Genomic DNA, 54,290 nt, shown 5'->3' with positions numbered 1-54,290 from the left:
CATCGCGCAGTGTCGCCTCGGCGGTTGCCCGGTCACGGGACGGATCCGGCATGCCCGATGTGGTGGCGAGTTCGAAGGCGCGCTGGAAATACAGATCCTGTGGATTGCCCTCGGTGATCCGCAGCGCCCGCCGGACCTGTTTGAGCAGGGAAAACCAGGCCGCCGTCGCGCGCAGCACGTCGGCGGCGGCATGGATTCGAGTGGCGAGCAGCACCGCGCCGTCGGCGGTGAGGATGGGGCCCGCGCACAGCGGATGCTGCACGGGGCGGATGACCAGTGGATCCAGGATGAGTTTCACGGTCCGCCGCAGCGGCCCCCCGTGGGGTCCACTGAGCGGTTCGACGCCCTCGAGTCGGCGCCAAACCTCGTCCAGCACCATCGCGCGCGGCCGTCGCATTCGACCAGGTTAACGGAACTTCCTCTGTTTCAGACTCCGGAAAACCTGGGATCGGTAGGGCGCGTTCGATTCCTACCTTTCTCGTATCGGCCCAACACCGGAGCCGAACGAAGCAAAAGGAACAGATCATGAACACCAAGCCGGTCCGCATCTCCGCCGCCCTCGCCGCCTCGGCCGCCGCTTTCGCACTCTTCGTCACCGGATGCAGTAACGATTCGGGCAGCTCGCCGACCACCTCGGCCAAGCCGGGCACCTCGGCCGCCCCGGCACCGGCGTCGGGCAAGTCGACCGCCTCGGTCGACGGCAAGGCGCTCGACGGCAAGTTCGAGACCACCTGCGCCAAGCAGGGCGGCACCCTCGCCCTCGCGCTCAGCGACACCAACAACGCCACCTACGGCACCCTGAGCGTGAGCGCCTCCATCACCGGCACCGACAACGTCCAGGCGGTTGCGGTCGCGGGCAGCAAGGGCGGCGCGAACGGCCTGCCCTACGCCCTCGGCTTCGGCAACGGCATGCCCGGCGGTTCGGCCAAGGTCGTCAAGGACGGCAACACCTACAAGGTCACCGGTGAGGGCGTCGGCGCGCCCGACCTCACCAATCCGACCGCAAGCCCGAAGAGCTCGAAATTCGACATCACCTTCGCCTGCTCCACCGTGGTCGGCGGCTGACCCGTGCCATGACAAACCCGTTCACGCCCCTTGATACAAGAGGCGTGAACGGGCCAAATCACTTCATACACAGGGGAAACCATGAAAAACATCGCCCGCTCGCTCGCCGCCGCCTTCTTCGTCCTCTCGATCGGCTACTACCTCTGGCACGGCTTCACCTACACCAGCTCCGGACCCTTCGACGACAGCATGCTGGCCTGGGTCGGGCCGCAGATGGCGCTGCCGATCATCGCCCTGACCATCGTCCCGATCGTCTTCGCCTTCACCGGCGAGGGCATTATGGCGGCCTTCACCGGCAACAACAGCTCGGCGTTCCGTGATGGTCTGGTCGGCATCGGAACCATCAGGTCCTTCCGCCAGACCGGGCTGACCGTCAATGACCAGCCGCAGATCCGCATCGATTTCAGCGTCGAGGGCGTCGACGGCAAGATCTTCCACTCGCACGCCAAAATGATCGTTCCGCTCACCGAGCTCGCCCTGCTGCAGCCCGGTGTCGTGCTGCCGGTGCGCTATCTGCCCGACCGCACCGACAAGGTCGAGGTCGACCGCTCCGGCGATATGTCGGCAGCCCAGCGCGCCATGAACGAATCCATGATCCGAAAGGGCTTCACCACCAAGGCCAAACTCGATATCGCCGAGCGCGGCATTACCGCTCAGGCCGTCGTGCAATCGCTTGCGGTGCCCGGCGAAATTCGTAACGGGTATTCCAAGATCGAGCTCGGCCTGGTGGTGACCCGGCCCGACGGAACGACTTTCACCGCGAGCGTGGAGAAGTTCCTGCCGCCCGCCAGCGTGGCCCAGGTGCAGGTCGGTCGGATCATCCAGGTGCACTATCTGCCGGAGAACGAACAAGAGGTCGTGATCGCACTGCAAGTCAATGCGTAGCCCCGGCACAGAATGTTGCTCTCGTTCATCATCGAACGGGAGCAATATTTGTTTGTGCGTCAGAAGACGCGGTGGCTGAAGAAGCTGTGCTGGCAGGTGGGGCGCTTGCAGACCGCACCACCGCCCGGGATGAACCCGACACAGGTGGGGTGGGTACATCTGTTGCAGCCACCGTCGCCGTCTTCGCCCATATGGTCGTGATCGACGAGTACGACGCGGGCCTCGGCCACCGCGCCCGCGAGAATCGAATCGAGATAGTCCAGCGCCTTCGAGGTGAGCGGGGGTTTTCCTCCGGACAAGGTCATCGCACCACTCCTCACTATGTACTCATGTCCTTGATCCCGATCTTCCTCCTGCGAGGGGAGTCGCACACGAGTACGACGCTACGCAAATTGAGGGTGACCTAATTGGTCGCCCGTTCATCTGACTGTTTCCTGTGGATTGCCTGAGCGGCTTACGGTGCGCCGGTCAGCACTATGTCAGGAGTTCATCGTGAGCGAGCGAAGCGAGCGAACCATAAGCAGAGGCCACCTCGATGGCACGACGGAGCCGAGCGCTAGCGAGGCGCAGTCGTGACACCGAAGCCCCTCGCCCTGTTCGTGAAGCGGGACGGCCAGCCGAAGCGCTCGGCCATCACCTGTCAGTACAAATGCGGCAACGCCTGCTTCCACGAGGTTCCGAACACTTCCGAGAACGAATACTTCGGCGATATGGTGCGCGCGGCGCTGACGCGGCGCGGCATGTTGAAGGGCAGTGCGGGGGTCGTGGTCGCGGTCGGCGCGGCCGGTGTGCTCGCGGCCTGCGGAGACGACAAGGTCGAATTGGCGGCGGGCGGCTCGCTGGTCGACGGTGTGCCGGTCGGCACGAACTTCGCACCCGTCGCGGCGAATTCCGATGACGCACTGGTCATTCCGGAAGGCTACGAGCACAATGTCGTGATCCGCTGGGGCGACCCGCTGTTCGCCGACGCGCCGAAGTTCGATGCGAATGCCCAGTCCGCCGCCGCGCAGGCCAAACAGTTCGGCTTCAACAACGACTTCGCTGCGCTACTGCCCATCGAAGGGCAGGCGAATACCTACCTGCTGGTGGTGAATCACGAGTACACCACCGAACCACAGATGTTCAAGGGCTACAACAAGGAAGAGCCCGCACTCGAGCACTACCAGACCGCCATTGCCGCGCACGGTCTTTCGGTTGTCCAGGTAAAGGGCGAGTCCGGAATCGGCAAGCTGACGCCGGAATTCGGCAAATACAACCGTCGCATTACCGGCACCACCGAATTCACGGTCACCGGACCCGCCGCGGGCAGCGCCTTTTTGAAGACGAGCGCGGACCCGTCCGGCGCCAAGGTGCTCGGCACCCTCAACAACTGCTCCGGCGGCCTGACCCCTTGGGGCACAGTCCTTTCCGGTGAAGAGAACATCAACCAGTATTTCGCCAACGGCGATAAGGTCACCGACGAGGCCGCCAAGGCCAGGCTCAAGCGCTACGGCTTCCCGAACGGCGCCTCCGAGCGCAAATGGGAGCGGCACGAATCGCGCTTCGATCTGGCGAAGGAACCCAACGAGGCGAACCGATTCGGCTGGGTCATCGAGGTGAATCCGTGGGATGCCGCGGCCGCGCCGATCAAGCACACCGCGCTCGGCCGGTTCAAGCACGAGGCCGCGACCATTCATGTCGCCAAGGACGGCACCGTGGTCGCGTATATGGGCGATGACGAGCGCTTCGATTACATGTACAAGTTCGTCTCGTCGCGAAAGGTGCAGTCCGGCAACGGCCAAGCCAGCATGCGGCACAACCTGACGATTCTGGACGCGGGCACGCTGTACGTCGCCAAATTCACCGGCGATCACCCGGACAAGATCGACGGCAATGGCACGGTGCCCTCGGATAAGGGCTTCACCGGTACCGGCCGGTGGATTCCGCTACTGGTCACCGGCGAGGACGGCAAGGCCACCTCGAAGGTGGACGGCTTCACCGCCGAAGAGGTTTCGGTATTCACCCGGTTGGCCGCCGATAAGGTCGGCGCGACCAAGATGGACCGTCCCGAGGATTTCGAGGCGAATCCCAAGTCCGGCAAGGTCTATGTCGCGCTGACCTACAACGAGCAGCGGGGCGCGCAGGGCAAGCCCGCCATCGACGAGGCGAATCCGCGCAACATCAATAAATTCGGGCAGGTGCTCGAACTCGACGACGATCACGCGGGCACCACGTTCACCTGGAATATCCTGATGCTGTGCGGTGATCCGAAGACCACCGACACCTACTTCGCCGGTTTCGACAAGGCCAAGGTCAGCCCGATCGCGGCACCGGACAATCTCGCCTTCGACGATTACGGCAATCTGTGGATCTCCACCGATGCCTCACGCGCCAACGGCGCCAACGACGGCCTCTTCTCGGTGGTGCTCGACGGGCCGAATCGCGGAGAGACCAAACAATTCCTGACCGTCCCGTTCGGCGCGGAGACCTGCGGTCCGACGGTGTCGGAGCAGCGGGTGACCGTATGCGTCCAGCATCCGGGCGAGCGTGATGACGCGACCGCGGAAAAGCCCGCCTCGCATTGGCCCGATGGTGGCGATAGTCTGCCCAGGCCCGCCGTTGTCTCGGTGTGGAAGAAGGGCGGCGGGCGAATCGGCGCTTAGTCGATTTCCCGCGCAACACACGAAACCGCTACTCGAACCTGCAGGGAGTAGCGGTTTCGTGCTGTTCAGCCCATATTGGCGTAGCGCGCGAAATCGCCTTGGGCGCCGCTGTATACGTTGACATCGGTACCGCCCGCGATACCGGGAATGCGGCCGCTGTCGGTGGTCTGCCAGAACGTCCACGCTGCCCAGCCACCCGGGACTTCGGGTTGTTCGTTGCCCCGGTAGTCGGCGATCCAGAGCGGATACCTGGTGAATTCATTGGTATTCGCCATGGCCGACTTCCAGAAATTCGGATAGGTGTAGACGATCGGCACCCGTCCGGTCAGGGCCTGCACGGTATTGAGATACCGATGCGTCCAGTCGATCAGTGCGGCCGGACCGAGTCCGCCCGTATTCTCCAGATCGAGCACCGGCGGCAGATCCAGCGGCCCGTTCTGTCCGAGCACGACCGTCGCGTACAGCGCCGCCTGCGGCTCCGGCGGCAGATTCGGTCGCGCGTAGTGATACGTCCCGCGCGCGACCCCCGCCGCCCGCATCAGCAAGCTGTCCGGCACGAAATACGGGTTGACGTAGTTCACGCCCTCCGTCGCCTTCAGCATGGCGAAAGCGTGCCCCGCGCTACGCACCGCGAACCAGTCGATGAACCGGCCGTCGACATGCTGCCACGACGACACATCGGGCCCGCTCGGTTCGGCCACCGCCGTGCCCGCCGAAGTAGCCATCAGGATGCTGCCCACTGTGATCGCGGACAGCGCCACAGCGCGGGTGGATCTCCAACGAGTACTATCCATGCTGTTCGACGATAGCGACCATCACTTGATGTGACCAGAGTTACATCTGAGGTATTTGCGCAGCATTCACTCGCCCCCGTTGGGGCCGCTTGCATCAACAGCCGCCACCATTGCCGCGACCGGCCCGGATGCGTCAGCCGAGCCAGTCCAGGACCGAGGCCGCGGTCCAGGACTGCTGCATGCTGCCGAGGGGTTCGCCGGTGAAGGGTTCGTAGTATTCGGCGAAGCTGCCGTCGCTGGCTTGGCGCAGACCCTCGGCGCGGAGCATGAAGGAGCGTTCGGCCCAGCCGCGGCGGGCGAAGACCCAGGAGAACAACCAGCTCATTACCGGCCAGACCGGGCCACGCCAGTATTCGCGGGAGCGGAAGTCCTTGGAGACCGGCGAGGTGGACGGCGGCAAGGCGTAGCGCAGGTCCGGATGGCCGCAGAAGCGCGGGCCCTCGAACAGGCGCAGCAGACTGCGTTCAGTGTCCCGGGGCAGGCCGCCGCACAGCAGCGGGGCGAACATCGAGAGGGTTTCGGTGTTGATCCAGCGCTTGAGTCGCACATCGAAATCCCGGGCCGCGCCGGTGCGTGCGTCGGTAGTCGCGACCACACCCGCGCGGAAACGCTCCGCCCACGAATACAGTTCGCGGACATCGGCATGGGGCTGCTTGTACTCCTCGCCGATATTGGCGAGAACCTCACACGCCAGCGCGAAGATCGCGGTGACGAAGACATCCTCCACCGCGAAGCTCATCGTCGAGGCGAGCTGGTAGTCGTCGTATCCGGCGCGGCGCATCTGCTCGACCAGCCACAGATAGCGGTCGTATTCGCGATCGCTGGGCCGCTGCGATGTGTCCGAGACCACCAGCAGATCCTCACGCTGATACGGCGGCAGATCGCCGGGCGTCACATTCGCATAGGCCCGATCCCAGCGCGGCGAATTGTCCATCCCGGATTCCCAGCCGTGATACAGCGTGATCCGGCCGCTCTCCTTGGGGTCGCGGGCATGGGCCAGCCAGCGATGCCAGCGCACCAGATCCGGCCAGCGCCGATTCAGGAATTCCTCGGCCACCGCCCTGGTGCTGCGGCCGTGGCGGCGGGAATGGTCGAGGATGCGCTGCACTGCGATGGCGTGCACCGGCGGCTGGGTGATGCCGGAGGTGTCCGGACCGTCCGGGGCGTTGGCGGCCAGCTTCTTGCACTCCCAGCGGGCCGGGCCGGGGAAGTAGCCGTCCACACCATTGGCGAAGACGATGTGCGGGATCATCCCGTTCTTCCACTGCGCCGAAAGCAGGGTGTCCAGTTCGATGACCGCGCGCTCGACACTCAGCGGGGCGAGGCCGACCGCGACGAAGGCGGCATCCCAGCTCCACATGTGCGGATACAACCGGGGCGCGGCACTGGTCATGGTGCCCAGATCATTGCCCCGTAGCAGATAGGCGGCGCGGGCCGCGAGCTGTGTTGGGGTGAAACCCGGGTGTGCCATCCCCCTATTTTGCGATGACACCCGCAAGTACGCCCGCTCAGTGACTCGTATCTCGTTCTGGTGCGCCCTGGTGGCCAGCTGTTGTGCGCCGGATCTCACTCTGCATGCCCCGTCCGTGAATTCCACTTATTCGCTTTATGCATCCATCGCCGCGCGTGCGGGTAGTGCTACCGCCCGCTTCGGTGACCGATACGGTGACTCCATGACCGCCGCCGTGACCAGCACACCGAAGCCGACCGCGCTGATCACCGGCGCCAGCCGCGGGCTCGGCGCCGCGATCGCTCGCGAACTCGCACCGACCCACGATCTGTTGCTCGGCGCCCGCTCGGCCGAGGCGCTGCGCGCGATATTAGGCGAACTGCCCGGCGCCACCGGATGGCCGGTCGAGTTGACCGACTATTCCGCAGTGGCGGAAGCTGTTTCGCCGATTCAACGCCTGGATGTGTTGGTACACAACGCCGGTATCGCCGACCTGGGTTCGATCGCCGAATCCTCGGTGCAGCAGTGGCGAAATACCCTGGAAGCCAACGTAATTGCCATCGCCGAATTGACTCGGCTACTGCTGCCCGCATTGCGCGCGGCCAACGGTCATGTGGTGCTGATCAATTCGGGTGCCGGATTGCGGGCGAATGCGGGGTGGGCGTCCTACGCGGCGAGCAAGTTCGGTCTGCGCGCGTTCGGTGACGCGCTGCGGTTGGAGGAGCCGACGCTGCGGGTGACCTCGATCCATCCCGGCCGCATCGATACCGATATGCAGCGGGAGATCATCGCGGGTGAGGGTCGCGAGTATCGCGCGGAGGAATTTCTGAGCCCGGAGACGGTTGCGGGGACCGTGCGTGCCGCGATCGACACACCGCGCGACGGCCATCCGACCGAGATCGTGCTGCGCCCCTACTGATTCGGCTCACTGTGATTTCGTCCGAATGTGCGGCCGCGATGGTGTCGTTTTCTTGACATGTTGTTCCGAGGTTCAGCTCGGAGACAGTTTCGCTCGGTAGCCTCGCGTCTGTTACCTGCGCGTTTGCGTCGACGGGGCGGCGGTGCGCTGATAGAGCGAAGCTAGAGGGTTCGGATCGTGGATAGACGTCGGTTGCTGACAATGCTTGCAACAGGCACCGCGCTGGCATTGACCGGCTGTGTGCGGGCCGAGGGGGAGCCGTTCAACAGTGGTTCGGCGGGTAGCGGGCCGATACTGCCCGCGCCGCTGCTGCCCCCGCCGCCGATCGGACCGAAGACGCCGATTCCGGCGCAGACCATCACCGCACTGCCGGGCGGTGGCACCAATATGGCGCTAACGATCGATGACGGTGCGAGTCCGGAAGTCGTCGGGGCCTACATCAAATTCGCCAGGGATACCGGCGCGCGGTTCACCTTCTTCGTGACCGCCTACTACGACTCGTGGGCGATCCACCGAGATGCTTTGCGGCCCCTGGTCGATTCCGGTCAGATCCAGCTCGGCAATCACACCTGGGACCACGCCGATCTGACCAAGCTGTCCGCGTCGGGCATCTCCTCGCAGTTTGCGCGGGCGAAGTCCTTCCTATGGAACAACTTCGGTGTGGACGGCACGCCCTACTACCGCCCGCCGTTCGGTCGCCACAACGGCACGGTCGATCGGGTCGCCGCGGATCTCGGCTACACCGTGCCGACCATGTGGTACGGCTCGCTGTCGGATTCCGGCGTGATCACCGAGGATTACTTGTTGGAGTGCGCGCGTAAGTACTTCAAACCGCAGACGATCATTATTGGGCACGCGAACGCGCCCGCGGTTACGCATGTCTACGGGCAGCTCGTGGACATCATCAAGGAGCGCAATCTGTCCATGGTTACCCTCAACGACGTTTTGCTGCCCCCGCGCTGACCTGGGTTGGGCTGCGCATATCTTGCCCGCCGCACACGAAGTGACCGGCAAATCCGTGTGCGGCACGCAAGTCCGCGGGCGGGGCGGATGGCGCCTACGCGACGATATTGATGAGCCGTCCCGGCACCACGATCAGCTTGCGCGGCGCATTCCCGCCGAGCAGTGCCGCGATCTTCTCATCGGCCAGCGCGGTCGCCTCGATGGTCGCGTTATCGGCATCGGCGGGCACCTGAATTCGGCTGCGCACCTTGCCGTTCACCTGAATCGGGTACTCCACCGACTCCTCGACCAGCAGCGCCGGATCCGCCACCGGGAACGGGCCGTGGGCCAGGGATTCCTTGTGCCCCAGCCGTTCCCACAGTTCCTCGGCGATATGCGGTGCCATCGGCGCCAGCATCAGCACCACCGGCTCCACCACCTCGCGCGGCGCGCCCGCGGGGTAGCTCTTGGTCAGATGGTTGGTCAGCTCGATCAGCTTGGCACCGGCGGTGTTATCGCGCAGTGCGGCGTAATCTTCGTCCACACCCGCGATCGTCTTGTGCAGCAGGCGCCGCGTCTCCTCCGACGGCGCCGCGTCGGTGACCCGGATCGCGCCGGACTCCTCGTCGACGACCAGTCGCCACACCCGCTGCAGGAACCGGTGCGCACCGACGACATCCTTGGTCGCCCACGGCCGCGAGGTATCCAGCGGACCCATCGACATCTCGTAGAGGCGGAAGGTGTCGGCGCCGTAGGTATCGCACATCTCGTCCGGCGAGATGGCGTTCTTCAGCGACTTTCCGATCTTGCCGTACTCCTGGAACGCCTCGATCTCGATGCCGGTGGTCGGATCCGGGAAGTAGTGCTTGCCGTCGCGCTCGATGATCTCGGCGGCGGGCAGATACGCACCGCGCGCGTCGGTGTAGGCGTGCGCCTGGATGTAGCCCTGGTTGAACAGGCGGCGGTACGGCTCGTAACCGCTCACATCACCCAGATCGAACAGCACCTTCTGCCAGAACCGCGCGTACAGCAGGTGCAGCACCGCATGTTCGACACCGCCGACGTACAGATCGACGCCACCCGGATCGTTCGGGCCGTGCTCCGCGGAGCGTGGGCCCAGCCAATACTGCTCGTTTTCTTTGGCGCAGAACGCATCCGGGTTCGTCGGGTCCGCGTAGCGCAGCTGATACCAGGAGCTGCCCGCCCAGTTCGGCATGACATTGGTGTCGCGGCGGTACTGCTTGGGTCCGTCGCCCAGATCCAGTTCGACATTCACCCAGTCGGTGGCCTTGGCCAGCGGCGGCGACGGTTCGGAGTCGGCGTCGTTGGGATCGAAGGTGACCGGTGCGAAATCGTCCAGCTCCGGAAGTTCGACCGGCAGCATGGATTCCGGCAGTGCGTGCGGTGCGCCGTCCTCGTCGTACACGATCGGGAACGGCTCACCCCAGTAGCGCTGGCGGGCGAACAGCCAGTCGCGCAGCTTGTACTGGACGGTGCCCTTGCCGTGGCCGTCGGCCTCGAGCCGGGCGATGACGGTGGCCTTGGCCTCCTCGACGGCCAGGCCGTTCAGGTAATCGGAGTTCACCAGCGCGCCGTCACCGGAGTAGGCCGCGGCCGAAATATCCCCGCCGGAAATGACTTCCACGATCGGCAGGCCGAATACCGAGGCGAATTCCCAGTCGCGCTGATCGTGCCCGGGCACGGCCATGATCGCGCCGGTGCCGTAACCGGCCAGCACGTAGTCGGCGATGAAGATCGGCACCTGGGCGCCGTTCACCGGGTTCGTCGCATAGGAACCCAGGAAGACGCCGGACTTCTCCTTGTTCTCCTGCCGCTCCAGATCCGATTTGGCCGCGATCGCCTTGCGGTATCCGGCAACGGCTTCCCGAGGGTCACCGGCGTCCTCGAAGGTCCAGCGCGGATCGACACCAGCGGGCCAAGCCTCCGCGGTCAGCCTGTCGACCAGTTCGTGCTCGGGCGCCAGCACCACGTAGGTAGAACCGAACAGGGTGTCGGGCCGGGTGGTGAAGACCTCGATCTGCTGACCGTCGGCATCGAATTTCACCTGCGCGCCACGGGATCGCCCGATCCAGTTGCGCTGCATGGCCTTTACATTCTCCGGCCAGTCCAGGCGGTCCAGATCGTTGACCAGCCGGTCGGAGTAGGCGGTGATGCGCATCATCCACTGCCACAGCCGCTTCCGGAATACCGGGAAGTTGCCGCGCTCACTGCGGCCGTCGGCGGTGACCTCTTCATTGGACAGCACCGTGCCCAGACCGGGACACCAGTTGACCACCGAATCCGTTTGGTACACCAGGCGATACGAGTCCAGCACCTCGGCGCGTTCGGCGGCGGTCAGATCGTTCCAGGCGCGGCCGTCGGGGGTCGGCCGGGCACCCGAATCGAACTGTGCCTGCAGTTCCGCGATCGGGCGGGCGCGGTCCAGATCCTGGTCGTACCAAGCGTTGTAAATGCGCAGGAAGATCCACTGCGTCCACTTGTAGTACTCCGGATCGGTGGTCGCGAACGAGCGCCGACGGTCGTGCCCCAGGCCGAGCCGGTCCAGCTGACGCTGCATGGTGGCGATATTCGACTCGGTGGTCTGGCGCGGATGCGCACCGGTCTGCACCGCGTACTGCTCGGCGGGCAGACCGAATGCGTCATAGCCCAGCGCATGCAGCACATTGCGGCCGTGCATCCGGTGATAGCGCGCGAAGACATCGGTGGCGATGTAGCCGAGCGGATGCCCGACATGCAGTCCCGCGCCGGACGGGTACGGGAACATGTCCTGGACGAACAGCTTGTCCGTCGGCGTCGCACCCGCGAGCGGGCCTACCGGGTTCGGCGCGTGGAAGGTCCCGCGCTCATCCCAGGTCCGCTGCCACCGGCGCTCGATGCGGCCGGCGAGGCCGGCGCTGTACCTGTGCTCCGGTACATCGCTTTCGGTTGCACGAGTGTCCGCCACGGTCCTGCCTTCTTGTTCTCGCCGATCCCCGTCATAGATGTGTCTATCAGGGTAGAACGTCCGGGCTTATACACCGAAAATCGGGCCGGGCTGGATCCGGCGTGGCGGCGGTGCGCTAGCCTCTTCAGGTGTTCGTCGTCGCTCTCACCCTGTTCGTGCTGGCCATGGTCGCCATCGCAACCGGCGTGCTCGGACTGACCGGCCGGCTGCCACGCAACCGCTTCGTCGGGGTGCACACCGAGGCGGCACTGCACGACGAGGAGACCTTCCGCATCGCCAACCGCGTCGCCGCCCCAACCTCCGTGGCCGCGGGCGCGCTGCTCTTCGCGGGCGGCCTCGTCGCCCTGGCCGCAGGCGGTTTCCCGGCGCTGATCGTTGCGGTGATCACAGCCACGGTGGCGCTGTTCACCCTCGGTGCGGGCGCGAATGCCGCAGCTCGTGCGGCCGAGGAGCTTGTTCCCGCCCAAGAGATCGGTGGCTGCGGTTCCTCCTGCGGCGCGTGCTCGTTGCGCGACGCCTGCGCCCCCACCAACTGAACCCGGGGTCGGCGCCAGTACAGGTCTGATCGCGACGTCGTGCGGACGGCTATTCGCTCCATTTCCGCAGGTGCTCAGCGATCTCGGGCACGTCCATGTCCCCAACGGCGACGGCAATCATGATCGGTTCCTGTTCGTCGGGGAGCACCGGCAGCACTACGCCGTTACGTTCGAGCATGAGCGCCGCCGCAAGGAACGCAGTGCGTTTGTTGCCGTCGATCAGGGCACGATTGCGAGCAAGCGAATGAAGTAGCGCGGCAGCCTTTTCGAACAACTCCGGATATGGATCCGTGCCGAACACCCTGGCGGACGGACGCGCGGCGGCGGAGGCGAGTAATCCGTAATCCCGGACCGCGTCGGTACCGCGGTTCACAGCCCGGGCGATCAGGAGAAGTTCGTGGACCGTCAGGTATCGGGTCACGCGAGCCGTTCCAGCAATTCAGCGTGCCGTTCCATGGTGCGTGCCAGCATCGCCTCGAATACTTCCCGGTTCGCGGTGAGATGCAGATGGATCGCTTCCTTCGCGATCTCTTGTTTGGAGCGGCCGGTGCGCGCGGCTTCCTCGGACAGCATCCGGTCGTCGTCATCATCGAGTCGCAAGGTCATCGCCATAATCCGCATGATACCTGCCAGATACCATGCTGGGCAGGCATGGCAGTGCTGGGGCGGGGCCGGCGAGATAACCATCGGACGGATTCGATTTCTCCGCAGCGGTCCGCTGCGCGCGGGTTGCGCTACTGTTCGGCGCACTCCGGCGGATCGACGTGACGCGATAGCGGGCTACCAGCCGGGTTCAGGTACAGCACGAACAGCGTCACCGGTGTCGTCCCGAGATTGCGCGCCACATGGGGATAGGACGGGCCACTGGGTTCCCGGAAGATTCGGCCGCGCCGGTAGGTGACCGGGGCACAGTCCGCGCCCGGATGGTCGAGGGTGCCGTGGGCGACCAGTACCAGCAGCGTCCCATCGTGATAGTGCCAACCACTGGTCCCACCCGGTTCGATGACAGTCTGGCGACCGATGACCGCACGCCGCCCCAGCGTGAAACGGAACAGCACCCGACTCGCCGTCCCGCGCGCCGGCGCCGCATTCACCTGGAACTCCCGCCACCGCATCATCACCCCATCGAACCACCGGGTGAACACAAGAAGTTCGTGAACCGGCAGGTATCGGATCATCCGAGCCGATCCAGCAATTCGGCGTGCCGTTCGATGGTGCGCGCCGGCATCGCATCGAAACCTTCCTGTTTCGCGGGTGGATGCGCCGCTTCCTTCGCGATCCCTTGCTCGGATCGCGCGGCTTCCTAGTTCAGCTTGCGGTCGTCGCCGTCATCGAGTCGCAAGGTCATCGCCATAATCTGCATGATGCCCGTTGGAGGCGGCGGCGCGGTGGAAACCACACTGGTTCCGCGAACGCCGCCGCTCCAACACCACCTACCGCAGTGATTCCAGCGCCTTCAGCACCGCGTTGTCGGCCTCGGTGTCCCCGACAGCTATGCGCGCGCTGCCGTCGGGGTACACCTTGGCCGCGATGCCGGCCCGGCGCAGCGCCGTTGCTACGCCGGGGCCCGGCAGGTACAGGAAGTTGGCGTAGCTGCGCGGCACGGCGATGTGTCGGTGCAGCAACGCACTGCGCAGGGTCTCGCGTGCGGTGGTGATGCGCAGGATGCGCGCGGCCAATTCGGGTTCGGCGGCGTAGGACGCGGCGACCGCGGCCACCGCCGCCGAACTCACCCCGAACGGCAGCTGCAGCCTGCGGACGCGGCTGATCAACTCGCTGCTGCCGAAGGTGTAGCCGATGCGCAGACCGGCCAGTCCGTATGCCTTCGAAAAGGTGCGCAGGACAAGCAGATTCGGATGCCGATTGAGCAGTTCGAGGGTATCGACCCGATCGGCGGGACCGAGGAATTCGGCATACGCCTCGTCCAGGATGACCGGCACCCGGCGCGGCACCGAGCACAAGAACGCCTCGAGTTCGGCGGCCGAGATCACGGTGCCGGTCGGATTGTGCGGACGGCAGACAACCACCAAACCGGTCCGCTTGTCGATGGCCTTAGCCATCGCCCAGAGATCCTGATTGCCCGCGCCATCCAGTGGCACCGGAACGACCTCGAGATCGGCCATCTCCGCCATGATCGGATAGCCGTCGAAAGTCGGTGCCCCGTAGACGATTCCGTCACCCGGCTTGGTCAATGCCTGGATGATCTGCATGGCCACCCCGGTCGCGCCGGAACCGACGACCACCTGATCCGAATGCACCCCGACGCGCCCCGCGATCAACCTCGGCAGCCGACGCGGCAGGAACTCGGGATAGCGATTGGCCTGCGCCAGTACGCTGTTCACCGCGATGAGCACCGAAGGCAGTGGGGGGAAGGGATTTTCGCTCAGGCTGAGATCGAACCGAGCCTGCGTCCGCTGACTTCGGTGCTGTTGCGAGGGCCGAGATTCATCGGCCACCCGCACGCTCATCCGGCCGCACCCCAGCGCACCGCCGCGGCGCCTGCGAAATCACCGGCGTGCGCGAATGCCGACAACAGCACCACCGAGCCGTTGCGCAGCCGACCCGCTCGATTCTCGGTATCGAGGGTGACCGGAATGCCTGCGGCGAACAGGTTTCCGCACTGGTCGAAGGTGTCCGGATGCCGCTCCGGCGGCAGTTCCAGCGCATCGTGCCAGTTGCGCAGGAACAGCCGGTTCGGCTGATTGGTGACGAAGGTGTCGATATCGCGGCCCTTCACCCCGATCCGATCGCACACCGCCAATGCCACTTCCGGCACCAGCCGATTGCCGCGTGCGAACACCTTGGTGATCTTCGATTCGGTGAAACTGACGCAGCCCTGCCCCTCGCCCGGCTCCCAGTACTTGCGCTGGCCGTTGGTCGAGAACTCCATGTCCCCGGCGAATTCGGGATAGGTGCGGCATTCGATATCCAGGATCGGCGCGGAATCGTCCTTGACGAGCAGTCCGACACCGCAGGCGTCGCCGGGCACCGGCGCCTGGGCGAGCTTGCGGATCTCGGTCTGGGTGAACACCGGGCCCGCGCAGTTCTGGGTCGCCGCGATGAGCGCGGAGCGGGCGTCGGTTGTCTGCAGGATCATCCTTGCCATGGCCATCATGTGCACGAAGGCCGCGCAGCCGCCGTTGTGCACGTCGTAGACGAAGCGGGGCTTCATCCCGAGGCGGCGGGCCGCCTCGGGTCCGCAGCCCATCACCGGATTGTCCGGCAGCTGGGTGTGCGTGATCAGCACATCGATATCCGAGATCGCCTGTGCACCATGGCGTTCGATCAGCGGTGCGACGGCATGCTCGACCATATCCACCGCGGTCTCGTCCCTGCCCACATGGTGGCGCGCCTTGGGCGAGCGGAACATGACGTTCTTGGCCATCCGATCGGATCGGCTGTACTGCGTGAAGTATTCGGTGCCGACCGGCTCACCCGGCAGATAGCTCGATACATCGACAAGGCTGACGGCCGGCAGTCCAGGGCCGTTCGGATCAGAGGAGTTCATGGCGCTGCCTCACTTCATCCAGTCGGGCTTGATCGGAAGACCGTTTGCCGCACGGTATTCGCAGATCGCCTTGAGGTTGTCCATCTCGAGCTGGTGCCCGGCGGAGAACATCTCCCAGAAGTCGCCCACCCATACCGGCCGCTTCTCGGGAGCCGTTTCGGGATAGGGGTTTTCGTCGTAGAACGGGTGACGGCAGTTCACCCACAGCACCACCGAACCCGGCTTGTTGAACACCACCTGGGCATCGATCACCCGCAGCAGGTAGATCATCCAAAGGTGCTGACTCTGATCCCAGGCGCAGTGGTAGTCGACGGTCATGCCCTCGCGGTGCGCCACGGTGCGGGTGAAGATCTTGGTCGCCGGTCCGAGCCGGTCCCAGGCCAGCCACAGACCCGGTTCCTCGGTCTCGACGAAGCCGCGCAGGCTATAGGTCCACTCCTCCAGGCTGCGGGTATCGGCCAGGTATTCCCACACCTCATCCGGCGGCGCGGCGATATACGCCTGCACCGGACAATATTCGCCGAAGATCTGGTCGTGCGGATACACCGACCGCAGCATGTCCATGATGATCGGAGTGGTTGCGTCCTTATCTGAGTTCTCGATCCGCAGCACGCCGGGGACTACGTCTTCCGGGATATCGCTGAGGGCGGGGAGGGCGCTTGTTGTCACGGCTTCTTCTCCAATGTCGCGAGAAACGGGATGAAGGGTGGAACTTCGTCGGGGTCGACGTCGATCGAGATGAACGCCGGCCCTTCGGATTCGACGCATCGCCCCAGTGCGATGGCCAGCTCTGCGGTAGTACGGACGGAGTACGCGCGAAGTTCAGGGAACATGGCGTCGATGCCCGCTCCCAGTTGTGTGGGCCGAAATCGGTTGAAGCTGTAGCGATCTTGGTAATAGAGCTGTTCGCGAGTGACGCACATCGCGTGCGCGTTGTTGTTCAGCACGATGAAGACGACCGGCAGTTGGTGTTCGATCGCGGTGTGCAATTCCATGCCGTGCATGTAGAACGCGCCGTCACCTGCGACGACGATGGTGCTTCTGGTTCCGGTCGGTCCGCGATGGCGTGCGAATGCCGAACCTATCGCGGCGCCGAACGCATAGCCCATCCCGCCCATGCCGAGCGCGACCACGAATCGGCCGCCGCGCGGCACCCTCAAATGGTGCACCACCGCGGCCCCGGTATTGCCCGCATCCGCGAAAACGTCCGTGCCCTCGGGCAATAACGCCTCGATCGTCTCGACCAATTCGCGGTAGCGCACACCGGGTCCGGTCGACTCGGGCACTCGCAACGGCGTCAGAGCATGCGGTGGATACGGATGACTCTCTTCGATGCCGTCGGTGAATTCGTCCGCGAGTTCGGCCAGATCCCGCGCGAGATCCGTGCTGGTGGCGTGGATCGCGGACAGATACGGCGCGGCGACACCGATATGTGCGACGGTGCGGTCGGCCAACAGCTCGTCCAACCCGGTGCGGGCGGTGATCGGCATCGGTGTGCCGACGATCAGGCACAGGGCCGCCGAGCGCAATGCCGCCGACAACTCCGGATGTCCCATACTCCCGGCGACACCGCAGAACGCCGGGTCGGCATTGTCATAGGTGTCCTTCGCATCGGGGGCGACTCCCACCGACGCATCCAGTGTGCGTGCCAGCCGAGCGAGTTCGGCGCGGGCGTCGTCGCGCGCGATTTGGTCGCCCACGATGATCACGATCTTGCCGATCTTGCGTGCCGCGGTCAGCGCGGCGCGCACCCGAGCCAGGCCGCTTTCGTCGCGCCGATGCGTCGGCGATGTCGGCTGGAACGGCGGGGTATCCCCGATATCGCTCTGCTGTACGTCCTTGGGCAGCAATAGGACCGAGGGTCCGCCGCGCCGGGCGGCGGCGACCGCCCTGGACAACTTGTCGGGCAGGTCGGCGGCGGTCTCCACCCGTGCGCAGTACTGGGTGATCTCGCCGAACATCCGGGCCGCGTCGATGGTGCCCGCGAGCCCGCTGGAGTCCTGGAACGCGCCGTTGCCCTCCAGGGCGGTCGGCGGCTGTCCGACCAGCGCCAATACCGGCACCCGGGACGCGAACGATTCGGCAAGTCCGGCAACGAGATTCATTGCGCCGCCGCCGGAGGTGGCGGCGACGACGCCGAGTCCGCCGGTCGAGCGGGCATAGCCGTCGGCCATGGTCGCGGCCGAAAACTCGTGCTTGGCAACGATTCCCGCGACGTCGTAGGGCGCATCGAATAGGGCGTCGTACAGATCTTCGATATTCGCGCCGTCGACACCGAAGATGTGGCGGACCCCCAGGGTTGAAACCGCTCGAACCAGATAATCTACGACCCTGCTCGGCATCGGCCCTCCTCTCGCAGTTACCTGCCGTGCCGCCGAAGGCGAGCACAGGCGCGGTCACGCATCGCGTACACGTGAACTACGAGTTGGACTGCTGAGCGGTTCAATCCCTCGTGCAAGATGTACTCCGCGCATGAGGTGGTCGGGAGATTCTTGTGACCCGTCACCGCTTGCGTGTACGTATACATCTACGTATAGTGAGTTCATGCCCAACAAAACGATCTACGTTGCCGACGACGACCTGCCACTGTTCCAGCGGGCGCAGGAGCTCGTCGGCGGCAACCTTTCGGGGGCGGTGACCACCGCACTGCGGCGGTTCATCGAGCTGGAAGAGGGCAGGCTGGAGGGCTACGACGAGGTAGTGCTGCGGGTCGGCCACAATGGCGTGCGTCAGGTCCGCTTCTCCGGCGCCCTGCTCGGCGAGCATCGTGACGTGAACGAAGAGCGCATGGAACACGTCCGGGTGTATCGCAGTCGGAAGGGCAAATTCGTCATGCATGCCCAGTACTCGAACTGGGACGAATACCCGCAGAGCACGAACTGGGTCAAGGATCTGACGAACTGGCGTCGCATGCTCGGCGTCGGTGATCAGGACTGGGGCGACTTCATTTTCGAGATCGTCGATTCGCTCGGCGAATTGAAGGGAAAGATTCCGGACAAGCTCTACGAGCGAGTGGCCCAGATCGCCGACCGTCCGCCGGTCGAGGAGCTCGACATCTAGGGGGATGGCAGTCGGCGGAGCCGACGGGGTGGGTAAGAACAGTCGAACTCGATAGCAACCGAATACCACCTCGCATAACGCCGCACCGGACTCCGGGCGCGGTGCGGCCGAATCATGCTGTCATTCGCATTGATTTATGAAAATTCCTCGAAAGGAAGACCATGTCCAACGGTCATCGCGCCCCTGCCATTTCGGCGCTGGGCCTGTGTAAATCGTTCGGTGAGCACGTGGTGCTCGACGGCATCGACATCACGGTTCAGGCAGGCACGATCTACTCCCTCCTCGGCCCGAACGGCGCGGGCAAGACCACCACCGTGCAGATCCTCACCACCCTGCTGCGCCCCGATGCGGGTGAAATCCGCGTCGACGGCCACGATCTGGCCACCGAACCCGATGCCGTGCGCACCGCGATCGGCGTCACCGGCCAGTTCTCGGCGGTCGACGAATTGCTGACCGGCCGCGAAAACCTGGTCCTGATGGGTGATCTGCACCATTTGCCGCGCCGCGAGAGCAAGCGCCTCGCCGCTGAGCTGCTGGAGCGTTTCGACCTGGTCGAGGCCGGTGACAAGACCGCGGCCACCTACTCCGGCGGCATGGTGCGACGGCTGGATCTGGCCATGACGCTGGTCGGCGATCCGCGCATCATCTTCCTGGACGAGCCGACCACCGGCCTGGATCCGCGCAGCAGGCGAGCGATCTGGGAAATGATCCGCACACTGGTCGACGACTACAGCGTGACCGTCTTCCTCACCACGCAGTATCTGGAGGAGGCCGATCAACTGGCCGACCGGATCGCGGTGCTCGACCACGGCCGGATCGTCGCCGAGGGCACGGCCGCCGAATTGAAGCGGCGGATACCCGGCGGACATATCCGCCTGGAATTCGCCGACCAGCTCGGATTAGCCGCCGCGGCAACGGCATTGGGGCCGGATGCGCACGTCGTCGATGACGCGGCCGAGGAGGAATTCACCCTCGCGGTCCCCAGCGACGGCGGCGTCAAATCGCTGCGCGCGGTGCTCGACCGGCTCGACTACGAGCAGATCGAGGTCGACGGCCTCTCCGTGCACACCCCCACCCTCGACGACGTATTCCTCATCCTCACCGGACATCCCACCGCCGAAAAGGAGACCGTGCGATGGATGAGCGAGCGCAGCGAGCGAATAATAGACACAGCCACGTTTCGTGGTCATGACGGAGCCGAGCGAAGCGAGGCGCAGTCATGAGCACGATGGCCTACGCACTCGCCGACTCGAAGACGATGTTGCGGCGCAGCATGCTTCATGCGAAGCGGTACCCGAGCATGACCTTCAGCATCATCCTCATGCCGATCATCCTGCTGCTCACCTTCAATTTTGTTTTCGGTGGCGCACTGGAGAAGTCGTCCGGCGGTAACTACATCGACTACTTGACTCCGGGCATGCTGTTGATGATCCCGGCGTACATGACCGCGGGTGTGGCGGTCTCGGTGTGCACCGATACCACCAAGGGCATCGTGAATCGCTTTCGCACCATGGCGATTTCGCAGTCTTCGATACTCGCCGGACATGTCGTCGGCGCATTGATTCAGGCTCTGCTCGGCATCGCCGCCATGGTCGGTGTCGCGTTGCTCGCCGGTTTCCGGCCGTCGGCGAATGTTGTCGAGTGGATCGCCGCATTCGGACTGCTCGGCATGCTCGTCTTCGCACTCACCTGGCTCGCGGTCGGCATGGGGCTGGTCGCGCAGACTCCGGAGAGCGCGAGCAATATGCCCTTCCCGCTGATCATGCTGCCGTTCCTCGGCAGCGGCTTGGTCGGCACCGACACCATGCCGGTCGGATTGCGTCAGTTCGCCGAGTACCAGCCGTTCACCCCGCTCACCGAAACCATCCGCGGTCTGCTCATGGGCACGGAGATCGGCAATAACGGCATCGTCTCCATCGCCTGGTGCGTCGGCCTCACGCTGGTCGGATACTTCTGGTCGACTTCGGTCTTCCGCAAGCAGGGCCAGCGCTGAATCACCGAAACCTTCGATCCCCCCGTCGAGTTCGGCGGGGGGATCGAAGCGTGTCAGACCGTGCCGGACAGCAGCGTCTCGCCCGTCGACGCCTTCCGGATCTGCACCGCCTGGATCTGATCCGGCGTCTTGTCGACGGTCCGGTCGATCGTCAGCTCGGTGCCGGGTCCGGCGGGCCACCGGTCGAGTTTGGCCTGGCTGCCGTCGGTGCCGATGACGTACAGGTCGAGATCCCAGTTGTACTTCTGGTCGCTCGGCCCATAGCTGCAGGTCATCACGATCCGGGTCTTGCCATCGGCCTGCACGACCTTGAAGCTGGCCGTCACCGGATTCGGTGTGATCGCTTCCATACTGCGTTCGGCCACAACCTGTTCGGAGCTCGGCCTTTCCACTGCGGTGACCGAGGTGACCACCGGAACCGCGATGGCCACCGCCGCGGCAGCCGCAGCGACCGCAGCCCCGACGGCCGCCCACCGACTGCGCCGCCTACGCCGCTCGGCCGCATCGGCGAGCCGGGGCAGCAGCTGTGCAGGGGGATCCGCCTCGGCCGCAGTCTTTTCCGGCGGCTCGATCATGGCCAACGCGGTGTCGGGATCGACCATCGAGAGCAAACCCGGGAGTCCGGCGAGATCGGCAACCGCCGCCCGGCAGACCGGGCAGCCGTCCAGATGCTCCTCGTACTCCCGCCGTTCGGTGCGGGACAGGGAGCCGAGGATGTACGGTGCATCCCACGTCGAGTAGTCGTCGGCGATGTCCGTCATTGATTCGTCACCCCCATCTCCTGTAGTGCCAGCCGTAGCGCCCGCATGCCGTAGTGCATGCGAGATTTCACCGTGCCCGCCGGGATATCGAGTTCCTCGGCGATCTGGTGGGTGGAAAGTCCTCGATAGTAGGCCCGCACGATCACCTCGCGATGATCGCCGCTGAGTCTGCTCAATGCGTCCGCGACCAGCCAACCGTCCAAGGCCCGGTCGGCCTGATCCGGTGTGGCCTGCTCCGGCGGCTTGTCGGTGCGGAATTCGCGCCGATTACGGGCGCTGCGGTGCTCATCCACGGCGAGATTGCGCGCGACCGTGAACAACCACGCCCGCGCCGATGTCGTCGATTGATCGAGCACGTTGGGGCGCTGCCACGCCCGCAACAACGTCTCTTGCACGATGTCCTCGGCCCGACCTGGATCGCGAACCAAACCGAGCGTGTACCGCCATAGCGCCGAAGCGTGTTCCTGATACAGAACCCGCATCAGCTCGGCTTGTTCTTCGGGCATTCGTCACCTGCTCCCCCGCCTCTCCGCGTCTTTTGCCGGTCGTCGGGCGGTCCCTCGGATTCGTCGCGGGCCGGCGGTAGTCGGGGTGATCGGCTTCTGGGCGTACCCGGCGAGTTACCCATGTTCTCGCCAGATCACTTGTCTCGTTGCATGTAGGTACTTCCTCCTTCATGCAGACCACGTCCCTAGTTGCGTTCCAGTTCAATCGGATGCGTGGCGAGTAGGGATAGGGGCAGTGGCTGGCGGCGCAGCACGTGGGCCCACAGGTCGGGGCGGCCGGTGCTGATCGGATCCGACGGCAGCGCCGAAAGGACGATCCAGTCGTCGTTCTGCAGTTCGCCCTCGAGTTGGCCGAAGGTCCAGCCCGCATAGCCCGCGAAGATCCGCAGACCCTCGATCAGCGGCGTGATCTCCTCCGGGTCGGCGTCCAGATCGACGAGCACCACGCGGCCATCGATGCGACGCAGTCCACGGACGCCCGCGATCGATGCGCCGACCCGGATGGTGCCCAGACACAGTGCCGCGTCCCGCTTGACCGGGCCGCCGATGAAGAGCGTGCGCGGCGCGGCTGCCGCCTCGGACCAGCGTGGCAGCACGTCGTGCACCGCGGTATCGCTCGGACGGTTGAGTACGACGCCGAGGCTGCCCGCCTCGTTGTGTTCGATGATGTACACGACGGTGCGCCGGAAGGTCGGTTCGACCAGTTCGGTCGCCGACACCAGCAGGGTGCCTGCGCGAACCACCTGCTCGCCCTGCCGGAAATCGCGTCGCCTGCGGTCACCGTGTCCGCCGCGAGTTTTCCGATCGTCCGGGTCATCTCCGCGTGCCACTCCGACATCATCGCACTGGCGCGGGCGGTTCGTCGGTCAAGCGGCGCGGCGGATTCCCGGATCGGCGGCCAGCGGCACCTGGATCACGCCGAAAACAGACCGGTTAGGGTGTGGCCATGGAACGGCCCGAGGTCCTCCTCGACAACGCTGACACTGTGTACGACTTCTATCGCGAACACCGGCAGAACCGGCTGAAGGCATGGGGGGCCTACGCCATTCTCGGACGTCGATACCATCCGCGCGTCACCTATGCCGAAGGTGCGCAAAAGCTGCTGCACCAGGTGATTCGCCAGCGCAGGCCGTTGCTCGTCGCGCTCAACCACCTCTCCGAATCCGACCCGTACACCGTCGCCGCCGCGGCGTGGCGCAGCGAATTGCGTTCGGTGATCGGGCGGGTGCGTGTACTGGCCAAGGACGAGCTGTTCATCGATCCCGACCAGCGCCGCAAGATCGACATGATGGGCGGGATCCCGGTATTCCGCGGTAAAGACCACGGCCTGCGGGCGGTGAATGCGGCCGGTCAACGGATGATGGATATCTGCGCGGAGCGGATGGCGAACGGTGACGGCATAGCGGTCTTTCCGGAGGGCACCTGCAACGATGTCGACCACACCGAGGTGCAGCCGGTGGGCAGCGGGATCGGCCACATCGCATTCCGCGCGATGAAGTTGGGTGCGCAGCCGGTGCTGCTCAGCCTGGGTTTGAGCTATGGGCCCCGACCCGATCCGAGCGTGCCGGTCACCAAGGAGGAGGCCAAGTCGGCCAGCTTCCATTTCGGGGTGCCGATCACCGAACTGCCGACCAAACCCGCGGAAATCGCCCGGCTGGTGCGCACCGATTTGCAGCAGGCGCTCGACGGAGCCGTCGCCGCGTACTGATCTACAGGGGCAGGCCGAACTTCTGGCGTGCCCACTGCGGAACCGTCGCGATGTACTCCGGTTCCGTTTGGACGAATTGCCGCACCAGCGGACACATCGGCAGAATGCCGAAACCTTCCTGACGTGAGGCGTTCAATGCCGCCTGCACCAGCACCCGGCCGTATGCCCGGCCCGCGTGCCTGGGATCGAACTCGGTGTGGATAAAGGCCCGCTCGGCGCCGGTGTCCTGATATTCGGCGTAGCCGGCGATGGCACCGTCGACGTAGATCTCGAAACGTTCCAGCGCGAAGTTGTTGCGGACCTCAGTCGACATGGCTCGACGCTACTCCGGTGGGTGTGGATCGCTGTGCACCGCAATACCAATCGCATCCGATCGCCCGCTCGACTTGTCTACCGGTGCCAGGCTGACCAGAATGCTGTTGGTCGCGCCGAATCGGCGACGGGCCCGGCGGAGGTACGAAACATGATGAGGACGCCAGGTTTTCCACGAGCACTGGTCGCTGTCGCCGCCGCGAGCCTGATCAGCGGATCGATCGTGACGGGTTGGGCCGAGGCCGCACCCGCGGCGTCCTTCGGCGCCTGCCCGGACTCGTCGGTCACCGAGGGGCGCGGCGTGCAGTGCGCGGTGATCTCCGTCCCGATGAATTACGCCGACCCCGGCGGAGCGCGTATCGAACTCACCGTCAGCCGGATCGCCGCTACCGGCGAGCGTCGCGGCGTCATTGCCGCGAATCCGGGCGGACCGGGCGCGGATGGCCTCGACTACTGGGCGCGTCGGATCGATTCGATGCCTGCCGAACTCAACGAGCACTACGACCGGATCGCGGTGCAGCCGCGCGGGCTGCGCTGGGCCACCCCGCTGCGCTGCGATTCCCAGACCGTCAGTGCGGCATCGAAACCGGCTGAGGGCGAACAAGTTTCACTGGGCGGCGGTAACCGCGACGATATCAAGAAGGCCTGTGACGCGGCGCTGCCCGGGTACCTCGACACAATCACCACCGAGAGCACCGCCCGCGATCTGGACGAGGTGCGCGCCGCGCTCGGCGTGGATCGGATCAGTTACCTCGGTACGTCCTACGGCACCTATCTCGGCGCGGTGTACGCGTCGATGTTCCCGAGCCGGGTGGATCGAATGGTGTTGGACTCCAACGTCAATCCCGATTGGGTGTGGACCGAGGAATTCGCGCAACAGCAGGTCGCCGGTAAGCAGCGGCTCGACGATCTGTTCGCCTGGATCGCCGATCACAGCGGCGACTACGGGCTCGGTGATACCGCGCTGCAGGTCTACCAGAACTGGGTGCGGCTGGTCGCCGACCAGGGCGGCGGCTGGTACGCCAACCTGACCCCGCCACCCGCGAGCGTCGCCGACCTGCCCGGCGCGCTACCCGAACCGCTCGCCGAAATCGGCCGCGACGGTTTCAACGACAGTGTGGAACAAGCGGGCAAGGTGCAGAATCTGGTGCGCCTGCTGGTCACCGGCGGCGCGTCCGCGCAGGTGCCGCTGGTCGGTGCGACCGCGGTCGCCACCTACACCCGCACCTTCTGGCCGACCTTCGCCAGGGCGATGGCCGACGCCAATATCGATCCGAAGAACGTCCGCCAGCTACTCGCCATCGAGGGCGCGACCAGCACCGATCCCACCGGACGCTTCGTCTTCTCGGCCATCACCTGCAACGAGAACAATGTGCCCGGCCGCTCCGAGCTGATCGGTTCGGCCATCGCCACCATCGCCACCGGCGGCAATGCCATGGACGCCCGCGCCGACCTGGTCCGCTCCGGAACCGCCTGCGGCAGTTGGAAACCGGTGACCAAGCCGGTGCCGATCACTGGAAAGGATCTGCACACCCGACCGCTACTGCTACAGAGCCGCTGGGATGCACTGACCGCCTACGCGGGCGGCCCGGCCATGGCACAGGCGCTCGGCGGATCGCTGATCACGGTCGAGGGCGGCGACCACGGCGCATTCGGCCGCGGCAACAACGCCGTCGACGACGCCGTGATGACGTATCTGCGCACCGGTCAGGTCACCATCGACCACGCCGACCAGGCGCCGTTGCAGTAGGCAGTATCGGCGTGCGCGGACGGTCGCAGGGATGGGTCGTGAGCTCACACCGATATCGAAGTCGAGCAGTCCGCCGGCGACGTTATCGACGGTCGCGGCGATCTTGGCCAGCATCGTGGGCGGCCGGAAGCCGGGTCTGTGCGGCGAGGGCCGAGAGCAACGTCCAGCCTTCGTGTATGGGTCCGTTCGGGTCGCCGCCGATGGGCATGAGGTGGTCGAACAGCCACGCGTGTTCGATCTGCGGGATAGTGTCCGCCTCGCGCCAGACCCGCAGGATGTCTTGGTAGTCGACCTGCATCGGAGCGGTCATAATTCCGAAACTGGGCATGGCTACCGGCCACCTACCGGCGATGAGCGGCGTCGTAGTGCCGCGTGGAGCAGGGCGGGTGGGGTGTCGTGCTTCTCGTCCGGGGCGAGGTCGACGCCGGGCGCGACGATCGCGTCGATCGCATCGAGCACGTCGTCGGAGAGCACGGTGTCCGCGGCGGCGAGCTGCGAGTGCAGGTGGTCCATCGTGCGTGGCCCGATGATGGCGCTGGTCACGCCGGGGTGCGCGGTCACGAAACCGAGCGCGAGCTGGATCATCGTCAAACCGGCCTGATCGGCGACCTTGGCCAGCTGCTCGACAGCATCCATTTTGGCCCGGTTGGCTGGGATGGTGGTGTCGAAGCGTTGCGGCATGAGCGTCGAGCGGCTGGTGGTGATGTCTCGACCCGCGCGGATCGCACCCGACAGCCAGCCCGAGGCCAACGGACTCCAGACCAGCACGCCGAGTCCGTACTGTTCGGTCACGGGCAGCACGTGGGATTCGATGGCGCGCTGCAGGATCGAGTAGCCGGGCTGTTCGGTGACGTAAGGGCGCAGATGGTTTTCACGAGCGGCCCACTGGGCCTGCACGATCCGATACGCGGGGAAGGTCGACGAACCGAAGTAGCGAATCTTTCCGGCGCGCTGCAGGTCGGTCAGGGCCGACAGTGTTTCCTCGTCGCTGGTGCTCGGGTCCCACCGGTGAATCTGGTACAGATCGACGTGGTCGACGCCCAGCCGACGCAGACTGTTGTCCAACTCGGTGATCAACCAGCGGCGCGAGCTGCCCTGATGGTTGCGCTCCGTACCCATTGGCATGCTCACCTTCGTGGCCAGCACGATATCGTCGCGGCGGTCCGCGATTGCCTTGCCGACTATCTCCTCTGACTCGCCGTCGCCGTATCTGTCGGCCGTGTCGATGAGGTTGATCCCCGCCTCCAGGGCAGCGTCGACGATAGCCGCGGCCTCGTCCTGGGGTGTGCGTCCGATCCGGCCGAAGTTCATCGCGCCGAGCGCGAGGGTGCTGACCTGCACGCCGGTGCGGCCCAAAGTGCGGTACTGCATGAGGTGTTCCTCCATGAGAGGTGTGAATTGCTTTCGGCTCGGCTGTTCTGTCATCCTGAACAAACGGAACCCTGTTCCGAAACAAACATACGGAACGCTGTTCCGCTTGGCAAGCGCCGGAGGTGGTCGATATCGACAGCGAATCGGGGTCGTCGGCCCCGCGAAAACGGGCCGATGCCCTGCGTAACAAGAAGACGTTGCTGGAGGCGACCGCCACCGCTTTCGTCGAGTCCGGCGTCGACGTGCCCGTGCGCGATATAGCCGCAAGGGCCGGTGTCGGCATCGGCACGATCTACCGCCACTTCCCGACGCGGGCCGATCTGATCGTCGCCGTGTACCGACACCAGGCCGAGGCATGCGCCGAAGCGGGTCCGAAACTGCTGGCGGACAGCACCACACCGTATGCCGCACTGAGACAATGGATCAATCTCTTCGTCGACTTCGTTGCGACCAAGCACGGCCTCGCCGAGGCGCTACAGTCCGACGATCCCACCTTCGAGACACTGCACACCTACTTCCTGGACCGCCTCGTCCCGGCATGCGCCCAACTCCTCGACGCCGCCGCGGCAGCAGGCGAGATCCGCCCCGGCATGGACCCCTACGAGCTGCTACGCGGCGTCGGGAACCTGTGCGTCGGCGCAGGTAAAACCCCCCGCTACGACGCCCGCCGCATGGTCGACCTCCTCGTCGCAGGCCTGCGTAACCAGTAGGGAGTTCCCTCGAGTAGGCGCGACCCTCAGGCGACGATCCGGCTGGGCCCCGGCTGTAATCGAGCAGTTCAGCGATCTGATCCGGCTGGAACTACGCCACCGGCTCCGGCAGGGACTCGCCCGTCTCCAGCAGGGTCTTGAGGCTCGACAAGATGCTCGGCCAACCGCCGCTGATTCCGGCCAGGACCGCGCTGCCGGGCTCGAAACCGTCGTGGATGACAGTCAGTTTCACGGTTTCGCCCTGTGGTTCGATTTCGAACGTCACCTTCGAGCGGGGCTCGCGTGCCCAGGCCGCCACATCTTCCGGGTTCATTTCGAAGGTGGTGGCAAAGGCGGCGTCGAAGGTGTGCCAGGTGTAGGAGAGCCGGGTGTACGGATCCGACTCCAGGACAACCTGTTCTGCATCCTTGCTGGTCCAATCCCGTTGGTGCCACACCATTTCCGAGCCGGGTTGCCAATCGGTGTCGAAGCTCGCGCCCCAGTAGCGGTTGGTGAAGGCCGGGTCGGTAAGGGCGTGCCAGAGTCGCTCCGGCGTCGTCTTGATGTAGGTGGTGTAGACGAACGCGTTGTCACTCATGGGGTTTTCCTCCAATGCTTGTTTCAGGTCGGCCAGCGCGTGGACGCGGGCGCGGTGGTAGCGGGTGATCCAGCGGTCGGCGATGGCGTTGATGGGTTCGGCATTGAGGTAGTGCAGTTTTTCGCGGCCGCTGCGACGAGTGGTGATCAAGTTGGCGGACTCGAGGACCGCCAGGTGCTTGCTTACCGATTGGCGGGCCATATCCAGTTCGGCGCACAGTTCGCGCAGGGTTTGGCCATTGCGCGCGTTGAGGCTGTCGAGCAGCCTTCTGCGGCTCGGATCGGCGAGCGCTCGGAATACCTCGTCCATGTCACCTTCTTCGTGATGTGCAGCCATTCGGCTGCACATTCTCACGATAGGCAGCCATTTGGCTGCATGTCAACCACGAAGCAGGCAAGAAATAGCATTGTCGCGGTGTGATGTAGTAGATATGCTACGAACCATCCCGATCTCGCAACGGGAGGATGAGATGACCATGGGTGACGGCGTCGCGCTCGACGTCGAAAAATTGCGGATGCGGTATGGCACGACCGACGTCCTGCACGACGTGACATTCCAAGCCCGGCCGGGCGAAGTGCTGGTTCTCCTCGGCCCGAACGGCGCGGGCAAGACCACGACCATCGAAATTCTGGAGGGCTTCCGCATGCGCTCCGCGGGCCGCGTCGAGGTGCTCGGCATGGATCCGGCGCACGGGAACGAAGCCTGGCGGGCGCGACTGGGTGTCGTCCTGCAGTCGTGGCGCGACCACGCCAAATGGCGTGTGCACGAACTACTTTCGCATCTGGGCTCCTATTACTCGCCGTACGGCACGGATAGGATCCACAGGCCTTGGGACACAGACGAACTCATTGCCGCCGTCGGACTGACCGAGCAGGCCAACAGCAAGATCGGATCGCTGTCCGGCGGTCAGCGCCGTCGCATGGATGTCGCGATCGGCATTGTCGGCCGCCCCGAACTGCTGTTCCTCGACGAACCGACCGCGGGCTTCGACCCGCAGGCCCGCCGCGAATTCCATGATCTGGTCCATCAGCTCGCCGACGACCGGACCACCATCCTGCTCACCACCCACGATCTCGACGAGGCCGAGAAGCTCGCCGACCGCATCATGATCCTGGCCGGTGGCCGAATCATCGCCGACGGCTCGGCCGACGAACTATCGCGTCGTATCGCGGGGGAGGCCGAAATCCGTTGGACCCACGATGGACAACGGTTCGTGCACACCACCGCCGAGTCGACCGAATTCGTCTACGAACTGTTCAAGCAGCACGGCGACGAGATCGGCGAGCTCGAGGTGCGCCGCGCCTCGCTGGAGGACACGTATATGGCGCTGGTCCGGCAGTACGAATCCGGCCGGCTCGAAACCGAGGTCCATTCCCTGGAGGAGGTCGCGCGATGAATCCGATCGATGCCGCCGTGCGGGCCGGAACCCGGCGTGGACTGATCGAAATACGGCAATCGCTCACCAATGTGCAGGACCTGTGGGGCATGCTCTTCTGGCCGGTCGTCATGGTCATCGTGCTGTTCTTCATGCGCAACGCGACCTTCGAGGCGAGCGGCTTCGCACTCGGTTCACTGGCCCTGCCGAGCATCCTCGGCATGCTCGTCGCCTTCAACGGCATGTTCGGCATTGCCCAGATGCTGACCCTGGAACGCGAAGACGGAACGCTGTTGCGCGCCAAGGCAACTCCTAACGGCATGATCGGCTACCTGATCGGCAAGATCGTCACGACCTCGGGCTGGGTGGTCATTCCGTTCCTGATCGTGCTGATTCCTGGGCTGTTCCTGGTCGACGGCACGGCAATGGGCAGCATCGGTTCCTGGCTGGGCCTCATCGGCGTCGTCGCAATCGGCATGCTCGCGACCATGCCGATCGGCGCGGTGCTCGGATCGCTGTTCAGCAACCCGCGCAATATCGGCTTCGTCTCGCTGCCGATCATGGGCATCGTCGCGATCTCCGGCGTCTTCTACCCGATCACCTCGATGCCCGGCTGGCTGCAGGGCGTCGCGCAGGTGTTCCCCGTCTACTGGGTCGGGCTCGGCATGCGTTCGGCGATGTTGCCGGGCGATGCGGTCGCCATCGAACTCGGCCATTCCTGGCGGCATCTGGAAACCATTGCCGTGCTGAGTGTCTGGGCGGTCGCCGGGCTGCTGCTCGCGCCGATCGTGCTGCGTAGGATGGCACGTCGCGAGTCCGGGTCGAACGTGGCGGCGCGCCGCGAGAAGGCGATTCAGCGTGCCTACTGAGGTCATCTACAACCGCATCGCCATGTTGCGGGCCGAGCGCGGCATCTCCCGGCGGGAGCTTGCCGAAGCGCTCGGCGTGCACTATCAGACGATCGGTTACCTCGAACGCGGCGAATACAGTCCGAGCCTGCATCTGGCATTGCGGATCGCGGCCCATTTCGAGGTCGCGGTGGAGGTGATCTTCTCGACCACCCCGTTCCCGCGCCTCGGCTCCGTCGATTCGGCGCGTGCCGCCGGGGGCTGAGGCTTACCGCCGCCCGGCGAACAGTTGGTACACCGGAACCGGCTGCCCCGCCTCCGCACTGGCCGCGATCGCACGCCGCCACAGGCCCTGCGCCGCATGTGACAGCGTCGCGTCGACGCCGACCTCCTCGCTGGCATCGATGATGTGCTGCGCTCCGGCGTCCATCATCTTCAGACTCGCCAAGGTGCCCCAGCCACCCGCCTTCGCGGCGGCCGCGAAATCCTCGATGAAATACGGGTACGCGCCGGTCGCACGCAGCGCGAAGGGCAGGAACTGGTCGATGCTGTGACCGGACTTCTCGATCACCGCGAGCGCCTGATCGAAGGCGAGCATCCACGGATGGAAAATGATCAGACCGGCCTGGTAGAAGACCTGCGCGAGACCGTCGTCCGCACCGAGGTATTCCTGCGGGCTCAGCGGACGCAGCAGTTCGGCGTGTGCGTCGAAGACCTCTTTCGGGCCGCTGTAGAAGATGAACGATGACGGATGAGTGATGTTGTCGCCCGCCGACATGACGCCGCCGGAAATGAATTCCGCCCCATGCGAACGCACCCACTCGGCACCCTTGCGCGCCTTCTCCGGTGAATCCGAGGAGAGATTGGCGATCACCTTGCCCGGCAAATGGTCGATGGCCTGGCCCAGTACGTCGTACATGGCGGCGTAGTGGGTGAGGCTGAGCACGGTCACCGCATTGGCGTTCAACGCTTCGGCGACCGTGGCGGCCCGCTTCGCACCGAGTTCGACCATGGCGTCGACCTTTTCGGTGCTGCGATTCCAGACCGTCACCTCGATACCCGCGTCCAGGAAGGCCCGGACCATGGCCTGGCCCATTGGACCGAGGCCGACTACGGAGACAGAGCCAGCGGTGGTCTGCTCGGACATATTGTGTCCCTTCAGTTCTCGTGTCGATTGATGGTCGGCTGACCTTTCGAGCGACCTGCAAGCAGTCGCTACGGCCGACATCCATGGTCGTAGTCGCAGGTAGCGTCGGGAAGACCGAACGTTCGGGTGTGGTTGCTTACCTCGAGGTTCGAATCCAGTTCAGAAGGAGTGCGGTGGGCATGAGCAGTGACGCGGATCACGATGTGTGCGGCATGTCGGTGGCGATCGATGTCGTCGGCGGCAAATGGAAGCTGCACCTGATGTGGGTGCTCGCCGCGGGTCCGCAGCGCTTCGGTCGGATACGCAAGCTGCTCACCGGCGTCAGCGAGAAGGTGCTCGCGGAAAATCTGCGTCACCTGGAGGCCAGCGGTGTGGTGCATCGTGAGGTCTTCCCCGAAGTCCCGCCGCGCGTCGAATACTCACTCACGCCGCTGGGCGAAGAACTCGAAGTCGCCCTGCGCCCGCTCGAAGCCTGGGGTGATAAGCACCGCGACGAACTGCTCGGCAATCTGCTCGCCACGGCGGGCTAGGCACTCACAGGTTGTCGACGCCTATTTGTTCGCCGACGCGAGCGAGGAGCCGTGCCGCATCGGCGATCGAGCGGGCCGGGTCCGGTTCCAGATCGGCCAAGGCGTAGCACGCGGTGAAGCCCGCCGCTCGGATCTCATTGCGCGTCAATTGCGTTCGGCCGACCGCGGCAACTACCTGGAGGTCCATCTTGCGCGCCGCGTGGCAGACGCCGATCGGGGCCTTGCCGTGCAGGCTCTGGGTATCGAGGGCGCCCTCGCCGGTGACAACCAGGGTGGCTCCGTCGAGAAGTGTTGGGAAATCGAGGAGTTCGAGCACGACCTCGATGCCGCTGCGCACCTGTGCGCCGAGCACCGCGAGCGCGCCGAATCCGGTGCCGCCGGCCGCACCCGCACCTGGAACCTCCGCGAATTCCGGTGCGACGACGGTGGCCCAATTCGTCAGTGCCGCTTCGAGAATCGACAGATCCGACGGTGTCGCACCCTTTTGTGGCGCATATACCGCGACCGCCCCGGCCGGGCCGAGTAGTGGGTTGTCCACATCACAGGCCAGGGTGAAGGTCGCCGTCGCGATCCCTGGATGCAATCCGGTGCGGTCCAGTCGCGCGGCACGCACCAGAGCCGCTCCGCCTGTGGATAATTCAGCGCCCTCGGCATCCAGGATTCGGGCACCGAGGGCCCGCAGCATGCCCGCTCCGCCATCGGTGGAGGCGCTGCCGCCCAAGCCGAGGACGATATCGGTTGCCCCTCGATTCAGCGCATGCGCGATGACGACACCGAGTCCGTAGGTGTCGGCTCCGAGCGGATCTGGTTGTCCCCCTGGTAGTTTCGTCAGTCCGACGGCTGCGGCCAATTCGATCACGGCCGTGGTTCCGTGTACCGCATAGGCGGCGGTGTCGGGTGCGCCGGTTGGTCCGGGCGCATCGACCTCGATCCGTTCCCAGCCCGCTGCCACGAATGCGTCGACGGTTCCGTCACCGCCGTCCGCGACCGGCACCTGCCGGATCTCGGCATCCGGACGGGCGCGTGTGATGCCCGCGGCCAGGGCGGCCGCGACCGCGGGGGCGGTCAGCGAGCCCTTGAATTTGTCCGGGGCGAGCACTACCCGGGGAGCGGATGTCATCTCCACATTCTCGGCGGTGGTGCCGAAGGGCGCACGTGGTGCGCTTCGGGGCGGCTCCATTCGCGCACCACTCGCCGATCAACCTTGATCACGACATCTGCGACAGTTATCGTAATTTTGTCGCACCAAAGTCGAGGAGGGGTCGCCGATGACCGCACACCTGAATGCCGCTACCAACCTGTCCGCGCCGCAGGACGCCCCGATCGGGCCGGACACGCTGCTGTGGCGTTATGCCGGTGACCTGCGGTTATTCCTGGTGGCAGCGCCGTATGGCCTTTTGGAATTGATGCATCCCGGCCTCGGCGCGGGGGTGACCGATCATTCGGATTTCTTCGGCGATCCGTGGGATCGTGTGCTGCGTTCGATTCCGGAAATCCTTGGTACCGTCTACGACCCAGTCGGGCAGGGCACCGGCGCGCGGGTGCGCGACTACCACCGCGATATCGGCGGCGCCGACGAGCACGGCCACCGCTACCACGCCCTCAACCCCGACATCTACTACTGGGCCCACGCCACCATGGTCCGAGCCGTCATCGACGTGGCCGACGTCTTCGGCGAGGGCCTGACCGACACCGAACGCGAACTGCTCTACCAGCAGACCAAGACGTGGTACCGCCGCTACGGGGTCAGCGACCGCCCGATGCCCGACGACTACGCCGCCTTCCAGCGGTATTTCCACACCACCTGCCGCGAAGTACTGGAAAACACTCCCGCCGCCGCCTGGCTCACCCGGCAACTCAGCCTCACCAGCGGCATGCGGCTGCCGTACCTACCGCAACCGGTCGAACGGCTGCTGCGGCCGCTGATCATGTCCGAATATCGGGTCATCACAACCGCATTGCTGCCCGAACCGGCCCGTGCGACCCTAGGCCTGCGCTACACCAAGGCTGACCAGGCTCGGTTCCGTGCGACTGCCGCCCTGGTGCGCAACACCTGGTCGTTGATTCCCGAGCCCCTGCGCTATCACCCACGCGCCCGCGCGGGTATGCGCCATGCGCGCGCTCTCGGGCAGGATTGACCCCATGCGCAGTGCTCGGCAGACCGCCGCCTTCGGTATCGACGCACTCGCTGTCGATACCGAAGGCGACCCGCAGGCCACCCGGATCATCGACGCGGCCCTGGCCGAGTTCCGCGACCACGGCATCGACCGGGTGCGCATGGAACACATCGCCCGCCGCGCCGGCCTGCACCGCGCCACCGTCTACCGAGCATTCCCCAGCAAGGACGCCCTGCTCACCACCGCATTGACCACTTGGCTACAGCGCGTGCTCTCGGATATCACCACCGCGGTCGCCGACCACACCGATATCCGCGACCGCGCCACCGAAGGCTTCGCCATCGCCTTGCGCACCCTGCGCGACGACCCGCTCACCAACCGCATCCTGCTCGCCGACGAAGGCGGCAAACCCTTCGTAATCACCTACGGCGCAACACTTCTGGAAACCGCGCGCACCTTTTTCGCTCAACAACTCCGCGCCGCCGACGACACCGGCGACATCGACCCCGACGCCGCCGCCGAAATCGCCGCCCGCCTCTCCCTGACCCTGCTCCTCATCCCCGACAGCATCTTCCCCCTCGAAACCGACGACGACGCCCGCACCTTCGCCCGCAACCACCTCATCCCCACCGCCACCGGGTAACGAGAACCGGCGGCGTAGTTGTATGTGCCTATGACCGGGCGGGGATGCCGAGTTCGTCGAGTAGACCGCGGACGCGGTTTTCGATGGCGTCGCGGATGGGGCGAACAGCGTCGATGCCTCGGCCTGCGGGGTCGTCGAGTTTCCAGTCCAGGTACTGCTTGCCGGGGAAGTAGGGGCAGGCGTCGCCGCAGCCCATGGTGATGACGACGTCGGATCCCTGCACGGCGTCGACGGTGAGGGCTTTGGGGATCTCGGTGGAGATATCGATCCCGATCTCGCGCATGGCCGCAATGGCGGCAGGGTTGACCTGGTCGGCGGGCGCGGATCCGGCAGAGCGGACTTCGACCAGGTCACCGGCGAGGTGGGTGAGGAATGCTGCGGCCATCTGAGAGCGTCCGGCGTTGTGGACGCAGACGAACAGCACACTGGGTTTGGATGTCATCGTAGGAGTGCGTCTTTCAAGCGGGACCGGTCACGGGGCGCGGTGCGACGATGTTTTCGGCTGGTGCCGGGTCGGGGTAGAGCAGTCCGATGAGGGCGAATCCGATACCGGCGCCGACGATTTGGGCGGCGATGAACGCGGGTACCGAGGTAGGGGCGATACCGGCGAAGGTGTCGGAGAAGATCCGGCCGACCGTGACAGCTGGGTTGGCGAAGGAAGTGGAACTGGTGAACCAATAGGCCGCACCGATGTAGGCGGCCACCGCGGCAGCCGACATCGCGGCGCGGCCGGTGCGGGAGAGGGCGAAGATGACCGCGATCAGCCCGGCCGTGGCCACCACCTCTGCGACCAAGTGCCCGGTGGTGACTCGGTGGTGGGTGGCGATCTGGACGGCACGCTGGTCGAACATGATGTTGGCCAGTACCGCTCCGACCATCCCGCCGAGGACCTGCGCGCCGATGTAAGCGGAGAGGTCGGTAGCGGTGAGTCCGGTACCGCGGCGGCGTCCGGCCAACCAATCCGCGACCGAGACAACGGGATTGAAGTGCGCGCCGGATACCGGGCCGAGCATCAGGATCAAAACACCGAGCGCGAAAACGGTCGCGGTCGAGTTCTCCAGCAACTGCACGCCGCTGTCTCGCGGTGAGAGCTGTTGGGCGGCGATGCCGGAACCGACGACCGCGCAGACCAGCAGCGCGGTCCCGACGAACTCGGCGAGCAGCCGCCGCGACAGCGCACTCATCGCGCGATCGCCTCGGGCAGCGCGATGTCCAGAAACTGCGAAAGCTGGTGCAGAGCGGCGGGTTCGACGCGGTAGTACACCCACGACCCGCGCCGTTCGCTCGACAACAGCCCCGCCGCTCGCAGCACCTTCAGGTGGTGGGAGATGGTGGGCTGGGAGACGTCGAATCCCGCGGAGATATCGCATACGCAGGCTTCCTGGCCGGTGTGGCCGGCCACCACCGATAGCAGGCGCAGCCGGACCGGGTCCGACAACGCCTTGAACACCGCCGCCAGATCAGCGGCGGCCTGCGCGGTCAACGGTTGCCGAGCCAGGGGCGTGACCTCACACGCGGGTGAGGTCACGTCGGTCAGCGAAAGCTCTCGATTCGACACGCATCGATATTGATGGTTATCGAATCCAAGAGCAAACGAACAGCGGATTAACGAACCAACGAAGGGGTCAGCGGCAGCAGGATGCGCCGGAGGCGACGGCATCCTTCTTGGCATCACTGGCGCAGCACGCCCCCTCGGCGGCGGCATCCGCGGCGGTGCCGCAGCACACCGCCACCGCATGCTCGTCATCGACCGTCTCGCCGGTGGCGAGTTGCGGTGCGGTGCCGAAGGTTTCGCTGTCGGCGAGCACGGTGTAGACCTCCCAGTGTTCAGTATCCGGGCCGGTGACCCACACCTTGTCCTGGGTGGCGAAGCAACACGTGGTCGCGATCTGCTCCTCGGTGAACAGCCCGGCCGTCGACAGGCGCGCAAGCTCGGCGTGTACCTGATCGCTGGATTCCACCTCGACACCGAGGTGATTGAGGCTGCCGCCCTGGCCGGGGTTCTCGATCAACACGAGCTTGACCGGCGGCTCGGCGATGGCGAAGTTCGCGTAACCCGGCTTGCGCTTGGCGGGTTCGGCATTGAACAGGGTCGAGTAGAACTGCACCGCCTGATCGAGATCGTCGACATTGAGGGCGAGTTGGATGCGGGACATGAGAACCTCCAGTTGTGAGACATATGTCGAAATACTGGCATGGTCGAGTCTGCCCCACCTTTTCGACATATGTCAACAAGGTGGCTAGAGTTGATTGCATGCCCAAGGCACTGCCTGTGATCGACATGTCCGCCCCTGTCTGCTGCGCCCCCGTCGCGGCCGCACCGATCGACGACACCGCCGCGTTGGAAATAGCGCTGCGGCTGAAAGCAATCGCCGAACCCGTCCGCGTAAAACTGCTGTCCCTGCTGCTCACCAGCCCCGCCGGTGCGGAGAACACCGGCGATCTCGCCCAGGCGATCGGACTGGCCGAATCCACCACCAGCCACCACCTGGGCCAGCTACGAAAAGCGGGCCTGGTCGAGACGGAACGCCGGGGCATGAACACCTACCACCGCGCACTGCGCGACGCCCTCGCAGCGCTGTGCCTGGTCCTGGACCCCAACTGCTGCCGCTGAACCGGCATTCCTGGGAGGTCACCGGCGATGCTATGGCCAGGCCGGATCGCCGTGACTTCGTCATGCGCCTTGTTCTTCACAGCAGCCCGTCGCAACGGTGCGACGAGGACGAACCCGCGCGGCGCCCATCAGGCCATTACGACGAGATCGGCTCGCGCGGCGGTCACGTCGTCGATCGCGAAGTCATGGCCGGTGTGCAGGTGCTGAGTGGACGACAAGGAAAAGAGAGCAGTGCTCTTGACTTGATGCGAAGGGCTGTGGAACACTGATCTCAACAGAGAGCAGTGCTCACAAAGGAGTAGGAAATGAACGCCAGCACCCGCTACCTCGCCCCGACCGGCATGGACCCGATCATGAACAAGATTGCCAACTGGCTGCCTCGCCTCGGCATCAGCGTTATGGGGTCGCGGCTGTTGGCTGTGCGCGGACGTAAGAGTGGCGAATGGCGCACCACCATGGTCAATCTGATGACCGATACCGATGGCACGCGCTACCTGGTCGCGCCGCGCGGTCACACCCAGTGGGTGCGGAACCTGCGCGCCGCGGGCGATGGTGAACTGCGGCTGGGTCGCAAGGTCGAGGTGTTCACCGCGACCGAAGTGGCCGACGAGGACAAAGTGCCGCTGCTGCGCCTCTACCTGCAGAAGTGGGGCTGGGAGGTCGGCAAATTCTTCGAGGGTGTCACCAAGGACGCCACCGACGCGGAGCTGGCCGAGATCGCCCCGGGCTTCCCGGTCTTCCGACTCGCCTAGTGCGACAAGCCGATCCGGTCAGCTGACCCTTTCGAGCGACCTGCAAGCAGTCGCTAGCTGACCCTTTCGAGCGACCTGCAAGCAGTCGCTAGCGGTGGACCAGGAATTCGATGGCCGCGGCATAACCCTGAATCCCCATCCCGGCCACCACCGCGGTGGCGATGGGGGAGATGTAGGAATGATGCCGGAACTCCTCGCGCGCATGCACATTGCTGATGTGCACCTCGACGATCGGGAGCTCCGGAATCACCAGCGCATCACGCAGTGCGACCGAAGTATGCGTGAGCCCACCGGGATTTATGACAATCCCGGACTCGACGCCGCGCGCCCGGTGGATCCGATCGATCAGCGCTCCTTCGGAATTCGACTGGAACGCATCGATCTCGCGGCCGTACCGGGTGGCGGTCTGTCGGCACAAAAGGACGACATCATCGAGCGTGGCCGACCCGTAGACCTCCGGCTGGCGGGTGCCGAGCATATTGAGGTTCGGGCCGTTGAGAACCAGGATCGGGCCAGGTGTCGACATGGCTTAGACACTAGCCCGCCCTGTTCAGAGTCCCTGCGGACCTTCCGACCGCAGGTCGTCCACTTTCCGCATGGCGGTGCGCAACTCCTCGAGCCAGGCCTCGGCATGCTTGCCCGCCAATTTCACCGTCCACGCCAGCGCGTCCGCGCGCGAGCGTGCCACACCGGAATCGACGAGCGTGTCGAGCACCTTGCGCTCCGGCTGCCGCAGTCGCGTCATCACCGGAACCGCCAAGTGCGTGAACATGATTCGTTCGCCGTCCACGGAGACGCCCCACGCGACGCTGCGTCCGTAGCGGCGCTGGGCCTCGTTCGCGATCCGCATGCGGGCCGGGCGGGTGGTCTCGCGGAAGCGGGCGACGGCGCCCTCCTTCGTCGCGGCCGGAACCTCCTCGGCGGGAGTGTCTTCCTTTTCCGATACCGGGGCCGGGAGCTCACCGATAACCACGATCTCGTCCCGGTCGATTTCGATGACGGGCGGACCGGCGAACCAGTCGCTCGGCAACCTTCCGGCGAACCAGTCCGGGGCGTCCGCGGGATCCGGTAGATCGGCCTGCTGCCAGCCGCCCGGTCGTCCGAAGCCCCGTCCCCGATGCTCATGCCTCATTGGGATTCACCTACTTACTGTGGTGCCTGTATTTCATTGATTACAAGATTACGTCGCAATGCGCGCGCGTGGTTCCGCTCTGTGCGAACGTTTCGCCCACCGGCCGTGCGGGTACGCCGGATAAAGGTGTGTGCTGGTCAACGAGGCCCTGCGCGATCGAAACGGCAACGCGGGCGGCCGAAACGCCGACGTGGGCCGTTTTCTGACAAGTTCGTGTTCCGGCCGGTACGGTTGCGGCGCCGGGTGTCGCAACGGGACCGGGGAACGTCCATGATCGACCAGCCGAAGCACGGGCTTCGGGAACAATCGGAGATACTGAGCATGGGTAACGTCCGGTTGCCGCGGCACGGCGGGCAGCTAATTTCAGGTACGGTGGTCTTGTTACTGAAGTGACAAGAGTAAAGAGTGGGCGACATGGATGTGTGGGGATCCCGCCGCTATCGCGTCCGGGGCGCAATCGCACTCTCGGGGGTGGTGGCGCTGGCTATCGCGATCGGGGCATGTGGTTCCGAGGCGAAGCGCAATGAAGCCGAGTACGTCGTCGATCGCTTCACCGCACTGCTCGACGAGCAGAACTATGCAAAGGCCGCAGAGCTCACCTCTTATCCCACGGCCGCATCCGCAACACTGAAGCAGATGTTCGCCGGATTGCAGCCGGGCAAGGTCGACTACCAGAAAACCCAATTCATCGACCTGGACCGCGAGGCGGGCCTGTTCAGCATGGACGTCGCCTGGAACTTCGGCGAGAACAAAACCTGGCGATACAGCCTGCAGGGCAACGTGCGGAAGTTGGCGATCGGCTGGCGCATCTCCTGGGATCCCGCCGTCGTCATGCCGCAGCTGGACCACAACCGCACGGTCCGGCTCGTGCGCACCATGCCCACTCCGCCGCCGCGGGTCAAGGACATCGTCGGCGACGCGCTGATGACCGAGCAGGTCATCAATGTGGTCAAACTCGATCCCGCCAAGACGACCGACCCGGTGGCCTCGACCGACGCGCTGGCCAAGGCCATCGCACCGGTCGCGCCGCTGATCACCGGAGCGTCGCTGATGCAGCAGCTGTCGACCTCACAGGGCAAGCCGATCATCGCGGTGAATCTGCGCGAACCCGATTTCGCGATCCTGGAATCCGCGCTGGCCCGGGTGCCCGGCGTGGTCATGGAGAAGCAGCCGCGGCTGATCTCCGCCGACCGCCGGACCTGGTCGCCGATGCTGGACGCGCTGCGCAAGGTGTGGCAGGACAGCCAGGATCTGCACTCCGGTTGGGGTGTGCAGATTTTCGAACAGGACGGACGTTACGTCGGCCAGATCGCCGGTTACCAGGGCCCGCCCGGTCCGGATATCGCGGCCACCATGGATCAGCGCCTGCAGCGTGCCGCCGAGGATGCGGTGGTGAGCGTTGGGACGCCCGCCTCGATCGTGGCGATCCAGCCGTCCAGCGGCGCGGTCGTGGCGGTGGCGCAGAATACGCAGGCCAGTGAGCACGGTTCGGTCGCGTTCACCGGGCTCTATCCGGTCGGCACCAATATCGATCTGTTCCGCAATGTCGCCGCGGTGCTGAAGAACAAGGCGCCGCAGGATGTCTCGGTGCAGGATGCGGCCGAATCCGCGCCGAATCTCGGCGTCGGTGTCGATTACAAGGTGCCGGGACTGGACGAGGTGACCGGCCGGGTCGCGATCGCGGGTCGCAGTGCCGAGCAGGTGCGCCAGGGCGGTGGTACGGATGCGGTGCTGGCCAGCCCATTCGGTATGGCGATCGCCGCGGCCGCCATCGCACGCGGGCAGGTGCCGCCACCGATGATCGAGGCCGGACACCCGAGCGCCACGGATGCACAGGTACCCGAGATGTCACCGGAGCTCACCGATCGGCTGCGCGCGATGTTGCGCGACGGCGCGGGCCGACCGGAGTTCGCGCCGCTGCGGCCCTACCGCGATGTCATCGGATTCATGGCCACCGCGGGCAATGACGCATGGCTCATCGCGAACGCGGGGGATCTGGCGCTGGCGATCCACATCAACGACGCCGACAGCGGCGATGCGACCGCGCGGATGGCGGCCAGGCTGTTCCAATCGCTGGCCCACCCGGAACCGTGATCAGTTGATGGCCCGGAAGGCCGCGCGCCAGCCGAGCAGGAACAGCGCGAGCACACACGCCGCGACGATGATGAAACTGAATGCCGTGCCCTGACCGCTGATCACGCGCAGCAGCATGCCGCCGCACAGTGTGCCGAGCCAGACCAGAACCCCGGTGGGCCACAAGGCGGTTCCGTCGACGTCCCCCTTTACCCGGCCGGCTACGGCGACCGCGACCACCCAGCCGATCGCGAGTCCGATGGCGAACGGCCACACCGTCTTCAGCAGTCCGGTGAGTACCGCCTCTTCATGGCTGCGCCGCCCGATCGCGCAGAACAAGATCACCAGCAGTGCGTCCACCACCAACGGCACCAGTTTTCTCACGCTGGCCAGCGTAGTAGTGCCCGCATCCGTCGTTGCGACGCGACCACTGCGGCACTTCTAGCTAACCGACCAATCTTGTCCGGCGTACGTCGGTTTCTGAACCATGCGCACATTGCCGACCACGACGGAGCGAGTCTTACGAGCGACGTTCGCGGCCCGTCTCGCGTCCGAGTCGTCGAAGCGCATGCGACGTAGTCGCGAGTCTCGACGGCGCCGCTAGCGACTGCTTGCAGGTCGCTCGCAAGGGGTCGGACGCGAGACACCAGGGGGCCGCGAACACGCAGCGCCGCAGGCGCTGCCAAATGTCACAGGCGGCGCTGTTCGAACTCCTTCTCGAATTCGGCATCATCTGCCTGCGGAGTGCGGAACAGGAAGGCGAAGACGATCCAGCCGATGATCGCGACCAGGACGAAGCTCACCAGGCGGTAGACGAAGGCGGCGGCGACGGCCTGGGAGGCGGGCAGGGTCGCGCCCGCGGTCAGGCCGTAGATGAGGGTCGCGTCGACGTAGACGATGCCGCCGGGTGCGAACGGGATCGAGCCGACGGCCTTGCCCACGGTGAATGCGATCAGCAGTCCGGCCAGCTTCGGATCGGCACCGATCGCGTAGCAGGCGGCGCCGAGACAGGCCACATCGGCGAAGCGGTGCACCAGTGCCCAACCCGCGACCATTGCCCCGTCGCGCTTGCCGAGATCCACCGATTCCAGCTGCGAGAGCACATCGGCGATCTTGTTCATGCCCTGCTTGGCGGGGCGTTTGCGGATCCGGTTGAGCAGCGCTAGCCCGCGGCGTAGCACGGCTTCCAGCGCGCCCGGATTCTTCGACAGGTGGTTGCCCGCCCACACCAGCGCGATCACACCGGCCAGCGACAATATGAGCTTGAAAGGCCCGACCCGGTCGCCCACCAGCAGCGCACCACCGACGCCGAGCAGTGCCAGTCCGGCGGTCGCGATCACACCGGACATCACCAGCTGCCAGGAGGCGACGATCGGATTCGCACCCCACCGGCGGGTCTGGCGATAAGTGAAGGTGGTGGAGAACACCTGTCCGGCAGGCAGCGTCACCGACATGGCGGTTGCGCCGTAGACGACGGCGACGGATTTGTGCTGACGGACCTCGACGCCGCCCGCATGCAGCAGTTGCTTCTGCACCCGGCTGAATCCGCTCATCGACAGTGCCTGCAACCAGATACAGGCGGCGACCCAGCCCCAATGAATTTCGGTGAGGTTATTCCAGGAATCGTGTAAGCGTGGCCAGAGGTAGTAGCCCTCGCCGATCAGCAACGCCAGTAGGGCGATGCCTGCGACCCATTTGACCCACCAGAATTTGCTCCGGCGACCACGTTTCGCCGGTCTATCGGGGTCGTCGGACGGCTGCGGCGCAGGCTCGCCGGCTAGTTCCCCATTGGCCGTCACGCGGTCAGCCTAACGAACCGACTGTTTCGCTGTCTGCATCGACGTGCGGATCCGTCCCATCCTTCGGCCAGGCCAACCTGGTCTTTCGTCGCCGCCCGCGCAGCTGGACTTCCTCGCCCGTCAGCCAAGAGTCCTGCTCACTTTCATCGGCGAAATACAGCGCGCTGCCCGAGGCGAGTACGCGGCCGGGTTGATCCTTGGCCAGTTCGGTCAGGCGTGATGCCTCGTTCACCGGATCGCCGATCACGGTGTATTCGAAACGGTTTGCGGCGCCGATATTCCCGGCGACGGCCAAGCCCGCCGAAACTCCGATACCGATATCGAGTCCGGGCACCTCGCGCAGGACTTCGCGCAGTTCACGGGCGGCGGCCAGGGCGGCGGTCGGCGCGTCCGGGCGGTCCAGCGGGGCGCCGAAGATCGCCAGTGCGGCGTCGCCGACGAATTTGTTGACGAAGCCGTGGTGCCGGTCGATCACGTCGACCACGATGCGGAAGAACTCGTTGAGCAGGCTGACCACTTCGGTCGGCGGTCGCTCCGCGGCGGTCGCGGTGGACCCGACCATATCGACGAACAGCACGGCGACGAATCGGGTCTCGCCGCCGAGTTCGGTGCCGTAGTCGAGTGCGCGCTGCGCCACTTCCTCGCCGACATGCTGGCCGAAGAGTTCCTGCAGCTGGCGGCGTTTGGCGGCCTCTTCCATCATGCGGTTGAAGCCGACCTGCAGCAGTCCGATCTCGCTGCCGTCGAACACCTCGACCTGTACGTCGCGAGCGCCCTCCTGCACCCGGTCGATGGCCTGGCTGAGCTGGCGCACCGGGTCGGAGATGCTGGATCCGGTCAGCATCGACAGCGCCAGCGCCTGCATGATCACCACGCCGCACAGCAGCAGAATGGAGATGGCCAGCGACTGCGCGGAGAATTTCACGTCCGAGGAGATCTGGGTGACGCACAGCAGCACGATGGCGATGGTGGGCGCGAAGGTGCCCATACCCCAGGTCATCCCCATCCTGGTGCCGACGCCCGGGGTCAGCGTGTGGTCGAACGAGCCCTCGGTGAGGGCCTGCGCGGCGACTGGGCGCAGAATCCGTTCGCCGAGCATGTAGGTGAAACCGAAGACGATTGTCGCGGCCATACACTCGGTGACGATGACGGCACCCGCCAGCTCCGGCGCGTCCACGATGATGGTGGCCGCCAGGATGGCGCCGCCGATCAACCACAGCACCAGATGCAGGATCGCCTGGCGCAGCGGCGCGTGCAGTGCGGCCATCTGCTCTTGGTGGCTGGGCGGCCCACCGCGCATCTGCCAGCGCATGACCGGACGCAGCATCAGCGCCGAAGCGGCCAGGCTCAGCAAACCACCGGTGGTGAAAACCAGGCCGGGAATCACCAGGCCGGTGCGTCGCGCACTGGCCGCCTCACCTTCGGGAACCGGGAGTCCATATTGGATGAACGCCCACACCAGGACCGCGCCGAAGGCATTGGCCAACAGCATCGATGTCAGGTACAGCGGCCAGCGCGTTCGCATGGTCTGTTTGACCGCTTCCAAGGGCGCTGACACGATGACCAATCTAGCGTTCAGCTCATCCGAGCATGTCTGCGGCGCTCTGCGGCCATTAGGCTCGCGGAGGTGACCGACCAGAAGGTTAGTGCTCTCGAAAAAGCCACTGCTGCGCGGTCGGCTGCTGATTCTGTACATCCGTTCGTCCGAGTTTCCGCCGAGTGGGCGTGGCGGCTGCTGGTGATGTTCGCCGCGCTGATCGCGATCACGATGGTCGTGCAGAAGTTGGCAACGGTGGTGATACCGCTCGCCATCGGCCTATTGGCGGCCGCAATGCTGGCGCCGCTGGTGGATTGGATGCAGCGGCTCGGGGTGCCCAGGTCGGTGGGGGTCCTCGTCGCGCTGGTCGGATCGCTCGGGGTGGTCGCGGGGATCATGACCTTCGTCGTCGAGCAGTTCATCGAGGGCGTACCGCAGCTGTCCGACGAAATCACCCACAGCGTCCACGAGATTCAGGACTGGCTGATCAACGGTCCGCTGCATCTGAGCAATGAGCAGATTCGGAATGCGGGCGACACGATCGTCAAAACGATCCAATCGAACAGGGAAGGTCTCACCAGCGGGGCATTGACCACCGCGACGGTGATCGGGCACGTGCTCACCGGCGCGTTCCTGACGCTGTTCATTCTCATCTTCTTCCTTTACGGCGGCGATCAAATCTGGCACTTCGTCACCCGGATCGTGCCGACCCCGCATCGGGAAAAGGTGCGCACCGCAGGGCAACTCGGCTTCGGCACGCTGGTCGGATTCGTCCGCGCGACCGTGGTGGTGGCGCTCGTCGATGCCATCGGCATCGGTGCCGGTCTGGCGATTCTCGGGGTGCCGCTGGCATTGCCGTTGGCATCGCTGGTGTTCATCAGCGCGTTCATCCCGATAGTCGGTGCATTCCTGGCCGGGACCATCGCGGTATTCATCGCATTGGTGACCAAGGGCTGGGTGACCGCGGTGATCGTGCTCGGCATCATTATCGCGGTGATGCAGCTGGAAAGCCATGTGCTGCAACCATTGCTGCTCGGGCGGGCGGTGAGCATCCATCCGCTCGCGGTGGTGCTGGCCATTGCCGCGGGCCTCGTGCTCGGCGGCATCGCGGGCGCTCTGTTGGCGGTGCCGTTCGTCGCGGTGATGAATACCGCCATTCGGTCGCTGCTTTCGGAGAGTCCGGAGGAGGCGTTCGAGGAACTACACACCGGCGACGGGGGGCGATTCGCGGTGGAGCCGGATGAACCGGAGCCCGGCCGGTTCGATGTGGATGCGGTGCTGACCAAGGAGATGCACCGGCAGGACCGGTCGGATGACTCGGCCGGGCCCGACTGAGGCCGGCGCGGCCGAGCTGAGCGCGGACGATGCGGCGACCGCGCCGCTGTGGCGTGCCGTGCAGGCATTGCGGCTGGTCACGCTGCTCTATGCGGTCGGTCAGCAGATCGCCTCGGTGCGGTACTACGAGCATCAGCAGCTGAGCTGGGTGCTGATCGCGGTGATGGCGGTGTGGTCCGGTGCGTCGGCATTCATGTTGTCGCAGTGGCACTTTCCCGATGTGGCGCGGCTGCGGTCGTGGGTGGTGAGCGGGGATCACGTGGTGGTGATCGCGCTGATCGCCTCGACCCGGTTGGTCGCCGATTACGGCTGGTACCACGGTCATCAGACGCTGCCGACCACGCTGTGGGTCGCCAATGCCGTTGTCTCCGCAGCGATTCTGCGCGGGCCGCTCGCCGGTGTGCTCTCCGGGCTGCTGATAGCGGCGGTCATCGTGACGGTGCGCGAGCAGTGGGGCCAGGATGTGTGGGCCGATGCGACCGCGCCGGTGCTCGTCTCCATCGGGCTGGCGCTCGGACTGGCGGCCAATACCGCGCGCCGGGCGCAGGGGCAGCTGGAACGGGCCGTTCGGTTGACCGCGGCGGCCGAGGAACGGGAGCGGCTGGCGCGTGAGGTGCACGACGGCGTACTGCAGGTGCTCAGCTACATCAAGCGTCGTGGCAACGAGATCGGCGGTTCCACCGAGGAATTGGCGCAGCGGGCGGCGGAACAGGAAGTGGCGCTGCGGGTTTTGATCTCCGAACAAGGTAGGCACGGGGATACCGGTGGTGTGGATGTCGATCTGCGGCCGCTGCTGACGGTGCACGCGACGCCGTCGGTGTTCGTTTCGACGCCGGGAGAGCCGGTGCGGGTCGGGCGTTGGGCCGCGGGGGAGATCGCGGCGGCGGTGGCGAACGCGCTGTCCAATGTCGCGCTGCATGCGGGGCCGGATGCGAAAGCTTATGTGCTGCTGGAGGATACCGGTGACGAGCTGATCATCAGTGTGCGCGATGACGGTGTCGGGATTGCGCCGGGACGCTTGGAAGAGGCGGAAGCCGAGGGGCGAATGGGGGTTTCGCGATCCATTATCGGTCGCATCGAGACGTTGGGGGGAACGGCGGTGTTGCTGACCGAGGAGGCTGGTGGGGTCGGGTTCGGTACCGAGTGGGAGTTTCGGGTGCCGCGTGCGGGAGGTGTGGCGTGAGTGCTTGCGCGACGACATCTCGGCGCAGGTATTCGTCGTGAATGACGACCGGTGTGTGGAAGCTGCCGCATGAACGCACCGCAGCCGTGCCGGAAGTCGGTGTCTCCGGGCGATCGAGCGCGGAGGAGGACACTGTGACCTGGTGATGCGGCCGAAGCGATTCTTGCCCTGGCTGACGCGAGCGTGCAGAGGAGGACCTGGTGACCAGTGGTGGCGCGGCCGAGGTGGGTTCGGTCATCGATGGCCCTTGGTTGCCCGGGTGTCTGAGCGCGCGGAGGAGCACGTGGTGACCAGTGGTGATGCGGTCGAGGTGGGTTCGGTCATCGATTGCCCCGAGCTGCCCAGGAGCCCGAGCACGTAGGAGGACGATGTGACCAGCGATGATGTGGCTGAGGCGGTTCGGTCATCGATTGCCCCAAGCTGCCCAGGTGCTCGAGCGCGCGGAGGAGGACCTCGTGGCTGGTGGTGATGCGGTCGATGCGGTTCCATCATCGATTGCCCCGGAGCTGCCCAGGAGCCCGAGCACGTAGGAGGACGATGTGACCAGTGGTGATGCGGTCGAGGCGATTTCGGTGATGGTGGTGGACGACCATCCGATGTGGCGGGATGGGGTTTCCCGTGATCTGGCCGAGGCGGGATTCGTGGTCGCCGCGACGGCGGATGGGGTGGGGTCGGCTACTCGGCGGGCGGCGGCGGTACGGCCTGCGGTGGTGTTGATGGATATGCAGTTGCCCGATGGGAATGGGGCCCAGGCGACTGCGGAGGTACTGCGGGTGTCGCCGGAGAGCCGGGTGCTCGTGTTGTCGGCGTCGGCCGAGCGCGCCGATGTGCTGGATGCGATCAAGGCGGGGGCCTCGGGTTATCTGGTCAAGAGTGCGTCGGCGAGCGAGTTGATCGAGGCGGTGCGGGCCACCGCGGCTGGGCAACCGGTGTTCACACCGGGGCTGGCAGGGCTAGTGCTCGGTGAGTATCGGCGGATGGCGACCGCGCCGGTCGAACCGGATGAACCGCATCGGCCCGCACTCACCGAGCGGGAGACCGAAGTCTTGCGGATGGTGGCGAAAGGCTTGTCCGCCAAGCAGATTGCGTCGCGGCTCGGGCTCAGCCATCGAACCGTGGAGAACCACGTGCAGGCGACATTGCGGAAGTTGCACTTGGCCAACCGGGTTGAACTGACCCGCTATGCGATCGAACAGGGGCTGGAGTAGGTGCGCATGAGTTCTCGAGCAGGTGCGCATCGGTTCTCGAATACGTCGCAGGAACTGGTTTCTCGAATACGTGCCGCAACGGGTTTCTCGAGCAGGTGGCCGCAACGGTTTCTCGAGCAGGCGCGCGCAGTGGTTCTCGATTAGCGCAATAGTTCTCGTTCAGGTGGCGCAACGGTTCTCGGGCTCTTGCACGGCGGTTTCGGTCCTCAGAGGCTCCATCTGCGCCCCGATCATCCTGTGGGGGTCCGGGCAGTAGGAGACACTCGCCGTCCTACCCCGGCACTCCGTCTCGCTAGTGGGTGCCTTGTACACGAGGCGCGGTGCCCGGTGTGCGGGTTCGTCCTCCACCGCGTGTTCGTCGCGGTGGTGCAATGGAGCGCCTCTGGGCTCCGGGTGATGTGTGGGCTTGGTTCGCCGACGCGTCTGTGTGGTGAGGGCGGAGATGGTCCGGGTTTGTGCGGAAATCGGTGGGAGCGCGGGTGGGGTGCCTCGTGGCTCGGGGTGGTGTGTGGGCACAGCTCGTCTGTGCGTCTGTGTGGTGAGTGCGGAGATGGTCCGGGTTTGTGCGGAAATCGGTGGGAGTGGAGCGGGGTGCTCCGTGGCCCCAGGTGATGTGCGGGCACAGCTCGCCTGTGCGTCTGTGTGGTGGGGGCGGAGATGGTCCGGGTCTGTGCGGAAATCGGCGGGAGTGGGGCCGAGGGGACGGGGGACTCGGGGATTGCCCTGATGCGGCGGGGCTGCTGGGCTCGGTAATCTCGGATTCATGGGTGGCCCCGAATCGGTATCCAACGGTGTCGGCTCCGGTGACATGGTCGGCGATCGTGAGTTGCGTGTTTCCGATGCCGAACGCGAACATGTCGGTCAACTGCTCCAGCGCGCCGTCGGGCTCGGCATGCTCTCCCTCGGGGAGTTCACCGAGCGGATGGATACCGCGCTGGCCGCCAAGACCCGCGGTGAACTGAATGCCGTGCTGGTCGACCTGCCCGGTGTGCGACTCGTCGGCCGGCCCGCCGCACCGCCCTCGACATTCGTGAACTCCTCGCCCGCCTTCACGAAGCGGGTCTCCCCGCCGCCCTCGGTCCCGTCACAGGTCACGCCGGGGAATGTGATCCGCAGCCGACTGTCCGGGGTCAATCGCCGCGGTCCCTGGCAGGTGGCGCCCGCGCTGCATCTGAACAACTGGCTTTCCGGCGTCACCCTCGATTTCACCGAGGCGATCATGTCGACCCAGGTCGTCGAGGTGCACGTCGACGACTATCTCAGCTCACTCACCCTGATCGTCCCCGCCGAGGCCACCGTCGACCTCAACGCCGTCGACCTGATCGGCTCCAGCGTCAACAACAAGGTCCGCACCGGCCCACCCTTCGGTCCCCTGCACGTCGTGGTGCACGGCCGAATCCGTTTCGGCTCGATAACCGCCAAACACTCCCTGCGCGCCCAATGGCGCAAGTTGATGGGAAGCTGACTCGAACCGACTCGGTACGGTCGGTCGCCGGACAACTCGGGGGGCGCAATTGCGTGCAGCTGGGGCGGGCAGGCAGATTCGGTGCGCTTGGCCGTCGAGTAGCGCGGATCGCGCAAGTCCGATGAGTGAGGCGCAATTGCTCTTACAGCGGCAAGGTCTCCACTGCACTTGTCAGCAGTGGCCGCTGTGGCACAACTCGCCGATAGCGGATACGGCAAAGCACCTGCGGCTGACGCTGAACTGCTGTGGACGAGCGGATCTCGACGCCGATCAGGTATTGACGCCGATGCGGCGGGCGAAGGCGCGCAACGGGACTCGGCGATCGTGGTCCAGTAATTCGGAGACGATGTGGCGGGGCAGGGACTGGTATTTGATCCAGTCGGCGCCGCCGACGCGTTCGGCGTCGAGCAGGGCGGCGAGGGCGCGCTTGTGCTGGCCGGTGCGGGTCAGGGCGACGGCTGTATCGGTGAGGTGGCGGGCGCGGGAGGCCTGGGGCAGACCGCAATTCGCGGGCATATCCTGCGCGGCGGTCAGAGCCTCCGGATAGCGTTCGGAGCTGATATTCACATCGACCGTCTGCATGACGACTTGTGAAGGGCCGAAATAGGTTTCGTAATCGCGACGATCGACGCCGATGCGCAGCGCGACCTCACCCGCCGCTTGGACCAGCGACAACGCTTCGGGAACGTCCTGCGATCGACCAGCCGCGGTTGCGCCTTGCAGGACCAGCGATCCGTACGCGGACAAGTGTGCCGGGGCTTCGTCACCCTCGGGCTCCAGCTCCGCCGCCGCACGAAGCGCGACCTTGCGCGATTCCGCATAACGGCCCTGGACCAGCAGTTGCCAGGCGACCGAGCCGCGAATGGTGGCCAGCAGCAGCGGATCATTGCCGAGTTCGGCGGCGGCAAGTCCTTGCCGGATAGCGAGGAACGCCGGATCGGTCTGCCCGAGATGGACCAGGGTGCAGCCGGTGACCCAATACATCCGTGCGAGTAATTCATTCGCGGATGCGACCGCGCCGTTGCGGGCGGCGTGCACCGTAGCCCGCAGTTGGGTGAGTCCGGTCGGCAGGATCGAGGTCAGCAGTTCGTAGTGGCCGGTCCAGTAGGCGCCCCAGGCGTAATCGACTGCGCGACTGCCCTCGTCGAGGCCGATCGCATCCTCATCCGGGATCTCGCCGAGCAGATCGTCGACCGGGGTCAGTGCGCGCCGGATCGCGACGATACCGGCATCGGGATTGCCGGAGGGGATGCCGTGTCGCTTGCCCACCAGGTCGGAGATGTCGACATCCAGTGCGCGCGCGAGTTTTTGCAGACTGGCGATCGACGCGGTCTGGCGGCCGCCCTGTTCCAGTTTGCGCACCAGATCCACGCTGACACCGGCTTGGTCGGCGAGTTGGCGCTGCGTGAGCGCTTTTCCGCGGAAGAGCCTTATCCGCACGCCGATCGACGAATCGTCCATTTAGCCAAGTCCTTTGTTACATCCTTGTTTCAGCGTACGACGTTAAGTGATCGCGCTCACTAGAAGTGGGACATTACGTACGACTCGTTCCCGCTCGGTTGGAATACCGTTGCCTTTCTGCAACTTTGAGAATGCAAAGGGCGGCGGCAATGATCACCATGCCGAATACCACCGTGCGAGCTCTCCGCGCCGATCGCGCGTTCGAGCCAGGTGTCCAGACCAGTCGATCCGCGCGGCACACCCAGCGCGTGCGCGAACAGCACGGTCCGCTACGCAGAGGGGGCTGCCGGGTCTGCGGACGGGGTGAGGAGTAGGCCATGTTCGAGCGCTGTCACTCGCCCCACGAAATCGCGCATATGCTGCGACATCGGTACGGACTGCCGGTCCAACTGCTGGCGGGTCGCCCGATGATCACCACCGGCTCCATCCTCGGCGCCCTGGTGATGCCACCGGATCTCGGCCGCAAAGTCCTGGGCACCCTCGACCGGACCTACACGGCCCCGGTAGTCGCCGAACCCGGCGAACGCACCTGGACCTTCCTCGTCGCACCACCGAGCCCGGCCACCCCGGTCGAGATCAGCGTGCGCCGCTGCCTGGCCGGACATCACGTGACCGTCATCCCCCCTGGCCGCCACGTCCTGCTCCCCACCACCGATTCCCAACTCGGCTGGCACTGGGCAGGCGAACCGACCCCCGGCGTCCTGCGCATGCCACCCCGGTCCGCGGTGATCAATGCGGTCTACCAGGTCACCAACATGCGCTCCCACACCCTGCAGTAAGCGCCGACCCCCGCCTGCCACGACCGGGCGGGGGATCCGGTGTAGCACTGCGGCGGTGGGCCTGGGTGACTCGGCCGCGCAGATGGAAGTCGAGTAGATCCCGGATGAGTACCAGTGGTTTCTACTCATGTTCCGGTGCAATCGAAAAATCAGCATTGGAGACATGACTACGTCTATCGATCCCGCGCTGATTTCGCGGTTGTCCGGTGAGTTCGCCGCGTTGGGAACGCAGATGGGCGTCCTCGGCCGAGATCTGGATTTGTTACGAGCGCAGGTCGTCGCCGATTCGGTTGCGGCATCTGCGGTTTCGCGGGAGTCGACCGGCTTCTCGGTTCGCGGAGAGTATCCGCTCGGTCCGATCCCGGTGCCGCTCGGTGCAGGCGGTGAGCCTGCGTCGGGAGCCGCAGGGGCGGTCGGTGGCCAGACGGTTTTACCGGACGCTCCCGTAGCTCCCTCAGCTGAGCCGACGTGCGGCGCTGGGCAGGATGCAAACGCCACATCGGCAGTCTCGGGGGAGTCGGCTGCCGACCGGAGATCGACGGCGCGGTCCGACGCTGCGAGTGCCCCGACACCCGAAGCGATCTCTGGTGCTTCCGGTGTGCCTGTCGCGGGCGCGTCGCTGGATGCTCGGACCATGCCCGCGGGGAGTAGGTCGGATGCAGCGGCCGCGGGTACTGCCGCCTTGTTTGCAGGGGACGCGGTGTCAGCTGTGCCTACAGCAGGAGAGACTTCCGGTGTTCCGGTTGTGCCTGCAGGGGGCGCGGTGCCGCAGCAGTCACCTTCTGCTGATGTTGCGGGTGCTCCAGTCGTGCCTGCGGCTGGTGCGGCCCCGGGTGTTGCGGCCATGCCAGCGGAGGGTGCGTCGGCGGTCGCGGGCGCGGCCTCGGGTGCTCATTGTGTGTCTGCGGAGGCTGCGGTGTCGGGTATGGGTTCGGCAGGTGCGAGGCCTGGTGTTCCGGTTGTGCCTGCAGGGGGCGCGGTGCCGCAGCAGTCAGCTCCTGCCGGTATTCCGGGCGCTCCCGCCATGCCTGCGGCAGGTGCGGTGCCGGGGGTGCCCGCCGCTTGGGCGGTGCCTGGTGCGGGTCCGTCGGCACCAGTTCCTGGTGGGGTGGGGCGGATTCCAATGCCGCCGACCGGCCCTTCGGGGTGGGCGCGGCCGCTGCCTGGGTATGGCGTGCCGGGCGGTGTCGGGATGTCCGGGTGGGCTGCGGGGTCGGGTGGAGTGCCGGGGGCTTCGGGTACGCCCGGCGGGTTTGTGCCGCCAGGACCGCGTGGGGCGGTTCCGCCGCGGCCGCCGGGGTGGGGTGGGGCGCGTGCGGCGAAGACGCCGTGGTGGCAGCAGGAGGGGATGATCAGTCGGGTGCTGGCGGTGGCGGGGGTGGGGGTGACACTGATCGGGGTGGTGATGCTGTTGGTGCTCGCCGCGCAGGCCGGGTTCTTCGGACCGGTACCGAGAGTTGTTGCCGGGGCGGTGTTCTCGGCGGCGCTGGTGGGCGCGGGGACGCGGGTGTTCGGGCGGGTCGGTGGTCGGGTCGGTGGAATTTCCTTGGCTGCCACCGGCATTGCCGGGGCGTATCTGGATGTGGTCGCGGTGACGGCGATCTACGAGTGGTTGCATCCGGTGGTCGGACTCGCCGTGGCGCTCGGTGTTGCGGCGGGTGGGGTCGGTTTGGCGATGCGGTGGCAGTCGCAGCCGCTCGCGGTGCTCGTGGTCGCGGGTGCGGCGTTGTTGTCACCGTTCGTCACTTCGGAACTGGTGCTGCTCGCATTCCTGATCGTGTTGCAGTTGACCTGTGTGCCGGTGCAATTGGTCCGCGACTGGCCGTTCCTGCATGTGG

General features: G+C 65.6%; 58 protein-coding genes (2 of these 58 running past the window's edge). 27 read left to right on the top strand and 31 right to left on the bottom strand.

The window, feature by feature from the left end; all coding sequences use genetic code 11:
- Positions 1-379: the 5' end (the start) of a hypothetical protein gene (locus tag ACFYOW_RS11285; RefSeq protein ID WP_387287485.1), read on the bottom strand. Its footprint begins 941 nt before the window's first position; 379 of the gene's 1,320 nt are visible here — the first part of the coding sequence; it begins with the start codon at positions 377-379; its stop codon lies beyond the left edge, outside the window.
- A 146-nt stretch (positions 380-525) separates the two neighbouring features.
- Here ACFYOW_RS11285 and ACFYOW_RS11280 point away from each other — a divergent pair, with 146 nt between their 5' ends.
- A complete protein-coding gene (locus ACFYOW_RS11280; RefSeq protein WP_387286794.1) occupies positions 526-1,065 on the top strand; it encodes a lipoprotein LpqH in 540 nt (179 codons plus the stop codon).
- 81 nt (positions 1,066-1,146) lie between these two features.
- The gene (locus ACFYOW_RS11275; protein ID WP_387286792.1) at positions 1,147-1,950 is read left to right on the top strand and encodes a hypothetical protein; all 804 of its coding nucleotides are present in this window, start codon (positions 1,147-1,149) and stop codon (positions 1,948-1,950) included.
- Positions 1,951-2,009: 59 nt separating this feature from the next.
- On the opposite strand, the gene ACFYOW_RS11270 is transcribed toward ACFYOW_RS11275, so the two are convergent.
- Complete coding sequence (locus ACFYOW_RS11270; protein WP_063045741.1) at positions 2,010-2,255, bottom strand: hypothetical protein; 246 nt, start codon at positions 2,253-2,255, stop codon at positions 2,010-2,012.
- Between the two features lie 267 nt (positions 2,256-2,522).
- Between ACFYOW_RS11270 and ACFYOW_RS11265 the strand changes: the two genes are divergently transcribed.
- Positions 2,523-4,592 carry a PhoX family protein gene (locus ACFYOW_RS11265; protein ID WP_387286791.1) on the top strand — a complete coding sequence of 690 codons (2,070 nt, stop codon included), beginning with the start codon at positions 2,523-2,525 and terminating at the stop codon, positions 4,590-4,592.
- A gap of 65 nt (positions 4,593-4,657) precedes the next feature.
- On the opposite strand, the gene ACFYOW_RS11260 is transcribed toward ACFYOW_RS11265, so the two are convergent.
- Positions 4,658-5,317, bottom strand: a complete 660-nt coding sequence (locus tag ACFYOW_RS11260) for a glycoside hydrolase family 25 protein (RefSeq protein ID WP_387287483.1) — start codon at positions 5,315-5,317, stop codon at positions 4,658-4,660.
- Positions 5,318-5,519: 202 nt separating this feature from the next.
- Positions 5,520-6,857, bottom strand: a complete 1,338-nt coding sequence (locus ACFYOW_RS11255) for a glycogen debranching protein (protein WP_357481901.1) — start codon at positions 6,855-6,857, stop codon at positions 5,520-5,522.
- A 202-nt stretch (positions 6,858-7,059) separates the two neighbouring features.
- Between ACFYOW_RS11255 and ACFYOW_RS11250 the strand changes: the two genes are divergently transcribed.
- On the top strand, positions 7,060-7,755 hold the full coding sequence (locus tag ACFYOW_RS11250; RefSeq protein ID WP_387286789.1) for an SDR family oxidoreductase: 696 nt from the start codon (positions 7,060-7,062) through the stop codon (positions 7,753-7,755).
- Positions 7,756-7,932: 177 nt separating this feature from the next.
- Positions 7,933-8,718, top strand: a complete 786-nt coding sequence (locus ACFYOW_RS11245) for a polysaccharide deacetylase family protein (protein ID WP_387286787.1) — start codon at positions 7,933-7,935, stop codon at positions 8,716-8,718.
- A gap of 94 nt (positions 8,719-8,812) precedes the next feature.
- Here the strand turns inward: ACFYOW_RS11245 and leuS are convergent, their stop codons facing one another.
- A complete protein-coding gene (gene leuS / locus ACFYOW_RS11240) occupies positions 8,813-11,662 on the bottom strand; it encodes a leucine--tRNA ligase (RefSeq protein WP_387286785.1) in 2,850 nt (949 codons plus the stop codon).
- Positions 11,663-11,790: 128 nt separating this feature from the next.
- Here leuS and ACFYOW_RS11235 point away from each other — a divergent pair, with 128 nt between their 5' ends.
- Positions 11,791-12,198 carry an SdpI family protein gene (locus tag ACFYOW_RS11235; protein ID WP_387286783.1) on the top strand — a complete coding sequence of 136 codons (408 nt, stop codon included), beginning with the start codon at positions 11,791-11,793 and terminating at the stop codon, positions 12,196-12,198.
- Positions 12,199-12,247: 49 nt separating this feature from the next.
- Here ACFYOW_RS11235 and ACFYOW_RS11230 read toward each other — a convergent pair whose 3' ends face one another.
- The 7 genes from ACFYOW_RS11230 to ACFYOW_RS11200 all read right to left on the bottom strand — a co-directional run bounded on the left by ACFYOW_RS11230 (position 12,248) and on the right by ACFYOW_RS11200 (position 18,048).
- Positions 12,248-12,619, bottom strand: coding sequence for a type II toxin-antitoxin system death-on-curing family toxin (locus ACFYOW_RS11230; RefSeq protein ID WP_387286781.1), 372 nt, complete (start codon positions 12,617-12,619; stop codon positions 12,248-12,250).
- Complete coding sequence (locus ACFYOW_RS11225; RefSeq protein ID WP_387286779.1) at positions 12,616-12,810, bottom strand: ribbon-helix-helix protein, CopG family; 195 nt, start codon at positions 12,808-12,810, stop codon at positions 12,616-12,618. Before ACFYOW_RS11225 ends, ACFYOW_RS11230 begins: the two co-directional genes overlap by 4 nt.
- Before the next feature lie 122 nt (positions 12,811-12,932).
- The gene (locus tag ACFYOW_RS11220; protein WP_387286777.1) at positions 12,933-13,376 is read right to left on the bottom strand and encodes a cupin domain-containing protein; all 444 of its coding nucleotides are present in this window, start codon (positions 13,374-13,376) and stop codon (positions 12,933-12,935) included.
- Between the two features lie 255 nt (positions 13,377-13,631).
- On the bottom strand, positions 13,632-14,666 hold the full coding sequence (locus ACFYOW_RS11215) for an aminotransferase class I/II-fold pyridoxal phosphate-dependent enzyme (RefSeq protein ID WP_387286776.1): 1,035 nt from the start codon (positions 14,664-14,666) through the stop codon (positions 13,632-13,634).
- Positions 14,663-15,706, bottom strand: a complete 1,044-nt coding sequence (locus tag ACFYOW_RS11210) for a 3-oxoacyl-ACP synthase III family protein (protein ID WP_387286774.1) — start codon at positions 15,704-15,706, stop codon at positions 14,663-14,665. Before ACFYOW_RS11210 ends, ACFYOW_RS11215 begins: the two co-directional genes overlap by 4 nt.
- 9 nt (positions 15,707-15,715) lie before the next feature.
- Positions 15,716-16,375 carry an SRPBCC family protein gene (locus ACFYOW_RS11205; RefSeq protein ID WP_063045751.1) on the bottom strand — a complete coding sequence of 220 codons (660 nt, stop codon included), beginning with the start codon at positions 16,373-16,375 and terminating at the stop codon, positions 15,716-15,718.
- Positions 16,372-18,048, bottom strand: coding sequence for a thiamine pyrophosphate-binding protein (locus tag ACFYOW_RS11200; protein ID WP_387286773.1), 1,677 nt, complete (start codon positions 18,046-18,048; stop codon positions 16,372-16,374). The genes ACFYOW_RS11205 and ACFYOW_RS11200 overlap by 4 nt, the downstream gene beginning before the upstream one ends.
- Before the next feature lie 202 nt (positions 18,049-18,250).
- Here ACFYOW_RS11200 and ACFYOW_RS11195 point away from each other — a divergent pair, with 202 nt between their 5' ends.
- From ACFYOW_RS11195 to ACFYOW_RS11185, 3 genes are all read left to right on the top strand, one after another.
- Positions 18,251-18,766, top strand: coding sequence for an EXLDI protein (locus ACFYOW_RS11195; RefSeq protein WP_040697293.1), 516 nt, complete (start codon positions 18,251-18,253; stop codon positions 18,764-18,766).
- 161 nt (positions 18,767-18,927) lie between these two features.
- On the top strand, positions 18,928-19,989 hold the full coding sequence (locus ACFYOW_RS11190) for an ATP-binding cassette domain-containing protein (protein ID WP_387286770.1): 1,062 nt from the start codon (positions 18,928-18,930) through the stop codon (positions 19,987-19,989).
- Positions 19,986-20,759 (top strand): ABC transporter permease, encoded by a 774-nt coding sequence (locus ACFYOW_RS11185; protein ID WP_387286769.1) that lies wholly within the window; start codon positions 19,986-19,988, stop codon positions 20,757-20,759. The genes ACFYOW_RS11190 and ACFYOW_RS11185 overlap by 4 nt, the downstream gene beginning before the upstream one ends.
- 53 nt (positions 20,760-20,812) lie before the next feature.
- Here the strand turns inward: ACFYOW_RS11185 and ACFYOW_RS11180 are convergent, their stop codons facing one another.
- The 3 genes from ACFYOW_RS11180 to ACFYOW_RS11170 form a co-directional block, all read right to left on the bottom strand.
- Positions 20,813-21,520 carry an anti-sigma factor family protein gene (locus ACFYOW_RS11180; protein ID WP_387286767.1) on the bottom strand — a complete coding sequence of 236 codons (708 nt, stop codon included), beginning with the start codon at positions 21,518-21,520 and terminating at the stop codon, positions 20,813-20,815.
- The gene (locus ACFYOW_RS11175) at positions 21,517-22,026 is read right to left on the bottom strand and encodes a sigma-70 family RNA polymerase sigma factor (protein WP_387286765.1); all 510 of its coding nucleotides are present in this window, start codon (positions 22,024-22,026) and stop codon (positions 21,517-21,519) included. The genes ACFYOW_RS11180 and ACFYOW_RS11175 overlap by 4 nt, the downstream gene beginning before the upstream one ends.
- Positions 22,027-22,211: 185 nt before the next feature.
- A complete protein-coding gene (locus ACFYOW_RS11170; protein WP_387286764.1) occupies positions 22,212-22,856 on the bottom strand; it encodes a YqgE/AlgH family protein in 645 nt (214 codons plus the stop codon).
- A gap of 116 nt (positions 22,857-22,972) precedes the next feature.
- On the opposite strand from ACFYOW_RS11170, the gene ACFYOW_RS11165 reads away from it, so the two are divergent.
- Complete coding sequence (locus tag ACFYOW_RS11165; RefSeq protein ID WP_387286762.1) at positions 22,973-23,734, top strand: lysophospholipid acyltransferase family protein; 762 nt, start codon at positions 22,973-22,975, stop codon at positions 23,732-23,734.
- Position 23,735: 1 nt separating this feature from the next.
- Here the strand turns inward: ACFYOW_RS11165 and ACFYOW_RS11160 are convergent, their stop codons facing one another.
- The gene (locus ACFYOW_RS11160; protein ID WP_387286760.1) at positions 23,736-24,047 is read right to left on the bottom strand and encodes a GNAT family N-acetyltransferase; all 312 of its coding nucleotides are present in this window, start codon (positions 24,045-24,047) and stop codon (positions 23,736-23,738) included.
- A gap of 150 nt (positions 24,048-24,197) precedes the next feature.
- Here ACFYOW_RS11160 and ACFYOW_RS11155 point away from each other — a divergent pair, with 150 nt between their 5' ends.
- The gene (locus ACFYOW_RS11155; protein WP_387286758.1) at positions 24,198-25,796 is read left to right on the top strand and encodes an alpha/beta hydrolase; all 1,599 of its coding nucleotides are present in this window, start codon (positions 24,198-24,200) and stop codon (positions 25,794-25,796) included.
- Positions 25,797-25,878: 82 nt separating this feature from the next.
- On the opposite strand, the gene ACFYOW_RS11150 is transcribed toward ACFYOW_RS11155, so the two are convergent.
- Both ACFYOW_RS11150 and ACFYOW_RS11145 read right to left on the bottom strand, forming a co-directional pair.
- On the bottom strand, positions 25,879-26,106 hold the full coding sequence (locus ACFYOW_RS11150; RefSeq protein WP_387286756.1) for a hypothetical protein: 228 nt from the start codon (positions 26,104-26,106) through the stop codon (positions 25,879-25,881).
- A 20-nt stretch (positions 26,107-26,126) separates the two neighbouring features.
- Positions 26,127-27,167, bottom strand: a complete 1,041-nt coding sequence (locus tag ACFYOW_RS11145; RefSeq protein WP_387286754.1) for an aldo/keto reductase — start codon at positions 27,165-27,167, stop codon at positions 26,127-26,129.
- Positions 27,168-27,289: 122 nt separating this feature from the next.
- On the opposite strand from ACFYOW_RS11145, the gene ACFYOW_RS11140 reads away from it, so the two are divergent.
- Positions 27,290-27,877: a TetR/AcrR family transcriptional regulator gene (locus ACFYOW_RS11140; RefSeq protein ID WP_387286752.1), complete on the top strand. Its 588-nt coding sequence runs from the start codon at positions 27,290-27,292 to the stop codon at positions 27,875-27,877.
- Positions 27,878-27,968: 91 nt separating this feature from the next.
- Here the strand turns inward: ACFYOW_RS11140 and ACFYOW_RS11135 are convergent, their stop codons facing one another.
- Positions 27,969-28,763, bottom strand: coding sequence for an ArsR/SmtB family transcription factor (locus ACFYOW_RS11135; RefSeq protein WP_387287481.1), 795 nt, complete (start codon positions 28,761-28,763; stop codon positions 27,969-27,971).
- 160 nt (positions 28,764-28,923) lie between these two features.
- On the opposite strand from ACFYOW_RS11135, the gene ACFYOW_RS11130 reads away from it, so the two are divergent.
- From ACFYOW_RS11130 to ACFYOW_RS11120, 3 genes are read left to right on the top strand one after another with little or no spacing between them, the layout of a single operon-like run.
- Positions 28,924-29,850 (top strand): ABC transporter ATP-binding protein, encoded by a 927-nt coding sequence (locus ACFYOW_RS11130; RefSeq protein WP_387286750.1) that lies wholly within the window; start codon positions 28,924-28,926, stop codon positions 29,848-29,850.
- Positions 29,847-30,698 (top strand): ABC transporter permease, encoded by an 852-nt coding sequence (locus ACFYOW_RS11125; RefSeq protein WP_387286748.1) that lies wholly within the window; start codon positions 29,847-29,849, stop codon positions 30,696-30,698. Before ACFYOW_RS11130 ends, ACFYOW_RS11125 begins: the two co-directional genes overlap by 4 nt.
- Positions 30,688-30,942 (top strand): helix-turn-helix transcriptional regulator, encoded by a 255-nt coding sequence (locus ACFYOW_RS11120; RefSeq protein WP_387286747.1) that lies wholly within the window; start codon positions 30,688-30,690, stop codon positions 30,940-30,942. The genes ACFYOW_RS11125 and ACFYOW_RS11120 overlap by 11 nt, the downstream gene beginning before the upstream one ends.
- A 3-nt stretch (positions 30,943-30,945) precedes the next feature.
- Here ACFYOW_RS11120 and ACFYOW_RS11115 read toward each other — a convergent pair whose 3' ends face one another.
- The gene (locus ACFYOW_RS11115; protein ID WP_387286745.1) at positions 30,946-31,905 is read right to left on the bottom strand and encodes an NAD(P)-dependent oxidoreductase; all 960 of its coding nucleotides are present in this window, start codon (positions 31,903-31,905) and stop codon (positions 30,946-30,948) included.
- A 98-nt stretch (positions 31,906-32,003) separates the two neighbouring features.
- On the opposite strand from ACFYOW_RS11115, the gene ACFYOW_RS11110 reads away from it, so the two are divergent.
- Complete coding sequence (locus tag ACFYOW_RS11110) at positions 32,004-32,354, top strand: winged helix-turn-helix transcriptional regulator (RefSeq protein ID WP_387286743.1); 351 nt, start codon at positions 32,004-32,006, stop codon at positions 32,352-32,354.
- A gap of 4 nt (positions 32,355-32,358) precedes the next feature.
- On the opposite strand, the gene ACFYOW_RS11105 is transcribed toward ACFYOW_RS11110, so the two are convergent.
- Entirely contained in the window at positions 32,359-33,474 is a 1,116-nt protein-coding gene (locus ACFYOW_RS11105; protein ID WP_387286741.1) for a glycerate kinase, read from the bottom strand.
- A gap of 148 nt (positions 33,475-33,622) precedes the next feature.
- On the opposite strand from ACFYOW_RS11105, the gene ACFYOW_RS11100 reads away from it, so the two are divergent.
- A complete protein-coding gene (locus tag ACFYOW_RS11100) occupies positions 33,623-34,492 on the top strand; it encodes an oxygenase MpaB family protein (RefSeq protein WP_387286739.1) in 870 nt (289 codons plus the stop codon).
- A 4-nt stretch (positions 34,493-34,496) separates the two neighbouring features.
- Positions 34,497-35,114, top strand: a complete 618-nt coding sequence (locus tag ACFYOW_RS11095) for a TetR/AcrR family transcriptional regulator (protein ID WP_387286737.1) — start codon at positions 34,497-34,499, stop codon at positions 35,112-35,114.
- Between the two features lie 28 nt (positions 35,115-35,142).
- Here the strand turns inward: ACFYOW_RS11095 and ACFYOW_RS11090 are convergent, their stop codons facing one another.
- From ACFYOW_RS11090 to ACFYOW_RS11075, 4 genes are all read right to left on the bottom strand, one after another.
- Complete coding sequence (locus tag ACFYOW_RS11090) at positions 35,143-35,556, bottom strand: arsenate reductase ArsC (protein WP_387286735.1); 414 nt, start codon at positions 35,554-35,556, stop codon at positions 35,143-35,145.
- A 16-nt stretch (positions 35,557-35,572) separates the two neighbouring features.
- Positions 35,573-36,298 (bottom strand): aquaporin, encoded by a 726-nt coding sequence (locus tag ACFYOW_RS11085; RefSeq protein WP_387286733.1) that lies wholly within the window; start codon positions 36,296-36,298, stop codon positions 35,573-35,575.
- Positions 36,295-36,672, bottom strand: coding sequence for an ArsR/SmtB family transcription factor (locus ACFYOW_RS11080; RefSeq protein WP_387286731.1), 378 nt, complete (start codon positions 36,670-36,672; stop codon positions 36,295-36,297). Before ACFYOW_RS11080 ends, ACFYOW_RS11085 begins: the two co-directional genes overlap by 4 nt.
- A gap of 67 nt (positions 36,673-36,739) precedes the next feature.
- Positions 36,740-37,270 (bottom strand): ArsI/CadI family heavy metal resistance metalloenzyme, encoded by a 531-nt coding sequence (locus tag ACFYOW_RS11075; RefSeq protein WP_387286730.1) that lies wholly within the window; start codon positions 37,268-37,270, stop codon positions 36,740-36,742.
- Positions 37,271-37,368: 98 nt separating this feature from the next.
- Between ACFYOW_RS11075 and ACFYOW_RS11070 the strand changes: the two genes are divergently transcribed.
- Together ACFYOW_RS11070 and ACFYOW_RS11065 are read left to right on the top strand one after the other, a co-directional pair.
- Positions 37,369-37,728, top strand: a complete 360-nt coding sequence (locus tag ACFYOW_RS11070; RefSeq protein WP_387286728.1) for an Rv2640c family ArsR-like transcriptional regulator — start codon at positions 37,369-37,371, stop codon at positions 37,726-37,728.
- 305 nt (positions 37,729-38,033) lie between these two features.
- Positions 38,034-38,480 (top strand): nitroreductase family deazaflavin-dependent oxidoreductase, encoded by a 447-nt coding sequence (locus tag ACFYOW_RS11065; RefSeq protein ID WP_387286726.1) that lies wholly within the window; start codon positions 38,034-38,036, stop codon positions 38,478-38,480.
- Between the two features lie 88 nt (positions 38,481-38,568).
- On the opposite strand, the gene aroQ is transcribed toward ACFYOW_RS11065, so the two are convergent.
- A complete protein-coding gene (aroQ, locus tag ACFYOW_RS11060) occupies positions 38,569-39,006 on the bottom strand; it encodes a type II 3-dehydroquinate dehydratase (protein WP_387286724.1) in 438 nt (145 codons plus the stop codon).
- Between the two features lie 24 nt (positions 39,007-39,030).
- The gene (locus tag ACFYOW_RS11055; protein ID WP_387286722.1) at positions 39,031-39,612 is read right to left on the bottom strand and encodes a hypothetical protein; all 582 of its coding nucleotides are present in this window, start codon (positions 39,610-39,612) and stop codon (positions 39,031-39,033) included.
- A 414-nt stretch (positions 39,613-40,026) separates the two neighbouring features.
- Between ACFYOW_RS11055 and ACFYOW_RS11050 the strand changes: the two genes are divergently transcribed.
- Positions 40,027-41,706: an NTF2-like N-terminal transpeptidase domain-containing protein gene (locus tag ACFYOW_RS11050; RefSeq protein ID WP_387286720.1), complete on the top strand. Its 1,680-nt coding sequence runs from the start codon at positions 40,027-40,029 to the stop codon at positions 41,704-41,706.
- Here the strand turns inward: ACFYOW_RS11050 and ACFYOW_RS11045 are convergent, their stop codons facing one another.
- The 3 genes from ACFYOW_RS11045 to ACFYOW_RS11035 all read right to left on the bottom strand — a co-directional run bounded on the left by ACFYOW_RS11045 (position 41,707) and on the right by ACFYOW_RS11035 (position 45,009).
- On the bottom strand, positions 41,707-42,069 hold the full coding sequence (locus ACFYOW_RS11045; protein ID WP_387286718.1) for a DUF3054 domain-containing protein: 363 nt from the start codon (positions 42,067-42,069) through the stop codon (positions 41,707-41,709).
- A 305-nt stretch (positions 42,070-42,374) separates the two neighbouring features.
- Complete coding sequence (locus ACFYOW_RS11040; RefSeq protein ID WP_387286716.1) at positions 42,375-43,484, bottom strand: YbhN family protein; 1,110 nt, start codon at positions 43,482-43,484, stop codon at positions 42,375-42,377.
- Between the two features lie 4 nt (positions 43,485-43,488).
- The gene (locus ACFYOW_RS11035) at positions 43,489-45,009 is read right to left on the bottom strand and encodes an adenylate/guanylate cyclase domain-containing protein (RefSeq protein WP_387287479.1); all 1,521 of its coding nucleotides are present in this window, start codon (positions 45,007-45,009) and stop codon (positions 43,489-43,491) included.
- Between the two features lie 102 nt (positions 45,010-45,111).
- Between ACFYOW_RS11035 and ACFYOW_RS11030 the strand changes: the two genes are divergently transcribed.
- The 4 genes from ACFYOW_RS11030 (at position 45,112) to ACFYOW_RS11015 (ending at position 50,212) form a co-directional block, all read left to right on the top strand.
- Positions 45,112-46,356: an AI-2E family transporter gene (locus ACFYOW_RS11030; protein WP_387286714.1), complete on the top strand. Its 1,245-nt coding sequence runs from the start codon at positions 45,112-45,114 to the stop codon at positions 46,354-46,356.
- A complete protein-coding gene (macS, locus tag ACFYOW_RS11025) occupies positions 46,334-47,539 on the top strand; it encodes a MacS family sensor histidine kinase (RefSeq protein WP_387286712.1) in 1,206 nt (401 codons plus the stop codon). Before ACFYOW_RS11030 ends, macS begins: the two co-directional genes overlap by 23 nt.
- A 575-nt stretch (positions 47,540-48,114) precedes the next feature.
- Positions 48,115-48,747, top strand: coding sequence for a response regulator (locus ACFYOW_RS11020; protein ID WP_387287477.1), 633 nt, complete (start codon positions 48,115-48,117; stop codon positions 48,745-48,747).
- Positions 48,748-49,510: 763 nt separating this feature from the next.
- A complete protein-coding gene (locus ACFYOW_RS11015; protein ID WP_387286710.1) occupies positions 49,511-50,212 on the top strand; it encodes a DUF1707 domain-containing protein in 702 nt (233 codons plus the stop codon).
- Between the two features lie 270 nt (positions 50,213-50,482).
- On the opposite strand, the gene ACFYOW_RS11010 is transcribed toward ACFYOW_RS11015, so the two are convergent.
- Positions 50,483-51,673 (bottom strand): helix-turn-helix domain-containing protein, encoded by a 1,191-nt coding sequence (locus ACFYOW_RS11010; protein ID WP_387286708.1) that lies wholly within the window; start codon positions 51,671-51,673, stop codon positions 50,483-50,485.
- A gap of 317 nt (positions 51,674-51,990) precedes the next feature.
- Between ACFYOW_RS11010 and ACFYOW_RS11005 the strand changes: the two genes are divergently transcribed.
- Positions 51,991-52,452, top strand: coding sequence for a hypothetical protein (locus ACFYOW_RS11005; RefSeq protein ID WP_387286706.1), 462 nt, complete (start codon positions 51,991-51,993; stop codon positions 52,450-52,452).
- A 1,348-nt stretch (positions 52,453-53,800) separates the two neighbouring features.
- Positions 53,801-54,290: the 5' portion of a DUF2339 domain-containing protein gene (locus ACFYOW_RS11000; protein WP_387286704.1), read on the top strand. It continues 1,088 nt past the right edge of the window; only the first 490 of its 1,578 coding nucleotides appear in the window; its start codon is at positions 53,801-53,803; its stop codon lies off the right edge, out of view.

It is taken from the genome of Nocardia sp. NPDC006982 (genome assembly GCF_042869435.1).
Classification (GTDB): Bacteria; Actinomycetota; Actinomycetes; order Mycobacteriales; family Mycobacteriaceae; genus Nocardia.
Note: the sequence above shows the minus strand (reverse complement) of the source record. Positions and strands in the feature narration are given on the sequence as shown.

What these genes read in the sequence shown, in the direction of transcription:
- ACFYOW_RS11200 (WP_387286773.1), bottom strand. Translation starts at nt 18,048, where the DNA reads ATGCCGAGCAGGGTCGTAGATTATCTGGTTCGAGCGGTTTCAACCCTG.
- ACFYOW_RS11010 (WP_387286708.1), bottom strand. Translation starts at nt 51,673, where the DNA reads ATGGACGATTCGTCGATCGGCGTGCGGATAAGGCTCTTCCGCGGAAAA.
- macS (WP_387286712.1), top strand. Translation starts at nt 46,334, where the DNA reads ATGACTCGGCCGGGCCCGACTGAGGCCGGCGCGGCCGAGCTGAGCGCG.
- ACFYOW_RS11210 (WP_387286774.1), bottom strand. Translation starts at nt 15,706, where the DNA reads ATGAACTCCTCTGATCCGAACGGCCCTGGACTGCCGGCCGTCAGCCTT.
- ACFYOW_RS11160 (WP_387286760.1), bottom strand. Translation starts at nt 24,047, where the DNA reads ATGTCGACTGAGGTCCGCAACAACTTCGCGCTGGAACGTTTCGAGATC.
- ACFYOW_RS11085 (WP_387286733.1), bottom strand. Translation starts at nt 36,298, where the DNA reads ATGAGTGCGCTGTCGCGGCGGCTGCTCGCCGAGTTCGTCGGGACCGCG.
- aroQ (WP_387286724.1), bottom strand. Translation starts at nt 39,006, where the DNA reads ATGTCGACACCTGGCCCGATCCTGGTTCTCAACGGCCCGAACCTCAAT.
- ACFYOW_RS11110 (WP_387286743.1), top strand. Translation starts at nt 32,004, where the DNA reads ATGAGCAGTGACGCGGATCACGATGTGTGCGGCATGTCGGTGGCGATC.
- ACFYOW_RS11175 (WP_387286765.1), bottom strand. Translation starts at nt 22,026, where the DNA reads ATGCCCGAAGAACAAGCCGAGCTGATGCGGGTTCTGTATCAGGAACAC.
- ACFYOW_RS11260 (WP_387287483.1), bottom strand. Translation starts at nt 5,317, where the DNA reads ATGGCTACTTCGGCGGGCACGGCGGTGGCCGAACCGAGCGGGCCCGAT.
- ACFYOW_RS11020 (WP_387287477.1), top strand. Translation starts at nt 48,115, where the DNA reads ATGGTGGTGGACGACCATCCGATGTGGCGGGATGGGGTTTCCCGTGAT.
- ACFYOW_RS11195 (WP_040697293.1), top strand. Translation starts at nt 18,251, where the DNA reads ATGCCCAACAAAACGATCTACGTTGCCGACGACGACCTGCCACTGTTC.
- ACFYOW_RS11275 (WP_387286792.1), top strand. Translation starts at nt 1,147, where the DNA reads ATGAAAAACATCGCCCGCTCGCTCGCCGCCGCCTTCTTCGTCCTCTCG.
- ACFYOW_RS11035 (WP_387287479.1), bottom strand. Translation starts at nt 45,009, where the DNA reads ATGCGAACGCGCTGGCCGCTGTACCTGACATCGATGCTGTTGGCCAAT.
- ACFYOW_RS11180 (WP_387286767.1), bottom strand. Translation starts at nt 21,520, where the DNA reads ATGACGGACATCGCCGACGACTACTCGACGTGGGATGCACCGTACATC.
- ACFYOW_RS11135 (WP_387287481.1), bottom strand. Translation starts at nt 28,763, where the DNA reads ATGGACGAGGTATTCCGAGCGCTCGCCGATCCGAGCCGCAGAAGGCTG.
- ACFYOW_RS11095 (WP_387286737.1), top strand. Translation starts at nt 34,497, where the DNA reads ATGCGCAGTGCTCGGCAGACCGCCGCCTTCGGTATCGACGCACTCGCT.
- ACFYOW_RS11065 (WP_387286726.1), top strand. Translation starts at nt 38,034, where the DNA reads ATGAACGCCAGCACCCGCTACCTCGCCCCGACCGGCATGGACCCGATC.
- ACFYOW_RS11050 (WP_387286720.1), top strand. Translation starts at nt 40,027, where the DNA reads ATGGATGTGTGGGGATCCCGCCGCTATCGCGTCCGGGGCGCAATCGCA.
- ACFYOW_RS11150 (WP_387286756.1), bottom strand. Translation starts at nt 26,106, where the DNA reads ATGACCGCTCCGATGCAGGTCGACTACCAAGACATCCTGCGGGTCTGG.
- ACFYOW_RS11075 (WP_387286730.1), bottom strand. Translation starts at nt 37,270, where the DNA reads ATGTCCCGCATCCAACTCGCCCTCAATGTCGACGATCTCGATCAGGCG.
- ACFYOW_RS11190 (WP_387286770.1), top strand. Translation starts at nt 18,928, where the DNA reads ATGTCCAACGGTCATCGCGCCCCTGCCATTTCGGCGCTGGGCCTGTGT.
- ACFYOW_RS11015 (WP_387286710.1), top strand. Translation starts at nt 49,511, where the DNA reads ATGGGTGGCCCCGAATCGGTATCCAACGGTGTCGGCTCCGGTGACATG.
- ACFYOW_RS11185 (WP_387286769.1), top strand. Translation starts at nt 19,986, where the DNA reads ATGAGCACGATGGCCTACGCACTCGCCGACTCGAAGACGATGTTGCGG.
- ACFYOW_RS11270 (WP_063045741.1), bottom strand. Translation starts at nt 2,255, where the DNA reads ATGACCTTGTCCGGAGGAAAACCCCCGCTCACCTCGAAGGCGCTGGAC.
- ACFYOW_RS11125 (WP_387286748.1), top strand. Translation starts at nt 29,847, where the DNA reads ATGAATCCGATCGATGCCGCCGTGCGGGCCGGAACCCGGCGTGGACTG.
- ACFYOW_RS11090 (WP_387286735.1), bottom strand. Translation starts at nt 35,556, where the DNA reads ATGACATCCAAACCCAGTGTGCTGTTCGTCTGCGTCCACAACGCCGGA.
- ACFYOW_RS11220 (WP_387286777.1), bottom strand. Translation starts at nt 13,376, where the DNA reads ATGATCCGATACCTGCCGGTTCACGAACTTCTTGTGTTCACCCGGTGG.
- ACFYOW_RS11155 (WP_387286758.1), top strand. Translation starts at nt 24,198, where the DNA reads ATGATGAGGACGCCAGGTTTTCCACGAGCACTGGTCGCTGTCGCCGCC.
- ACFYOW_RS11130 (WP_387286750.1), top strand. Translation starts at nt 28,924, where the DNA reads ATGACCATGGGTGACGGCGTCGCGCTCGACGTCGAAAAATTGCGGATG.
- ACFYOW_RS11100 (WP_387286739.1), top strand. Translation starts at nt 33,623, where the DNA reads ATGACCGCACACCTGAATGCCGCTACCAACCTGTCCGCGCCGCAGGAC.
- ACFYOW_RS11145 (WP_387286754.1), bottom strand. Translation starts at nt 27,167, where the DNA reads ATGCAGTACCGCACTTTGGGCCGCACCGGCGTGCAGGTCAGCACCCTC.
- ACFYOW_RS11215 (WP_387286776.1), bottom strand. Translation starts at nt 14,666, where the DNA reads ATGAGCGTGCGGGTGGCCGATGAATCTCGGCCCTCGCAACAGCACCGA.
- ACFYOW_RS11165 (WP_387286762.1), top strand. Translation starts at nt 22,973, where the DNA reads ATGGAACGGCCCGAGGTCCTCCTCGACAACGCTGACACTGTGTACGAC.
- ACFYOW_RS11115 (WP_387286745.1), bottom strand. Translation starts at nt 31,905, where the DNA reads ATGTCGGCCGTAGCGACTGCTTGCAGGTCGCTCGAAAGGTCAGCCGAC.
- ACFYOW_RS11105 (WP_387286741.1), bottom strand. Translation starts at nt 33,474, where the DNA reads ATGACATCCGCTCCCCGGGTAGTGCTCGCCCCGGACAAATTCAAGGGC.
- ACFYOW_RS11070 (WP_387286728.1), top strand. Translation starts at nt 37,369, where the DNA reads ATGCCCAAGGCACTGCCTGTGATCGACATGTCCGCCCCTGTCTGCTGC.
- ACFYOW_RS11055 (WP_387286722.1), bottom strand. Translation starts at nt 39,612, where the DNA reads ATGAGGCATGAGCATCGGGGACGGGGCTTCGGACGACCGGGCGGCTGG.
- ACFYOW_RS11255 (WP_357481901.1), bottom strand. Translation starts at nt 6,857, where the DNA reads ATGGCACACCCGGGTTTCACCCCAACACAGCTCGCGGCCCGCGCCGCC.
- ACFYOW_RS11280 (WP_387286794.1), top strand. Translation starts at nt 526, where the DNA reads ATGAACACCAAGCCGGTCCGCATCTCCGCCGCCCTCGCCGCCTCGGCC.
- ACFYOW_RS11250 (WP_387286789.1), top strand. Translation starts at nt 7,060, where the DNA reads ATGACCGCCGCCGTGACCAGCACACCGAAGCCGACCGCGCTGATCACC.
- ACFYOW_RS11005 (WP_387286706.1), top strand. Translation starts at nt 51,991, where the DNA reads ATGTTCGAGCGCTGTCACTCGCCCCACGAAATCGCGCATATGCTGCGA.
- ACFYOW_RS11225 (WP_387286779.1), bottom strand. Translation starts at nt 12,810, where the DNA reads ATGGCGATGACCTTGCGACTCGATGATGACGACGACCGGATGCTGTCC.